General features: G+C 67.1%; 52 protein-coding genes (1 of these 52 only partly in view). 28 read left to right on the top strand and 24 right to left on the bottom strand.

Annotation, left to right across the window (positions count from 1 at the left end):
• The first annotated feature begins 4 nt into the window (after positions 1–4).
• Both AC6LKG_RS03115 and AC6LKG_RS03110 read left to right on the top strand, forming a co-directional pair.
• On the top strand, positions 5–760 hold the full coding sequence (locus AC6LKG_RS03115; protein ID WP_498162637.1) for a c-type cytochrome: 756 nt from the start codon (positions 5–7) through the stop codon (positions 758–760).
• A gap of 11 nt (positions 761–771) precedes the next feature.
• Positions 772–2055 (top strand): c-type cytochrome, encoded by a 1284-nt coding sequence (locus AC6LKG_RS03110; protein ID WP_498162635.1) that lies wholly within the window; start codon positions 772–774, stop codon positions 2053–2055.
• On the opposite strand, the gene AC6LKG_RS03105 is transcribed toward AC6LKG_RS03110, so the two are convergent.
• From AC6LKG_RS03105 to AC6LKG_RS03065, 9 genes are all read right to left on the bottom strand, one after another.
• Positions 2056–3489, bottom strand: a complete 1434-nt coding sequence (locus tag AC6LKG_RS03105; RefSeq protein ID WP_498162633.1) for an aminotransferase-like domain-containing protein — start codon at positions 3487–3489, stop codon at positions 2056–2058.
• A 22-nt stretch (positions 3490–3511) separates the two neighbouring features.
• On the bottom strand, positions 3512–4438 hold the full coding sequence (gene hprK, locus AC6LKG_RS03100; RefSeq protein ID WP_006216298.1) for an HPr(Ser) kinase/phosphatase: 927 nt from the start codon (positions 4436–4438) through the stop codon (positions 3512–3514).
• A gap of 20 nt (positions 4439–4458) precedes the next feature.
• Complete coding sequence (locus AC6LKG_RS03095) at positions 4459–4914, bottom strand: PTS sugar transporter subunit IIA (RefSeq protein ID WP_175141303.1); 456 nt, start codon at positions 4912–4914, stop codon at positions 4459–4461.
• A gap of 372 nt (positions 4915–5286) precedes the next feature.
• Entirely contained in the window at positions 5287–5622 is a 336-nt protein-coding gene (hpf, locus tag AC6LKG_RS03090) for a ribosome hibernation-promoting factor, HPF/YfiA family (RefSeq protein ID WP_498162631.1), read from the bottom strand.
• Between the two features lie 224 nt (positions 5623–5846).
• Positions 5847–6641 carry an LPS export ABC transporter ATP-binding protein gene (lptB, locus tag AC6LKG_RS03085; RefSeq protein WP_498162629.1) on the bottom strand — a complete coding sequence of 265 codons (795 nt, stop codon included), beginning with the start codon at positions 6639–6641 and terminating at the stop codon, positions 5847–5849.
• A 32-nt stretch (positions 6642–6673) separates the two neighbouring features.
• Positions 6674–7315 (bottom strand): lipopolysaccharide transport periplasmic protein LptA, encoded by a 642-nt coding sequence (lptA, locus tag AC6LKG_RS03080; protein WP_498162627.1) that lies wholly within the window; start codon positions 7313–7315, stop codon positions 6674–6676.
• The gene (gene lptC / locus AC6LKG_RS03075; RefSeq protein ID WP_498162625.1) at positions 7312–7944 is read right to left on the bottom strand and encodes an LPS export ABC transporter periplasmic protein LptC; all 633 of its coding nucleotides are present in this window, start codon (positions 7942–7944) and stop codon (positions 7312–7314) included. The genes lptA and lptC overlap by 4 nt, the downstream gene beginning before the upstream one ends.
• 24 nt (positions 7945–7968) lie before the next feature.
• Complete coding sequence (locus AC6LKG_RS03070; RefSeq protein ID WP_498162623.1) at positions 7969–8571, bottom strand: KdsC family phosphatase; 603 nt, start codon at positions 8569–8571, stop codon at positions 7969–7971.
• 2 nt (positions 8572–8573) lie between these two features.
• Entirely contained in the window at positions 8574–9563 is a 990-nt protein-coding gene (locus tag AC6LKG_RS03065; RefSeq protein ID WP_498162621.1) for a KpsF/GutQ family sugar-phosphate isomerase, read from the bottom strand.
• A gap of 105 nt (positions 9564–9668) precedes the next feature.
• Here AC6LKG_RS03065 and purT point away from each other — a divergent pair, with 105 nt between their 5' ends.
• From purT to AC6LKG_RS03025, 8 genes are all read left to right on the top strand, one after another.
• The gene (gene purT, locus AC6LKG_RS03060) at positions 9669–10886 is read left to right on the top strand and encodes a formate-dependent phosphoribosylglycinamide formyltransferase (RefSeq protein WP_498162619.1); all 1218 of its coding nucleotides are present in this window, start codon (positions 9669–9671) and stop codon (positions 10884–10886) included.
• Between the two features lie 267 nt (positions 10887–11153).
• On the top strand, positions 11154–11699 hold the full coding sequence (locus AC6LKG_RS03055) for a GbsR/MarR family transcriptional regulator (protein ID WP_498162617.1): 546 nt from the start codon (positions 11154–11156) through the stop codon (positions 11697–11699).
• 128 nt (positions 11700–11827) lie between these two features.
• Positions 11828–13402, top strand: coding sequence for a cytochrome ubiquinol oxidase subunit I (locus AC6LKG_RS03050; RefSeq protein ID WP_498162615.1), 1575 nt, complete (start codon positions 11828–11830; stop codon positions 13400–13402).
• Positions 13403–13414: 12 nt separating this feature from the next.
• Positions 13415–14566: a cytochrome d ubiquinol oxidase subunit II gene (cydB, locus tag AC6LKG_RS03045; protein ID WP_498162613.1), complete on the top strand. Its 1152-nt coding sequence runs from the start codon at positions 13415–13417 to the stop codon at positions 14564–14566.
• Positions 14567–14582: 16 nt separating this feature from the next.
• The gene (cydX, locus tag AC6LKG_RS03040) at positions 14583–14708 is read left to right on the top strand and encodes a cytochrome bd-I oxidase subunit CydX (RefSeq protein ID WP_498162611.1); all 126 of its coding nucleotides are present in this window, start codon (positions 14583–14585) and stop codon (positions 14706–14708) included.
• Complete coding sequence (gene cydD / locus AC6LKG_RS03035; RefSeq protein WP_498162610.1) at positions 14705–16450, top strand: thiol reductant ABC exporter subunit CydD; 1746 nt, start codon at positions 14705–14707, stop codon at positions 16448–16450. The genes cydX and cydD overlap by 4 nt, the downstream gene beginning before the upstream one ends.
• Positions 16447–18144 (top strand): thiol reductant ABC exporter subunit CydC, encoded by a 1698-nt coding sequence (cydC, locus tag AC6LKG_RS03030; RefSeq protein WP_498162608.1) that lies wholly within the window; start codon positions 16447–16449, stop codon positions 18142–18144. Before cydD ends, cydC begins: the two co-directional genes overlap by 4 nt.
• 54 nt (positions 18145–18198) lie before the next feature.
• On the top strand, positions 18199–18750 hold the full coding sequence (locus AC6LKG_RS03025) for an adenine phosphoribosyltransferase (RefSeq protein ID WP_006391794.1): 552 nt from the start codon (positions 18199–18201) through the stop codon (positions 18748–18750).
• Positions 18751–18783: 33 nt separating this feature from the next.
• Here the strand turns inward: AC6LKG_RS03025 and AC6LKG_RS03020 are convergent, their stop codons facing one another.
• The gene (locus AC6LKG_RS03020; RefSeq protein WP_049076849.1) at positions 18784–19674 is read right to left on the bottom strand and encodes a LysR family transcriptional regulator; all 891 of its coding nucleotides are present in this window, start codon (positions 19672–19674) and stop codon (positions 18784–18786) included.
• Between the two features lie 367 nt (positions 19675–20041).
• Between AC6LKG_RS03020 and AC6LKG_RS03015 the strand changes: the two genes are divergently transcribed.
• Positions 20042–20425, top strand: a complete 384-nt coding sequence (locus AC6LKG_RS03015) for a DUF4148 domain-containing protein (RefSeq protein WP_498162607.1) — start codon at positions 20042–20044, stop codon at positions 20423–20425.
• A 432-nt stretch (positions 20426–20857) separates the two neighbouring features.
• Positions 20858–21970, top strand: coding sequence for a porin (locus tag AC6LKG_RS03010; protein ID WP_498162605.1), 1113 nt, complete (start codon positions 20858–20860; stop codon positions 21968–21970).
• A 158-nt stretch (positions 21971–22128) separates the two neighbouring features.
• On the opposite strand, the gene ilvA is transcribed toward AC6LKG_RS03010, so the two are convergent.
• Complete coding sequence (ilvA, locus tag AC6LKG_RS03005; protein WP_498162679.1) at positions 22129–23712, bottom strand: threonine ammonia-lyase, biosynthetic; 1584 nt, start codon at positions 23710–23712, stop codon at positions 22129–22131.
• Between the two features lie 98 nt (positions 23713–23810).
• On the opposite strand from ilvA, the gene AC6LKG_RS03000 reads away from it, so the two are divergent.
• The 3 genes from AC6LKG_RS03000 to AC6LKG_RS02990 all read left to right on the top strand — a co-directional run bounded on the left by AC6LKG_RS03000 (position 23811) and on the right by AC6LKG_RS02990 (position 30466).
• On the top strand, positions 23811–24341 hold the full coding sequence (locus AC6LKG_RS03000; RefSeq protein WP_498162604.1) for a YqaA family protein: 531 nt from the start codon (positions 23811–23813) through the stop codon (positions 24339–24341).
• Positions 24342–24473: 132 nt separating this feature from the next.
• Positions 24474–28433: a DUF3683 domain-containing protein gene (locus AC6LKG_RS02995; protein WP_498162603.1), complete on the top strand. Its 3960-nt coding sequence runs from the start codon at positions 24474–24476 to the stop codon at positions 28431–28433.
• 161 nt (positions 28434–28594) lie between these two features.
• Complete coding sequence (locus AC6LKG_RS02990) at positions 28595–30466, top strand: DUF3857 domain-containing transglutaminase family protein (protein WP_498162601.1); 1872 nt, start codon at positions 28595–28597, stop codon at positions 30464–30466.
• Between the two features lie 84 nt (positions 30467–30550).
• Here the strand turns inward: AC6LKG_RS02990 and AC6LKG_RS02985 are convergent, their stop codons facing one another.
• Both AC6LKG_RS02985 and AC6LKG_RS02980 read right to left on the bottom strand, forming a co-directional pair.
• The gene (locus AC6LKG_RS02985; protein ID WP_498162599.1) at positions 30551–31519 is read right to left on the bottom strand and encodes a Bug family tripartite tricarboxylate transporter substrate binding protein; all 969 of its coding nucleotides are present in this window, start codon (positions 31517–31519) and stop codon (positions 30551–30553) included.
• Positions 31520–31602: 83 nt separating this feature from the next.
• The gene (locus tag AC6LKG_RS02980; protein ID WP_498162598.1) at positions 31603–32322 is read right to left on the bottom strand and encodes a YggS family pyridoxal phosphate-dependent enzyme; all 720 of its coding nucleotides are present in this window, start codon (positions 32320–32322) and stop codon (positions 31603–31605) included.
• Positions 32323–32538: 216 nt separating this feature from the next.
• Between AC6LKG_RS02980 and AC6LKG_RS02975 the strand changes: the two genes are divergently transcribed.
• Together AC6LKG_RS02975 and AC6LKG_RS02970 are read left to right on the top strand one after the other, a co-directional pair.
• Positions 32539–33780, top strand: coding sequence for an aminotransferase-like domain-containing protein (locus tag AC6LKG_RS02975; RefSeq protein ID WP_498162677.1), 1242 nt, complete (start codon positions 32539–32541; stop codon positions 33778–33780).
• Between the two features lie 99 nt (positions 33781–33879).
• Positions 33880–34896, top strand: coding sequence for an amino acid ABC transporter substrate-binding protein (locus AC6LKG_RS02970; protein WP_498162597.1), 1017 nt, complete (start codon positions 33880–33882; stop codon positions 34894–34896).
• A 111-nt stretch (positions 34897–35007) separates the two neighbouring features.
• Here the strand turns inward: AC6LKG_RS02970 and AC6LKG_RS02965 are convergent, their stop codons facing one another.
• The 3 genes from AC6LKG_RS02965 to dprA form a co-directional block, all read right to left on the bottom strand.
• The gene (locus AC6LKG_RS02965) at positions 35008–35481 is read right to left on the bottom strand and encodes a hypothetical protein (protein WP_498162596.1); all 474 of its coding nucleotides are present in this window, start codon (positions 35479–35481) and stop codon (positions 35008–35010) included.
• Positions 35482–35577: 96 nt separating this feature from the next.
• Positions 35578–36486, bottom strand: a complete 909-nt coding sequence (locus AC6LKG_RS02960; RefSeq protein WP_498162594.1) for a hydroxymethylglutaryl-CoA lyase — start codon at positions 36484–36486, stop codon at positions 35578–35580.
• A gap of 149 nt (positions 36487–36635) precedes the next feature.
• Complete coding sequence (gene dprA / locus AC6LKG_RS02955) at positions 36636–37751, bottom strand: DNA-processing protein DprA (RefSeq protein ID WP_498162592.1); 1116 nt, start codon at positions 37749–37751, stop codon at positions 36636–36638.
• A gap of 256 nt (positions 37752–38007) precedes the next feature.
• On the opposite strand from dprA, the gene def reads away from it, so the two are divergent.
• The gene (gene def, locus AC6LKG_RS02950) at positions 38008–38520 is read left to right on the top strand and encodes a peptide deformylase (RefSeq protein ID WP_006389914.1); all 513 of its coding nucleotides are present in this window, start codon (positions 38008–38010) and stop codon (positions 38518–38520) included.
• A gap of 29 nt (positions 38521–38549) precedes the next feature.
• Positions 38550–39491, top strand: a complete 942-nt coding sequence (gene fmt, locus AC6LKG_RS02945) for a methionyl-tRNA formyltransferase (protein WP_498162590.1) — start codon at positions 38550–38552, stop codon at positions 39489–39491.
• 58 nt (positions 39492–39549) lie between these two features.
• Here fmt and AC6LKG_RS02940 read toward each other — a convergent pair whose 3' ends face one another.
• The 4 genes from AC6LKG_RS02940 to AC6LKG_RS02925 are packed head-to-tail and all read right to left on the bottom strand — an operon-like array spanning position 39550 to position 41925.
• Positions 39550–40065 (bottom strand): class IV adenylate cyclase, encoded by a 516-nt coding sequence (locus AC6LKG_RS02940; RefSeq protein ID WP_498162588.1) that lies wholly within the window; start codon positions 40063–40065, stop codon positions 39550–39552.
• Positions 40066–40097: 32 nt separating this feature from the next.
• A complete protein-coding gene (locus AC6LKG_RS02935) occupies positions 40098–40724 on the bottom strand; it encodes an HAD hydrolase-like protein (protein ID WP_498162587.1) in 627 nt (208 codons plus the stop codon).
• Between the two features lie 20 nt (positions 40725–40744).
• Entirely contained in the window at positions 40745–41305 is a 561-nt protein-coding gene (locus tag AC6LKG_RS02930) for a hypothetical protein (protein ID WP_498162585.1), read from the bottom strand.
• Positions 41306–41322: 17 nt separating this feature from the next.
• The gene (locus tag AC6LKG_RS02925; RefSeq protein WP_498162584.1) at positions 41323–41925 is read right to left on the bottom strand and encodes an LOG family protein; all 603 of its coding nucleotides are present in this window, start codon (positions 41923–41925) and stop codon (positions 41323–41325) included.
• Between the two features lie 227 nt (positions 41926–42152).
• Here AC6LKG_RS02925 and AC6LKG_RS02920 point away from each other — a divergent pair, with 227 nt between their 5' ends.
• Positions 42153–42713 carry a ferritin-like domain-containing protein gene (locus tag AC6LKG_RS02920; protein ID WP_498162582.1) on the top strand — a complete coding sequence of 187 codons (561 nt, stop codon included), beginning with the start codon at positions 42153–42155 and terminating at the stop codon, positions 42711–42713.
• 8 nt (positions 42714–42721) lie between these two features.
• Here AC6LKG_RS02920 and AC6LKG_RS02915 read toward each other — a convergent pair whose 3' ends face one another.
• On the bottom strand, positions 42722–43105 hold the full coding sequence (locus AC6LKG_RS02915) for a winged helix-turn-helix transcriptional regulator (RefSeq protein ID WP_498162581.1): 384 nt from the start codon (positions 43103–43105) through the stop codon (positions 42722–42724).
• Between the two features lie 94 nt (positions 43106–43199).
• Between AC6LKG_RS02915 and AC6LKG_RS02910 the strand changes: the two genes are divergently transcribed.
• Positions 43200–43517 carry a DMT family transporter gene (locus AC6LKG_RS02910; RefSeq protein WP_498162580.1) on the top strand — a complete coding sequence of 106 codons (318 nt, stop codon included), beginning with the start codon at positions 43200–43202 and terminating at the stop codon, positions 43515–43517.
• Positions 43518–43555: 38 nt separating this feature from the next.
• Here AC6LKG_RS02910 and rimO read toward each other — a convergent pair whose 3' ends face one another.
• Together rimO and AC6LKG_RS02900 are read right to left on the bottom strand one after the other, a co-directional pair.
• Complete coding sequence (rimO, locus tag AC6LKG_RS02905; protein WP_498162579.1) at positions 43556–44872, bottom strand: 30S ribosomal protein S12 methylthiotransferase RimO; 1317 nt, start codon at positions 44870–44872, stop codon at positions 43556–43558.
• A 163-nt stretch (positions 44873–45035) separates the two neighbouring features.
• A complete protein-coding gene (locus AC6LKG_RS02900; RefSeq protein WP_498162577.1) occupies positions 45036–45668 on the bottom strand; it encodes a LysE family translocator in 633 nt (210 codons plus the stop codon).
• 129 nt (positions 45669–45797) lie between these two features.
• Here AC6LKG_RS02900 and rsmB point away from each other — a divergent pair, with 129 nt between their 5' ends.
• From rsmB to AC6LKG_RS02865, 7 genes are all read left to right on the top strand, one after another.
• Entirely contained in the window at positions 45798–47135 is a 1338-nt protein-coding gene (gene rsmB, locus AC6LKG_RS02895; RefSeq protein WP_498162576.1) for a 16S rRNA (cytosine(967)-C(5))-methyltransferase RsmB, read from the top strand.
• Between the two features lie 37 nt (positions 47136–47172).
• Complete coding sequence (locus AC6LKG_RS02890; protein WP_498162574.1) at positions 47173–47763, top strand: DUF4390 domain-containing protein; 591 nt, start codon at positions 47173–47175, stop codon at positions 47761–47763.
• Positions 47760–50081, top strand: coding sequence for a sensor histidine kinase (locus AC6LKG_RS02885; RefSeq protein WP_498162573.1), 2322 nt, complete (start codon positions 47760–47762; stop codon positions 50079–50081). The genes AC6LKG_RS02890 and AC6LKG_RS02885 overlap by 4 nt, the downstream gene beginning before the upstream one ends.
• 11 nt (positions 50082–50092) lie before the next feature.
• Positions 50093–50782, top strand: coding sequence for a response regulator (locus AC6LKG_RS02880; RefSeq protein ID WP_498162572.1), 690 nt, complete (start codon positions 50093–50095; stop codon positions 50780–50782).
• Positions 50779–52158 carry a Trk system potassium transporter TrkA gene (gene trkA / locus AC6LKG_RS02875; RefSeq protein WP_498162570.1) on the top strand — a complete coding sequence of 460 codons (1380 nt, stop codon included), beginning with the start codon at positions 50779–50781 and terminating at the stop codon, positions 52156–52158. Before AC6LKG_RS02880 ends, trkA begins: the two co-directional genes overlap by 4 nt.
• A 52-nt stretch (positions 52159–52210) precedes the next feature.
• Positions 52211–53680 carry a TrkH family potassium uptake protein gene (locus AC6LKG_RS02870; RefSeq protein ID WP_498162568.1) on the top strand — a complete coding sequence of 490 codons (1470 nt, stop codon included), beginning with the start codon at positions 52211–52213 and terminating at the stop codon, positions 53678–53680.
• A gap of 375 nt (positions 53681–54055) precedes the next feature.
• A complete protein-coding gene (locus AC6LKG_RS02865) occupies positions 54056–55300 on the top strand; it encodes a YbdK family carboxylate-amine ligase (RefSeq protein WP_498162567.1) in 1245 nt (414 codons plus the stop codon).
• A gap of 63 nt (positions 55301–55363) precedes the next feature.
• Here the strand turns inward: AC6LKG_RS02865 and AC6LKG_RS02860 are convergent, their stop codons facing one another.
• Positions 55364–55822, bottom strand: the 3' portion of a protein-coding gene (locus tag AC6LKG_RS02860; RefSeq protein ID WP_498162565.1) for a methyltransferase domain-containing protein. It continues 474 nt past the right edge of the window; the window shows 459 of its 933 coding nt (coding positions 475–933); the start codon falls outside the window, past its right edge; the stop codon is at positions 55364–55366.

Here is a 55822-nt window from a genome sequence, read left to right as displayed (position 1 = left end):
CTAGATGTTAGCCCTCATTTCCCTTCGTAGTGTTTCACTGCCGCGGTTTTGGGCGAAAACCCGCCTCCTGGCCGCCACCGTTGTTGCCTTTTCGGCCGCGCCCGCGCTGGCCCAGGACGCGCCCCCTGTCCTGCAGCCAGGCACCATGGCCGCCCGGGTGGCGGCCTGTACCGCCTGTCATGGCGAGCAGGGCCGCGCCGGAGCCGACGGTTATTACCCGCGCCTGGCCGGCAAGCCGCAGGAGTACCTCTACCACCAATTGCTCAATTTCCGTGACGACAGGCGCCAGTACCGGCCCATGGCGCACCTGTTGGCCGGCCTGCCGGATGCCTATCTGCACGAGATGGCCGCCTATTTCGCGGACCAGCACGTGCCTTATCCCGCGCCGGCGCGCGCCGAGGTTTCCGCCGCCACGCTGGAGGCCGGTCGCAAGTTGGCGCTGTCGGGCGATACCGCCCGTGGCCTGCCGGCCTGTGCCGCCTGTCACGGCGCCACGCTGGGCGGGGCGCTGCCGGCCATCCCGGGCCTGCTGGGCCTGCCGCGCGATTATGTCGGCTCGCAGATTGGTAGCTGGAAGAACGGCCTGCGCCGCGCGGCCGCGCCGGATTGCATGGCGGACATCGCCCACAAGCTCACGCCCGAAGACATCGGCGCCCTGGCGGCCTGGCTGTCGTCGCAGCCAGTGGCCGACTCCTATGCGCCCGAGCCTGCCGGCGCCCTGCGCCTGCCCGCCGAGTGCGGCAGCCAGGCGCAACGTTGAGGGGCCGCCGGATGAAACTGATGAAGCGAATCCTGGGCACCTTGCTGGCGCTGATCGTGATCGCGCTGGGCACCCTGTATTGGCTCGGCACACGCGACGACGCCAGCACCGGCGCGGCCACGGCGCCGGCCGATCCGCAGCAGCGCATCGAGCGCGGACGCTACCTGGCGCTGGCCGGCAATTGCATGGCCTGCCATACCGCGCGCGGCGGCCAGGCCTATGCGGGCGGCACGCCCATCCCGACGCCGTTCGGCACGATCTACGGCCCCAACATCACGCCCGACGACAAGACCGGCATTGGCGCCTGGAGCGCGGATGATTTCTGGCAGGCGCTGCACAATGGCAAGTCGCGAGACGGCACGCTGCTGTACCCGGCCTTCCCGTACACCGAGTACACGCGCGTCACGCGGGCGGACGCCGATGCGCTGTTTGCCTACCTGCGCACGATCACGCCGGTGCACCAGCCCAGCCGCGCGCCCGATCTCGATTTTCCATACGACCAGCGCCTCCTGCTGGCCGCCTGGCGCGCCCTGTATTTCCGGCCGGGCGTGCAGGAAGCGGACCCAGGCCAGTCGACGCAATGGAATCGCGGCCGCTATCTGGTCGAAGGCCTGGGCCATTGCGCCGCGTGTCACGCGCCGCGCAACGGCCTGGGCGCGACGCGCGTGGCCGACGGCCTGGCCGGCGGCATCATTCCGATACTGGACTGGTACGCGCCGCCGCTGACCAATGACCCGCAGACGGGCCTGGGGCGTTGGTCTGCCGAAGACATCGCGGCCTTGCTGCGCACCGGCATGGCGGCGCATTCCAGCGCCAGCGGTCCGATGGCCGAGGTGGTGCTGGGCAGCACCCAGCACCTGACCGAGGACGATGCGCTGGCGATGGGCGTGTATCTGAAGTCGCTGCCGGCGACGCCCGCGGCGGTGGCGCGGCCGGCCGCGCCGGTCTCGCCGGCGACCATGGAACTGGGCGGCAAGATCTACCGCCAGCAATGCGCGCAATGCCACCAGCCGGCGGGCGAGGGCAGCCCCGGCGCCTGGCCCGCGCTGGCCGGCAATCCGTCGGTAACCGCGCCGTCACCGGTCAACGCCATCCGCATGGTGCTGGACGGCGGCTTCGCGCCTGCCACCGCGGCCAATCCGCGGCCGCACGGCATGCCGCCGTTTGGCCAACTGCTCAACGACAACGACGTCGCGATGCTGGTGTCCTACATCCGCAATAGCTGGGGCAACCAGGCCGGCGGCGTGACACCGCTGGAGGTCAAGCGCGCCCGCGCCGCCTCGACGCGCAACTGATCAGGACGATCGCGCGGCCGGTTGGCAGGCCGCGCGCGCCATTTCGCCCAGGGCGCGGATGGCGTCGGCGTGGGCGTTGTCCCAAGGGTGGCCGTAGTTCAGGCGCAGCGCGTTGCCGAACTGGCCGCTGGCCGAGAAGATCGGGCCCGGCGCGACGCTGATGCCGCGCGCCAGCGCCTGCCGGTGCAGGGCCAGGGCATCCACCGCCGCCGGCATTTCCAGCCACAGGAAAAAACCGCCCTGCGGACGGGTGACGCGAGTCCCCGCGGGAAACGCGTGCGCAATGGCATTGGCCATCAGATCCTGTTGCGCCTGCAACGTTTCGCGCAGCCGGCGCAGGTGACGGTCGTAGCCGCCCTGTTCCAGGTACTCGGCAAGGGCGCCTTGCGCCGGGCTGGATGCCGATAGGGTCGAGGACAGTTTCAGCCGTTGCACGCGTTGCGTGTAGCGGCCCGCGCTGGCCCAGCCGATGCGGTAGCCCGGCGCCAGGCATTTGGAGAACGACGAGCAATGCAGCACCAGGCCCTGCTTGTCGAAGGCCTTGGCGGGCACTGGCCGTGTCGCGCCGAAATACAGCTCGCCGTAGACATCGTCTTCGATCAGCGGGATCTGGTGGCGCGCCAGCAGTTCGACCAGTTGCCGCTTCTTGTCTTCGGGCATCAGGCTGCCCAGCGGATTCTGGAACTGCGTCATCAGCCAACAGGCCTTGGGCGCGTGGCGCTTGATGGCCGTTTCCATCGCGCCCAGGTCGACGCCGGTGCGCGGATGCGTAGGCACTTCCAGCGCCTTCAGCCCCTGGCGCTCGAGCGCCTGCAGCGCCCCGTAAAAGGTGGGCGCTTCGACAATGACGGTGTCGCCGGGCTGCGCCACCGCTTGCAGGCACAGGTTGAGCGCTTCCAGCGCGCCATTGGTGACCACGATATCGTTGGCCGGTACGTTGATGCCGGCGATCAGGTAGCGCAATGCGATCTGCCGGCGCAGGCCGGGATTGCCGGGCGACAGGTCTTCCATCGTGTCCAGCGGGTCCTGGCGCTTGAGATGCGCCGACATGGCCTGGGCCAGCCGCGGCAGCGGGAACAGCAGGGGGGAGGGAAAGGCCGAGCCCAGCGGCGTGACGTCGCGGTTGCGTACGGAATCGAGAATGTCGAAGATGCGCTCGCTGATCGCCAGTTCGGTCGATTCGCCGTCGGGACAGGAGGTGTCGGGTTCCGGCGGCAGGCTGTCGCCGCGCGCGTTGACGTAGTAGCCGGAGCGTGGCCGGGCGCGGATCAGGCCGCGGGCTTCCAGCAGGTAGTAGGCCTGGAACACCGTCGACGGGCTGACGCCGCGGCTGGCGCAGGCATCGCGCACAGATGGCAGCTTGTCGCCCACGCGCAGCACGCCGTCGTGGATCGACCGGGCGATTTCGTTGGCGAGTTTCTCGTACAGGCTCACGGTGCCGCGTGGCGACGCGCGTTCACTTGCTGCTTTGCAGGATCGCCATGGCCTGGCGTTCCATGAATTCGCCCAGCGTGTCGATGCCGCGCAGCTTGAGGATGGTGTTGCGCACGGCGGCTTCGACCAGCACCGCCAGGTTGCGGCCGGCGGCCACCTGCAGCATGACCTTGCGCACCGGCAGGCCCAGCATGTCCTGGGTGATGTCCTGCAGCGGCAGGCGTTCGAACTTGTCCTGCGCCGTGGCGCGCACCAGGTGCACGATCAGTTTCAGGCGCATCTTGCGGCGCACCGAGGTCTCGCCGAAGATGGTGCGGATATCGAGCAGGCCCAGGCCGCGCACTTCCAGCAGGTTCTGCAGTAGCTGCGGGCAGTGACCCTCGATCATGTTGGGCGCGGTGCGCGAGAACTCGACCGCGTCGTCGGCCACCAGGCCGTGGCCGCGCGAGATCAGTTCCAGCGCCAGTTCGCTCTTGCCCAGGCCGGATTCGCCGGTGATCAGCACGCCCAGGCCCAGCACGTCCAGGAACACACCGTGCACGGTGGTGGTGGGGGCGAGTTTCTTGCCCAGGTAGATGCGCAGCAGGTCGATCAACTGCGCAGCCGCCACCGGGGTGGACAGCAGCGGCACCTGGTGCTGGTCGCACTGGTCCACCAGGTCCTGCGGTGGCGTCAGGCCGTCGGCCAGCAGGATGGCGGGCACGCCGCCGATCAGCAGCTCGTCCATGTGGTGCATGCGGCGGCGCAGGTCGAAGCGGGTGTAGTAGGCCAGTTCTTCCTGGCCGAACACCTGGATGCGCGACGGGTGGATCAGGTTGAGGTGACCCACCAGGTCGGCGGCCGCCATGCCGTCATCGGGAATCGCGCGGTCCGCGGCCCCTTGGCCTGAAATCCAGTTGAAGGGGATTTTGTCGGCGTTGTCGTCGACGAGTTCCTGCACCGTGAGCATGGCAGCGTTTCCGCGAGGGGTCAGAGTTGGCCGGTGGTGAGCATCTTGTGCACGACGGCCGGATCGGGCTCGGTGGCCAGGGCCTCGCGCAGGGCCTTGTTGGACATGAGCTGCGCCAGTTCGGCCAGGATGTCCAGGTGTTGTTGGGTGGCCGTTTCGGGCACCAGCAGACAGAGCAGCATCGAGACCGGCTGGCCGTCCGGCGCGTCGAAGGCAATGGGCTGGGCCAGCCGGATGAAGGCGGCCAGTGCCTGCTCCAGGCCCTTGACGCGGCCATGCGGCACCGCCACGCCTTGTCCCAAGGCGGTGGAGCCCAGGCGTTCCCGTGCAAACAGACTGTCGAACACGAGCGCGCGTGCCAAGCCGTGGTTGTTTTCAAAGAGGAGGCCAGCCTGTTCGAACGCGCGTTTCTTGCTCGTAGCGAGCATATCGAGGACGACGTTGCCGGCGGGAAGGATGCGCGACAAATGATTCATCGGATCATTATAGGGTTATATGACGCACTGCAAAAAAACTCCGGTCGGAGGCGCTTGCCTGGCGGTCCGCACCCTCCTGGATCAGTCCGCCGCTCCCGGCACGAGAGCGACAGCATAGACCGATAGTGCCCGATTGTGGGCATTCTTCGTGCGCAGGCAGGTATACCTGCGCGATATGGGTGGGGTCGGCAAGGTCGGGGAATTCGGGGATGGATGTCGCCGCGCGGCAGGGGGGCGGGGGAATGGGGGGCAAAGAAGGGGGCGTTTGCCGATGCCCCGGCTGGACTATGCGTCTAGCGGGACACCGGGACTTAGGCAGGATTCAGGAATCGCTGTTTGGCTCGCACGGCGAGCGGGTCATGAAGCGCGGTGTTACTGGGTTGGCGAGAGGCTCGCCGCTTGCCGCTTCACGGACTCTGCCGAGTGGCTTCGTACCTTGTCCTTGTGCTTGATGACCTGACGGTCGACTTTGTCAGCAAGAAGGTCTATCGCCGCGTAGAGGTTTTCATCGGTCGCTTCACAATGAATGTCCTTGCCGCTAAGACGCATGGTGATTTCGGCTTTGTGCCGCAGGGGCTCTACTGAGAGCATGACCTGGGTATCGATGACGTGATCGAAATGCCGCAGCACTCGCGCCAGTTTGTTCATGACATATTCCCGGATGGCCGGGGTGACGTCGAGGTGACGACCGCAGATGCTCAGGTTCATAGTGTGCTCTCCTTCTGAAAGAGGAAAAAATGGTGCGCGGAAGGCGCGGTTGGGGTCGTTAGGCGTTCTCCTTGTTTGAGAGGTTCGTTTGATACTAGTGTATAGACTCGGGCCGAGAAAACAAGCTGACCTAGCGCAAGTTCATGGCATTTTCGTGGCGGCCGCCCAGGGGCGCGCCCAGGGACCGCGCGGGGCCCTGGGACTTTCCCCAATCCGGGGAGGAGTTACATGCGGAAGTGTTCGCCCAGGTAGACGCGCCGCACGGCCGGATCGCCGACGATTTCGTCGGGATGGCCGTCGGTCAGCACCTTGCCTTCGCTGATGATGTAGGCGCGGTCACAGATGCCCAGTGTCTCGCGCACGTTGTGGTCGGTGATCAGCACGCCGATGCCGCGACCCTTCAGGAAGCGCACGATGCGCTGGATCTCGATCACGGCGATCGGGTCGACCCCGGCGAACGGTTCGTCCAGCAGGATGAAGCGCGGGCTGGTGGCCAGGGCGCGCGCGATTTCGACGCGGCGGCGTTCGCCGCCCGACAGCGAGATGGCGGCGTTGCTGCGGATATGACCGATCTGCAGCTCTTCGAGCAACAGTTCCATCTGTTCGTTGATCTTGGACGTGGACAGCGTGCGGCCGTCCGGCCCCAGTTGCAGCTCGAGCACCGCGCGGATGTTCTGTTCGACCGTCAGGCGCCGGAACACCGAGGCGTCCTGGGGCAGGTACGACAGCCCCATGCGGGCGCGCTTGTGGATCGGCATGGCGGTGATGACCGAGCCGTCGATCTCGATGCGGCCGGCATCGGCCGGCACCAGGCCGACGATCATGTAGAAACTGGTGGTCTTGCCCGCGCCATTGGGACCGAGCAGGCCGACCACTTCGCCGCTGGAGACGGACAGGGACACGTCCTGCACCACCGTGCGGCCGTTGTAGGTCTTGCGCAAGCCGGTTGCGCGCAGGCTGCCCTGCTTGACGCCCGAAGGGGCGGAGGTCACGGGAGTCTGCACTGAAGGTTGGTTCATCGTGGCTGCGTATGGGTGACGTGGGAGGCGCTTCAGCGCCCCTTCTTCGAGGCCTGTTGCTTGCGGCACTCGGCGATGGCGGCGTCCGCCTTGGCGCGTGGTTCGGCCACCGAGCGCACCCGGCCGCCGGCGGCCGACGAGTTCGGGCCGCCCTGGGCCTCGTAGGTGCCGCTCTTCTCGTTGTAGCGTACGCGGTCGCCGCGGATGGTGTCGAAGGGTTTGCCACAGACGTACCGCACCACCACCGCCTGACCGATCAGGTCGAAGGTGCTCTTGGTGCCGTCGTATTCGGCGCGCAGGCCCTTGCCTTCGATCAGTTCGAAGTTCTCGGGACGTTCCTGGCGGATGGTCACCACCTTGCCCTTGTTGGCGGTGGCGGTGCCGTACTGGTTGCCGGCCGCGTCCTCGTGCATTTCAAGCGTGTCGGAAGTCAGCGTCATCAGGCCGCGGGTCATGTTGACGTTGCCGGTGAACACGCTTTGCTTCTTGACGTCGTCGTAGTGCAGCGTGTCCGACAGGATCGTGGTGGTGGGTTCCTCGGCGGGCGCGGCCTTGCTCGCGCCGGCGGCCGGCTGGGGGTCGGCCGCGAGCGCCGGCGCCACTGCCGATGCCATCAGCAGCACCGCGCCCAGCAGGCGCGTGGTGGGGGCAATGCGAATCCGGAGGTCGGTCATGGTTTTTTCTGCTCAGAGGAGTTGGCAGGCGTTTCGGCCTGGCGGCGCGACTTGTTTTCCGTGCCGGCGATTTCCACGTCGGTGGAGGCCGAGACCTGCAATTGGCGTGTCTTGTTGTTGTAGTGCATGCCCTTGCCGTTCATGCGCGAGCGGCCCTTGATGACCTCGGCGGGCAGGTCGGTGTAGACCACGTCGTCGTCGGGCAGCAGGATCAGTTGCTGGCTGCGAACGTCCAGCACGTCGTTGTTGGCGTCGGGCTGGCGGTGTACGTGCGCGTCGCCGTTCATGACGATGCGCTTGCCGCCTTGCTCCATGATGGCGGTCTTGGACACGCCCACGGTGATGGGGTTGGCTTCGCGCTGGCCGATGGCCCGCGGCTGGGTGATGTGATACGAGTCGTCGTCGGGGAAATGCTCGGCGTACTCGCCCTCCAGCCGGTTGATGGGGCGGCCGGTGGCGTCGGTGCGCAGCATCACGAAATTGCGCGACCAGGCGTCCATTTCGTGCGTGACGCGGCGCGGCGGATCCGTCTGGATGGCGCGCTGCGCGTAATCGGCGGCCCAATACGTGCTGGCGACGAGCACCAGCAGCAGGAACAGCGCGATCAGGGAAGGGAAACGGTCTTTCATCGGGTCTGCGTGGGTGGGGGCGCTTTACTGGATGGCGCCCGGGCCGAGCAGCCCCGGCGCGGCCAGGAAGCCGCCCAGTCGGCCCTGGGACGCCAGCAGCAGGTCGCAGCACTCGCGCACCGCGCCACTGCCGCCGGGTTGCGTGGCGATCCAGTGGGCCGCCTGGCTGACGTAGCCGGGGGCATTCGGCACGCTGGCGGCGAAGCCCGCGCGTTGCATGGCCGGCAGGTCGATGATGTCATCGCCCATGTAGCCGGTCTGATCCAGTTGGACCGCGCTGCGTTGCGCAAGTTCGGCCAGGGCCGCGCCCTTGTCGCGCACGCCCTGCATGACCTCGGAAATGCCCAGTTCGGCGGCGCGGCGCGCCACGATGGGTCCGGAGCGGCCGGTCATCAGGGCGACCTTCAGGCCGCCTTCCATCAGCAGGCGCAGGCCGTGGCCGTCCAGCGAATGGAAGCGTTTCTGCACTTCGCCAGTCTCGCCGTAATACAAGCCGCCGTCGGTCAGCACGCCGTCCACGTCGAAGACCATCAGGCGCACGGCGGCGGCGCGTTCTCGAATGGCCGGCGCAATGCGGGCCAGGACCAGTGCTTCGGCGGGGTGGGTGATCGAGGAAGGAAGGGTCATAGTCATACCACTTTGGCGGCCATCAGGTCGTGCATGTGCAAGGCGCCGAGCAGGGCGCCGTCGGCGTCCAGCACCAGCATGTGATTGAGCCGCAGTTCGTCCATCTGGCGCGCGGCCTCGACGGCCAGCGCGTCAGGGTTGATGCTGCGCGGTGAGCGCGTCATGCCGGCCTCGACCGTCAGGCTGCGGATGTCTCCGTAGCGCGCGATCAGGCGGCGCAGGTCGCCGTCGGTGAAGATTCCCACCGGGTGGTGGCGCGGGTCGCAGACCACGGTCATGCCCATGCCTTTGGCGGACATGACTTCGAGCGCCTGCGACACCGGCGTGTCCAGCGCCACGACGGGCAGGGCGTCGCCCTCGCGCATGACGTTGCGCACGTGGGTCAGCAGGCGGCGGCCAAGCGCGCCGCCGGGATGCGAGCGGGCAAAGTCCTGCGGGCCGAAACCGCGCGCCTCCAGGCAGGCCACGGCCAGCGCGTCGCCCAGGGCCAACGCGGTGGTGGTGCTGGCGGTGGGGGCAAGGTTCAGCGGGCAGGCTTCCTGGGCCACGCTGGCATCCAGGTGGATGTCGGCCAGTTGGGCCAGTTCGGACTGCGGGTTGCCGGTGATGGCCACCAGGCCGGCGCCCATGCGGCGGACCACCGGCAGGATGGTGAGCAGTTCCTGGCCGGAACCGGAATACGAAATGGCGATCAGGACGTCATCGCGGGTGATCATGCCGAGGTCGCCGTGCACCGCCTCGGCCGCATGCACGAAGAAGGCGGGCGTGCCGGTCGAGGCCAGGGTGGCGGCGATCTTGCGGGCGATATGGCCGGTCTTGCCGATGCCGCTGACCACCACCCGGCCGCGGCAGGCCAGCAGCATGGCGACGACTCGCGCGAAGCCGTCGTCCAGTCGCGCGGACAGGTCCAGGATGCCCTGGCTTTCGATTTGCAGCGTCCTGCGGGCAGATGCCAGCGCGGTCTCGGACGATGTGGTGGGATGGTCGGTCATCAGGGGATTTTAATATCAGGTGGCGGGTTTGCCCCGGGCTGGGGGGTATGGCATCCTGGCGGCTCTTTCATCCGGCTATCAATCTTTCCTTTCCAGGCCCGCTCCATGTCCAGCATTCCCAGCCCCGTCCTTGGCACGCCCCTGTCTCCCCTGGCCACCCGAGTCATGCTGCTCGGCTCGGGCGAACTGGGCAAAGAGGTCATCATCGCCCTGCAGCGGCTGGGCGTGGAGGTCATTGCGGTGGATCGGTATGCCGACGCGCCGGGGCACCAGGTGGCGCATCGCGCGCACGTCGTGTCGATGACCGACCCGGTGGCGCTGGAAAAGCTCATCCGCGAGGAGCGGCCGCACGTTATTGTCCCCGAAATCGAGGCCATTGCCACCAGTTTGCTGGTGGAGCTCGAGGCGGCCGGCGTGGCGCGGGTCACCCCGACCGCCCGCGCGGCGCAACTGACCATGAACCGCGAGGGCATCCGCCGCCTGGCGGCCGAGACCCTGGGCCTGCCCACCTCGCCCTACGCCTTCGTCGACACCGAGGACGAACTGCGCCAGGCTATTGACGCCGGCATCGGCTATCCCTGCGTGATCAAGCCGGTCATGTCCTCGTCGGGCAAGGGCCAGTCCGTGATCAAGTCCGTGGACGACGTGGCCTCGGCCTGGCGCTATGCCCAGGAAGGCGGCCGAGTGGGAGGGGGCCGCGCCATTGTCGAGGGGTTCATCCGCTTCGATTACGAAATCACCCTGCTGACGGTGCGCGCGCGCGGCGCCGACGGCCAGGTCGAGACGCGCTACTGCGAGCCGATCGGGCACAAGCAGGTCGATGGCGACTACGTCGAAAGCTGGCAGCCCCACCCGATGTCGCCCGCCGCCCTGGAGCGGGCCCGCGAGATCGCGCTGGCGGTCACGGCCGAGCTGGGCGGCCTGGGCATCTTCGGCGTCGAGCTGTTCGTGGCCGGCGACCAGGTCTGGTTCTCGGAGGTCAGCCCGCGCCCGCACGACACCGGCATGGTCACCATGATCACCCAGGTCCAGAACGAATTCGAGCTGCATGCCCGTGCCCTGCTGGGCTTGCCGGTCGATACCACGCTGCGCCAGCCCGGCGCCAGCAGCGTCATCTATGGCGGGGTCGAGGCCAAGGCGGTGTCGTTCCACAACGTCGCCCAGGCGCTGGCCGAGCCCGGCACCGACATCCGCCTGTTCGGCAAGCCCGAATCGTTTGTCAAGCGCCGCATGGGCGTGGGCCTGGCGGTGGCCGAAGACGTGGCCGCGGCGCGCGCCAAGGCCAAGCGCGTGTCCGCCGCCGTGACCGTCAAGGCCGGCTGACGCGCACGCCGCGGCGGGCCTCGGCGCCCGGCTGTCCATGAAACCCCAGCCACCCGCCTGTCGGCGGGTGGCTTTTTTTCGTCGTTCGCGCGCAACAGACTGCGACTGATTCCTTGGTGGGAAAGCCAGAATTGTCATCGCTTGAGGCTATACCCCTATCACCGGTGTGGTTTGTGTTTTCGCACAGTTTGTTCGATAATTTCAGGAATTTCTGAAATCGGCGTAACTATTCTTTGCCGCTAATGTTTTCGCTGGCCTGGATTGATCATGGTGCTTACCCCTCAAACCGAACGTTTCGTCCTGCACTTTGGCGAAATGGGCAGCCGTTGGGGCGTGAACCGCACCGTCGGCCAGATCTACGCCTTGCTGTTCCTGGCGCCTGAGCCGCTGCCTGCCGACGACATCGCCGAAACGCTGGGCTTTTCCCGTTCCAACGTCAGCCTGGGCCTGAAGGAACTGCAGTCCTGGCGCCTGGTGAAGCTGGTGCACCAGGTCGGCGACCGCCGCGACTACTTCGAGACCCCCAAGGATGTCTGGGAGATCTTCCGCATCCTGATGGAAGAGAAACGCAAGCGCGAAATCGATCCCACCCTGACACTGTTGCGCGACACCCTGCTCGAGCCCCCGGCCGGGCCCGATGGCGCCTACGCGCAACAGCGCATGACCGAAATGCTGGAGCTCATCGAACTGTCCACCGGATGGTTCGATGAGGTTCAACGTCTGCCGCCGGAGACTCTGCAGAACCTGATGAAACTGGGTTCGAAAGTGCAGAAGGTGCTGGGCTTCGCCGGCAAGTTGCGGGGCAAAGGCTGATCGCTGGTCCGCCCCTATTTTTCAGGAAACCTCTATGAAGCTGTATACAACGCCCTTATCATGGCGCCAGAGACGGCCTGGGAACCATGCCGGTTGCTGTGGCCACTCACTTGCCTGGGAGCGCCCCAATGATTGATCTCGACGTCGTCAACCTGTCGCGATTTCAGTTTGCCGCGACCGCGCTTTACCACTTCCTCTTCGTTCCCCTCACGCTTGGCCTGTCGTTCATCCTGGCCATCATGGAAAGCGTGTACGTCATGACTGGCCGCCCCATCTGGAAGCGGATGACGATGTTCTGGGGCACGCTCTTCGGCATCAACTTCGCGCTGGGCGTGGCCACGGGCGTGGTCATGGAGTTCCAGTTCGGCATGAACTGGTCGTACTACAGCCACTATGTGGGCGACATCTTCGGCGCGCCGCTGGCGCTCGAAGGGCTGATGGCCTTCTTCCTGGAAGCCACTTTCGTCGGCCTGTTCTTCTTCGGCTGGAACCGCATGTCCAAGGTCAGCCACCTGGTGGTGACCTGGCTGGTGGCGTTCGGCACCAACTTCTCGGCGCTGTGGATCCTGATCGCCAACGGCTGGATGCAGAACCCGGTGGGCGCGGTGTTCAACCCCGACACCATGCGCATGGAAATGACCGACTTCGCCGCGGTGATCTTCAACCCGGTGGCGCAGGCCAAGTTCGTGCACACGGTCAGCGCGGGCTATGTGGCCGGCGCCATGTTCGTCATGTCGATCAGCGCCTGGTACCTGCTCAAGGGCCGCCACACCGACCTGGCCAAGCGTTCGATGGCGGTGGCTGCCAGCTTCGGCCTGGCGTCGGCGCTGTCGGTGGTGGTGCTGGGTGACGAGAGCGGTTATCTCACCACCGAACACCAGAAGATGAAGATCGCGGCCATGGAATCCATGTGGCACACCGAGCCGGCGCCCGCGTCCTTCAACCTGATCGCGCTGCCCAACCAGGCAGAACGCAAGAACGACTTCGCCATCGAGATTCCCTACGTCATGGGCATCATCGGCACGCGTTCGCTGACGACGCCGCTGCTGGGCATCAACGACCTGATCCTGCGCGCCGAAAACCGCATCCGCGACGGCATGGTGGCGTACGACGCCTTGCAGAAGATCCGTGCCAATCCCAAGGACGTCGACGCCCGCATGGTGTTCGACCGAACCTGGCCCGATCTCGGCTACGCGCTGCTGGTCAAGCGCTACCAGCCCGACATGAGCAAAGTCACCGAAGACGACATCAAGAAGGCGGCGGTGGATACCGTGCCGAACGTGGCGCCGCTGTTCTGGGCGTTCCGGGTCATGGTGGCCGTGGGCATGTACCTGATCCTGTTCTTCGGCGTGGCGTTCTGGCTGGCCTCGCGTGGCCGCCTTGATGGCCGCCGCGGCTTGCTGAAGGTGGCGCTGTGGAGCCTGCCCATGCCCTGGATTGCCATCGAGAGCGGCTGGTTCGTCGCCGAGTACGGCCGCCAGCCCTGGGTGATCGAGGGTGTGCTGCCGACATACTACGCAGCCTCGGGCCTGACGGTCGTCGACCTGGCCATCAGCCTGGCGATCTTCCTGGTGCTGTACACGACGCTGCTGATCATTGGCGTCAAGGTGATGCTGCACGCCGTGAGGAAGGGGCCGAAGTCCGACACGCCGGCGCCCGCCAGCGCCGCCGCCGATCCGGTCCACGCCGCCGTGCGCGCTTAAGGGAGAGAAACAATGGATACCCTTATTCCTTTCGACTACGCCACCTTGCGGGTGGTCTGGTGGGTGCTGCTGGGCGCGCTGCTGATCGGCTTCGCCATCATGGACGGGTTCGACCTGGGCGTGGCCGCGCTGCTGCCGCTGGTGGCCAAGACCGATGCCGAACGCCGCGTCGTGATCAACGTCGTCGGTCCGGTATGGGAAGGCAACCAGGTGTGGCTGATCACCGCGGGCGGCGCCATCTTCGCCGCCTGGCCGCTGTTGTACGCCGCCTCGTTCTCGGGCTTCTACCTGGCGATGATGCTGGCGCTGATCGCGCTGATCCTGCGTCCGGTCGGTTTCAAGTACCGCAGCAAGATGGAAGGCACCCGCTGGCGCAATAGCTGGGATGGCGTGCTGTGCTTCTCGGGCGTGGTGGCTTCGCTGGTGTTCGGCGTGGCCGTGGGCAACATCATCCTGGGCGTACCGTTCACCTTTGACGAAAACGCCCTGCGCATGGTGTACCAGGGGCATTTCTACCAGTTGTTCACACCGTTCGCGTTGCTGTGCGGCGTGCTCAGCGTGGTGATGCTGGCGATGCACGGCGCCGTGTTGCTGGCCTGGCGCACCGAGGATCCAGTGTCGTCGCGGGCCCGCAACTGGGGCCGCCTGTGCGCGCTGCTGGTCCTGGCGCTGTTCGTCGTCGGCGGGTTCTGGGTGACAGCACTGGATGGCCACACCATCACCAGTGCCGTCGACATGCAGGGTCCGTCGGATCCCATGCTCAAGAGCGTCACCGTGCAGTCCGGCGCCTGGATGGCCAACTATGCCAAGTGGCCGCTGATGTGGATCGCGCCCGCGCTGGGCGTGGCCGGCGCCGTGCTGGTGCTGCTGCTGTTGACGATGCGCGCCAACGTGCTGTCGTTCCTGGCCTCGGCGGTCTCGATCGCCGGCATCATCCTGACGGTCGGCTTTTCGCTGTTCCCGTTCCTGATGCCGTCGTCGAGCAACCCGCAGGCCGGCCTGACGGTCTGGGATGCATCGTCCAGCCACATGACGCTGTGGATCATGGTGATCGCCGTGGTTGTCTTCCTGCCGATCGTGACGGTCTACACCGCCTGGGTGTACCGCGTCATGCGCGGCAAGGTGACCCATGCGTCCGTGGGCGACACGCCCAACTCGTACTGACTAAGGAGCCTTCACCATGTGGTATTTCTCATGGGTACTCGGCCTGGGCCTGGCGTGTGCGTTCGCCATCCTCAATGCAATGTGGTTCGAGCTGCGCGAAGGTCACTCGCATGACCCGCGTGCCAGCCGTAGCGACGAGTGAGCGGCCGCGCCAGCAGCCTGGAGCACGATCCCTCGGCCAGCCTGAGCAAGCCGCCGCGCGAGCAGTCGCGCTGGCTGCGGGCGCTGGCCGGGGCGGCCCGGCTGCCGCTGATGCTGGCGGGCGCGGCGCCGCTGCTGGCGGGCGCCTTGCTGGTGGTCCAGGCGTGGCTGCTGGCCAGCGTGCTGGACGCCGCCATCGTGCGGCAGGTGCCGCGCCAGGAACTGCTCGGCCAGATCCTGGCCATTGCCGCGCTGATGCTGGCGCGCGCCTGCATCACCTGGGCCGGCGAGCGTGCCGGGGCGGATGCCGCCGAGCGTATCAAGCGCCACGTGCGCCAGGCCCTGTTTGCGCGCCTGCTGCATAAGGGGCCGGATTGGAGCCGCCGGCAGGCCTCGGGCGAGATCGCCAGCGCGCTGGTGGACCAGGTCGAGGCGCTGGACGGCTTCTTTTCCAAATACCTCCCGACCATGGCCGCGGCGGCCCTGCTGCCCGTGGCCTTTTCCGTGTTGTTGTTGCCGGTGGATGTGATCGCCGGGTTGGTGCTGCTGATCACCGCGCCGCTGATTCCCCTGTTCATGGCCCTGGTGGGCTGGGGCGCCCAGGGCGCCAGCCGCCGCCATCTGCGGGCCTTCGCGCGCCTGTCTGGGTTTTTCGCCGACCGCGTGCGCGGCCTGTCCACGCTGAAACTGTATGGGCGCGCCGAGGCCGAGGCGGCATCTGTCGCGGCCGCCAGCGACGCGCTGCGCCAGCGCACCCTTTCCGTGCTGCGCATCGCCTTCCTGTCGTCGGCGGTGCTGGAGTTCTTCGCCGCGCTGGGCGTGGCGGGGGTGGCCGTGTATATCGGCCTGAGCTATCTGGGGTTCCTCGACCTGCGCTGGTCGCCGTTCACATTGCAGGCCGGGCTGTTCTGTCTGCTGATGGCGCCCGAAGTCTATGCGCCGCTGCGCCAGTTCGCGGCGCACTATCACGACCGCGCCGCGGCGCTGGCCGCGGTCTCGCAGATCGCCACGCTGTTCGATGGCCTGCCGCAGGATGCGATCGACGCACCCGTGGGCGCGGTGGCGCGGGCCTGCGCCACTGGCGGCGCGAGCGTGGCGGTGGCGGGCTTGACCATGCGTGCACCCGGTCGCCCGCAGCCTGTGCTGTCCGAGGCGGGGTTGGTGTTGGCGCCCGGCGAGCATGTGGCGCTGATGGGCCCCAGCGGTGTCGGCAAGACGACCCTGATCGAGGCGATTGCGCGTCTGCGTCCCGCCCAGGGCGACGTCGCCATCGACGGCAAGCCGTTGGATCAGTGGGACGAAGCCGCCTTGCGCGGGCGGGTGGCGTTGATCGGCCAGCGGCCGCAATTGCTGGCCGGATCGATCGCCGACAACATCCGCCTGGGCTGCCCGGGCGCCTCCGATGCCGCAGTGCACGAAGCCGCTCGCCGCGCCTGTGTGCTCGAATTCGCCGCCGGCCTGCCACAAGGGCTGGACACGCCGCTGGGCAGCCGCGGGCAGGGCCTGTCGGGCGGTCAGGCGCAGCGCGTCGCCCTGGCGCGCCTGTTCCTGCGCGATCCCGGGCTGATACTGTTGGATGAGCCCACCGCCCATCTGGACGAGGCGACGCAGGCGCGCGTGCTGGACGAGATCCTGGCGTTTGCCGCTGGCCGTACGCTGCTGCTCGCCACGCACTCGCAGGCGGTCGCGGCGCGCTTTCAACGGGTGTTGCGCGTGGCCGATGCAAAAGTGAAAGACGCATGAAGAATCTGTTGTTGCTGTTGCCCCTGTACGCGCGCCGCAAGGGGGGCTTGCTGCTCGCCCTGTTCTGCGCCCTGGCGACCGTGGCGGCGGGCGTAGGCCTGCTGGGCGTGTCGGGCTGGTTCCTCACGGGCGCGGCGCTGGCCGGTGCCGGCGGCGCCTTCAACCTGTTTGCGCCGTCCGCCCTGGTGCGTGGCCTGTCGTTCCTGCGCATCGTGTCGCGCTACGCCGACCGCGTGGTGGGCCACGCCGCCACCTTGCGATTGCTGGCGGACCTGCGCGCGGTGGTGTTTTCGGCGCTGATCCGGCTGACCCCGCGCCAGTTGGCGCGCTACCGCAGCGGCGACCTGGTTGCGCGCATGACGGGTGACGTCGACGCGTTGGACACGGTCTTCCTGTTTGTGCTGGCTCCCCTGGCCACCGCCTTGCTGGCTGGCGCGGCCTTGACGGCGGTGCTGGGATATTGGGTGCCGGCGGCGGCGCTGGTTTTTGTGCTGGCCCTGTTGTGCGCCTGCGTGCTGGTGCCGTTGTGGCTGCTGCGCGCCGCGCGCAAGCCCGGCGCGGCCGCGCAGGAAAGCGCGGCCGGGCTGCGGGCTGCCACGCTGGACGCGGTCGATGGCCATGCCGACATGGTGGCGTTGCACGCCCAGGCCCAGACCCATGCGCATTTCGAACGTTTGTGCGAGGCCAGCGCGCTGGCCCGCGGCAGTCAGGCGCGCGTGGCTGCCAGGGGGCAGTGGTTCCTGCAGGCGGCCGCTGGCGTGTCGGTGTTGGGGATGCTCTGGTTCGGCCTGGGCCAATACGAGACAGGCGCGCTGACGGGGCCGCTGCTGGTGGGGCTGCTGCTGGCGGTGATCGGCATCTTCGAAGTGGCCGGTCCGATCATGCGTGGCGCCTCGCGCATGGGTTCGGCCCTGTCGGCCGCCGCGCGCATTCGCGACGTGGCGCAGTGCGAGCCCGACATGCGCGATCCGGCCGTACCCAGCCCCTTGCCGCAGCAAGGCGCGCTGGAGTTGGTGGGCGTGGATTTTTCCTACCCGGCGCGGGCCTCGGCGCCGCCGGTCCCTTTGCTGCGCCAGGTGCACCTGCGCGTGGAGCCGGGTGAACGGGTGGCGATCCTGGGGCCGAGCGGTGTGGGCAAGTCCACATTGTTGCACCTGCTGCTGCGCCTGGAGGATCCGCTGGCGGGGCAGGTGCGCTATGCCGGAGTCGACGCCCGTGCCTGCGCGCAGGCGGACTGGCATCGGCGTATCGCGCTCTTGTCGCAGGATGCGCCGGTGTTCCTGGGAACGCTACGCACCAATCTGCTTATCGGCGATCCGCAGGCCGATGATGCAGCGCTGTGGCGCGCGCTCGACGCCGCCCGCCTGGGCGAATTCGTGCGAGGCCTGCCGGACGGACTGGATACCTGGGCCGGAGAAACGGGGTCGCTGCTGTCCGCGGGCCAGGCCCGCCGTCTCTGCCTGGCGCGCGCGCTGTTGTCGCCTGCCGCGGTCATCGTGCTGGACGAGCCCACCGCGGGGCTGGATGCGCAGGCCGAGGCGGCTTTCCTGGCCGACCTGGGCCAGGCGGTGCGCGGACGCACGGTGGTGCTGGCTACGCACGCGGCCCTGCCGGCTGGCGCGGTGGACCGCTGCTGCACGCTGCGTGGCGGACAGTTGCATGACGAGTCACCGTCCGTGGCAATCCTGGCTTAAGCGCGGTGGCGCGGTTATAGTTCGCCTTGCTTCAATTCTCCAGGGCCGTCTTCCATGCAGACCGACAACGCCGAGTACATCCGGCGCACCATCCGCAGCGTTCCAGACTGGCCCCAACCCGGTGTCATTTTTCGTGACATCACGCCGGTGCTGCAGGATCCACGCGCGTTCCGGGTATTGATCGATCTCTTCGTCTACCGCTACATGCGCCAGCGCCTGGATCTGGTCGCGGGCGTGGACGCGCGCGGCTTCATTATCGGCAGCGTGTTGGCCTATGAGCTGAACCTGGGTTTCGTGCCGGTGCGCAAGAAGGGCAAGTTGCCGTACCGCACGGTGGCCGAGGAATATTCGCTGGAATATGGCAATGCGGCGGTCGAGATGCACACCGATTCGGTGCGTACCGGCCAGCGCGTGCTGCTGGTTGACGACCTGATCGCCACTGGCGGCACCATGCTGGCGGCAATCAAGCTGCTGCAGCGCCTGGGCGCCAACGTGGTCGAGGCTGCCGCCATCATCGATCTGCCCGAACTGGGCGGCTCGGCCAAGATCGCGGCTACCGGTACACCGCTGTACACCGTCTGTCAGTACGACAGCGCATCGGTCTGAGCCGCGCGCGGCACCGGGGCCGGCGCCCCGTGCTCAGGCGTCGGATAACCGCGGCTGGATGAAGTCCAGGAACGCCTTGGTCTTGGCCGGCAGCATACGCGATGGCAGCAGCGCGAACAGGGGCAGGGGCGTCAGGCTCCAATCGGGCAGAACACGCACCAGCCCGGCCTGCTGGATGGCCCGCTCCATGGCGTCGAACACCAGTAGCGGCGTAATGCCCAGGCCTTGTCCGGCCAGGCGGCCGAGCATGCCGACGTTGTTGGCGGACAGCCGTCCCGACACCTGCACCCGCTCGACCTTGTCGCCCGAATGCAGCATCCAGAAGGAGGATTCGTCGCGCATCGTCGGGCGCAGGCATTCGTGGTGGCTCAGGTCAGCCGGCACGCGCGGCTCGCCATGGCGCGCCAGGTAGTCGGGCGATGCATACAACTGGTGTGCCATCAGCACGATCTTGCGCGAGATCAGGCTGGAGTCCGGCTGCTGGCCGAAACGCAGGATCAGGTCGAACGGATTGCTGATGGGGTCGATCGGCCGCATGCTGAGATCGAAGTCGCATTCGATATCGGGATGCTGTTCGCGGAATTCGCGAATCACGGCGGGCAGGAACAATTGCGCCAGGCTGGTTGGCAGGGAGATGCGCAGGCGGCCCTTGGGTTGGACCGCCATGTCGAGCAACTGGTCGTGGGCGATGCGGGCCTCTTCGACGATGTGGCGGCAGCGTTCGAAGTAGATGGCGCCGGCTTCGGTAAGGTCGATCTTGCGGGTGCTGCGGTTCAACAACCGCATGCCCACGCTGCGCTCGAGTTCGCTGACGCGGCGCGAGAGCGTGGATGTGGGAATATTCAAGGCTTCGGCGGCATGGCTGAAGTTCTTGCGCTTGGCGACTTCGACGAAAAGCGCGATGTCGTTAAGCTGGATATCCATGAGGCCCTCAAAATCAAATTTCCATTTCTGGCAGGTTCATATGATAAGTGGAATTATTGTCCCAGCAGTGGAAATGTCTATTTAGCCAGGACAAAGAAATCCCGCGCTGTCCGGACGCGCGCCAGACGCTGCCATGCCCCGCGCAGCGCGGGATATTGGCGGCAGACGGCAGCGGTCATGCGCAATGCGTGCGCAGCTTTTGCAGATACGCCATGCAATTGTCCCGGCTATGCAAAGATGTTCACCAAAATAAGGGTTTTTACTGAGTCCCGATCGCCAGATACTTCATCCCAGCAATCAAATTGTCACATCGACGCTGCCACCCTGGCCGCGGACGGTGTGCCAGGTTTAGGATGGAGTCATCACAATGAAAGCCCTAGCGACCGCACTCATGGTTACCGCAACCCTGGCCGGCATGTCCGCCGCCCATGCCGATGGCAAGACCCGAGAACAAGTGCGCCAGGAACTGCAGGCGGCCAAGGCCGCCGGCCAGGTCACCTTCGGCGAGCTGGACTATCCGCCCGCCATTGCCGAGCAGACCAGCCTGACGCGCGAGCAAGTGCGCCAGGAGCTGCAAAGCGCCAAGGCGGCCGGCCAGGTCACTTCCGGCGAACTGGATTACCCGCCGCCCGCCGCCGCGCCACGCGCCGCCGGCAAGACCCGCGAGCAAGTACGCGAAGAACTGGCCCGGGCCAAGGCCAATGGCGAATACACCTTTGGCGAACTGGACTATCCGCCCCAACGCCGCTGAACGACCGATGGCCGCCTTTGCCCGCCAAACCCCTTGCCCGCCAAGGGGTTTTTCACAGGGGCGGGCGATGCAGCGTGGTGCACGGTCTGTGGCGTTTATGCCGCAAAACTGTACGTGTGCGCCAACAGGAGATGTCGACCCGAAGGCGGCCGAGACGCTGGCCCTGGCACCAGCGCGGCAATTGCGAGTAAGAATTCGCATTTGATATCAAGGCGTTAAGGCAACTTCGTGGAAGGGGCGAGACGCATGCGGCGGAAATTATCCCGCCCATGGAAAGTTGTTCTTCGAAATTCGGATTACTTCAAATTGCTCCCAGACCGACACTAGATCCAGTGCAGACGCCGCGCGTTTCTTTGCCGCGGCACGCAGGGCGCGGCGGCTTCGCCGCGTGATTGCGGAAATGCCTTTATCTCGCCATTTTGGGGACTTTCAATGAAGAAGACGCTATTGGCCGTTGCGCTGCTGGCCGGCTTTGCCGGCGCCGCGCAAGCTGCCGACTCCGTGACGCTGTATGGCCTGATCGACGCCGGTATCGGTTACGAGCAGGTGAAATTCAACGGCAATTCGCAAAGCCGCTTCGGTGGCGTGCAGGGCGTGAGCAGCGGCTCGCGCTTCGGCCTGCGCGGCACCGAAGACCTGGGCGACGGCCTGCGCGCCGTGTTCACCCTGGAGGGCGGTTTCGGTCCCATGAACGGCCAGTCGCTGCAGAACGGCCGTCTCTGGGGCCGCCAGGCCACCGTGGGCCTGGACAGCGATTCCTGGGGCCGCCTGGAATTCGGCCGCCAGACCAACCTGGCGTCGAAGTACTTCGGTTCGATCGACCCGTTCTCGGTCAGCTACAACACCGCCAATCTGGGTACCACGTTCAGCAGCGCCAACACCATGCGCCTGGACAACATGGTGCTGTACCAGACCCCCAGCATGGACGGCTTCAAGCTGGGCGTGGGTTATTCGTTCAGCGCCGATGACAGCGTCACCGACGACAAGCAAAAAGGCTTCGCCACCGGCAACAACAACCGCGTCTTGACCGCCGGCGTGCAGTACCTGAACGGTCCGCTGAACCTGGCTGCCGCCTATGACCGCTTCAACCCGTCCAATGATGTCGCCGGCGGCAAGTCCAGCGCGCGCGTCCAGGAATACATCATCGGCGGCACCTACGATTTCGAGGTGGTGAAGGTGGCGGCGGCGTTCAGCCAGACCCGCGATGGCTGGTTCATCGGCCAGAACATGGGCACCACGCCGGATGGCATGCAGAAACTGGGCTCGTTCAAACTGGCCGACGGTTTCCGAGCCAATTCCTACATGATTGGCGCCACCGTGCCGCTGGGCCGTCACGCGGTGTTCGGCTCCTGGCAGCGCGCCACGCCGAACAACGACAAGCTCACCGGCGACGACGCCACCTTCAACGTCTACAGCCTGGGCTACACGTATGACTTCACCAAGCGCACCAATCTGTACGCATATGCCTCTTATGGCGACAACTATGCGTTCCAGCGCGATGCGCGCGACACCGCGTTCGCGGTGGGTGTGCGTCACCGGTTCTAAGCGATAGCGCCGGCCTGGCTGCACCTTGCTGAATGCGCGGCACATCTCCGTGAGCCGCCGAGTGACAGCGAACCCCCCTCCAGGTTGCAGCCGGGCGCGTCTTGAGCAAAGAAGGGCAGGGCCTCCCCAGGGAGGCCCTCTCGTTTTGTGCCGCGCGATTACAGGAACAGTTTGTAGGCTGGGTTGTCGGTCTCGCTCCAGTGGGGATAGCCGAGTTCGGCCACGAAGTGGCGGAATTGCTTCTTGTCGGCCGGCGGCACCTGGATGCCGATCAGGATGCGGCCGTAATCGGCGCCCTGGTTGCGGTAGTGGAACAGGCTGATGTTCCAGTCCGGGTTCATGGCGTTCAGGAAACGCATCAGCGCGCCCGGGCGCTCCGGGAATTCGAAGCGGTACAGCAACTCGTCGCGTGCCTGCGCGGAGCGGCCGCCGACCATGTGGCGCAAGTGGGTCTTGGCCATTTCATCGTGCGTCAGGTCCAGCGTGTCGAAACCATGGCGGCGGAAATGGTTGGCGATCTTGGCGGGTTCGGCCGGCGACGACACCTGCAGGCCGACGAAAACGTGGGCCCGGTCCGAGTCGGAGATCCGGTAGTTGAATTCGGTCACGCTGCGTTCGCCCACCAGTTCGCAGAAGCGGCGGAAGCTGCCGCGCTGTTCCGGCATCGTGACGGCGAACACGGCCTCGCGCATTTCGCCGACTTCGGCGCGCTCGGCCACGAAGCGCAGGCGGTCGAAGTTCATATTGGCGCCGCAGGCGATGGCCACCAGCGTCTTGCCCTTCAGGTTGTGTTCCGCGGCATATTGCTTGGCGCCCGCTACGGCCATGGCGCCGGCCGGTTCCAGCACGCTGCGGGTGTCCTGGAACACGTCCTTGATGGCGGCGCAGATGGAGTCGGTGTCCACCACCACGAAGTCATCGACGTACTTGCGCGTGAGCTTGAAGGTCTCTGCGCCCACTAGCTTGACCGCGGTGCCGTCGGAGAACAACCCGACGTCATTCAATTGCACGCGGCGGCCGGCGCGTACGCTGCGCAGCATGGCGTCGGAGTCCTCGGTCTGCACCCCGATGATCTTGATCTCGGGGCGCAATTGCTTGATGTAAGCGGCCACCCCGGCGATCAGGCCACCTCCGCCGATCGCCACGAAGACGGCGTCGATCGGGCCGGGATGCTGACGCAGGATTTCCATGCCCACCGTGCCCTGGCCCGCGATCACGTCGGGATCGTCGAAGGGATGCACGAAGGTCAGCTTTTCCTTTTTCTCCAGCGCCTGTGCGTGGGCATAGGCGTCCGAGAAGCTCTCGCCGGCCAGCACGACTTCGCCGCCCAGGCGGCGCACCGCGTCGATCTTGACCTGCGGGCTGGTGGTGGGCATGACGATGACCGCGCGGCAGCCGAGTCGGGAGGCGGCCAGCGCCACGCCCTGGGCGTGGTTGCCGGCGGAGGCCGCGATGACCCCGCGGTTGCGCGCCGCCGGCGCCAGGTTGGCCATCTTGTTGTACGCCCCGCGCAGCTTGAAGCTGAAAACGGCCTGCGTGTCCTCGCGCTTGAGCAGAATCGTGTTCGCTATGCGCTGCGACAGCAGCGGTGCGGCTTCGAGCGGCGATTCGACCGCGACGTCGTAGACCTTGGAGGTCAGGATGCGTTTCAGATAATCGGTGGACATGGACTGCGCAGGGGTGGAAGCGGAAAAGTGGGCGGCGCGGCAGACCCGCGCCCGACACGGCGTGAACGCGATTATTGCAGGGAAAGGCGCGGACGCCGACGGCCTGCGGGGGTTTTCGCCATGTACCGGACAGCCCTGGCCGCGCGTCGAGCGCGGCTACACTCGCATCCATCATGGAAGAAAGCCTCTTATCCGCGGTCCACTGGCTCTTGGGCCTGCTGGCGCTGCCCTCGGTGGGTCTGCCCGCCATTTTCGTGGTGGCGCTGGTCTCCGCCACGCTGTTGCCGCTAGGGTCCGAGCCGGCGGTGTTCGGCTACCTGAAGCTGTCGCCGGACATGTTCTGGCCCGCCATCCTGGTGGCGACCGCCGGCAATACCATCGGCGGGGCGATCAGCTATGCCATGGGCCTGGGCGCGGAAAAGGCCGTCGAGCGCTGGAAGGAACACCATCCCCATGCCCCGGGCGAGCGCCGCATGCGCATGCGCGGGCGCTGGCATCAGCGCGCCCATGACTGGATCCATCGCATGGGGCCGCCCGCGCTGCTGTTGTCGTGGCTGCCTGCCGTGGGCGATCCGCTGTGCGCCGTGGCCGGCTGGTTGCGCCTGCCATTCTGGCCATGCGTGGCCTACATGGCCATCGGCAAATTCCTGCGCTACTTCGCCATGACGGCCGGGCTGTTATGGCTTTTTTCCGGTCAGGTTTAGCGCTGACACCCCACTTAATTGGGGACACATTATCGCAGGATTGTCACGGTTTTGGACGTTTCCCTGGGGGTATTCGGGGGCAGTTCCGGCCAATGGCATAAAATAATTTTTTAAGGGCCCCCTCTTGCCGCCATGAACGCCCCTCTCGCCAGCCACATCTTGAACGGGGCGACGCCGCCCACCGCACCCGCGCGACTGCGCGAAATTCCCTACAACTACACGTCGTTCTCCGATCGCGAGATCGTCGGCCGTCTGCTGGGCGATGACGCCTGGAGCCTGCTGACCGACCTGCGCGGCGAACGCCGCACCGGGCGCTCCGCCCGCATGTTGTACGAGGTGCTGGGCGACATCTGGGTGGTGCGCCGCAACCCCTACCTGCAGGACGACCTGCTGGATAATCCCAAGCGTCGCAAGCAGTTGATCGATGCGCTGCACCATCGCCTGGGCGAGATCGACCGCCGCCGCGAACCCGGCGCGCCGGCCGAAGCCGGCCACGATCCGCACCGCGACGAGAAGGTGCTGGGCCTGCTGGGCCGCGCGCGTTCGGCCATCGCCGCCTTCGAGGGCGAGTTCGACCAGACCGCCATGCTGCGCAAGCAGGCGCAGAAGGTGCTGGGCCGCATCACCGCGCGCGACAACATCAAGTTCGATGGGCTTTCGCGCGTCTCGCACGTGACCGACGCCACCGACTGGCGCGTGGAATACCCGTTCGTGGTGCTGACGCCGGATACGGAAGACGAGATCGCCGCGCTGGTCACCGCCTGTATCGAGCTGGGCCTGACCATCGTGCCGCGCGGCGGCGGCACCGGCTATACCGGCGGCGCGATTCCGCTGACCTGGAAGTCGGCCGTCATCAACACCGAGAAATTCGACAAGCTGGGCAAGGTCGAGTCCTGTATCCTGCCCGGGCTCACCGAGCCCGTGGCCGTCATCCATGCCGGCGCCGGCGTGGTGACCAAGCGGGTGTCGGAAGCGGCCGAGGCGGCCGGTTTCGTGTTCGCCGTGGACCCGACCTCGGCCGAGGCCTCGTGCGTGGGCGGCAACATCGCCATGAACGCGGGCGGCAAGAAGGCCGTGCTGTGGGGCACCGCGCTCGACAACCTGGCCTGGTGGCGCATGGTCGATCCGGACGGCAACTGGCTCGAAGTGACGCGCCTGGACCACAACATGGGCAAGATCCATGACGTGGAGGTGGCCCGCTTCGAACTCAAGTGGTTCGATGGCCGCGGCAAGCCGGGCGAACGCCTGCTCAAGACCGAGACCCTGGAAATCGCCGGCCGCGTGTTCCGCAAGGAAGGCCTGGGCAAGGACGTCACCGACAAGTTCCTGGCCGGCCTGCCGGGCATCCAGAAGGAAGGCTGCGACGGCCTGATTACGTCGGCGCGCTGGGTGCTGCACCGCATGCCCAAGTACACCCGCACGGTCTGCATGGAATTCTTCGGCCAGGCGCGCGACGCGATCCCGTCGATCGTCGAGGTCAAGGGCTACCTGGACGGCGAGGGCCGCGCCCGCGGCGCCATCCTGGCCGGCCTGGAGCACCTGGACGAACGCTATCTGCGCGCGGTCGGCTATGCCACCAAGAGCAAGCGCGGCGCGCTGCCCAAGATGGTGCTGATCGGCGACATCGTCGGCGATGACGAGGCCGCGGTGGCCGCGGCCGCCAGCGAAGTGGTGCGCCTGGCCAACACCCGGCACGGCGAAGGCTTCGTCGCGGTGAGCGCCGAGGCCCGCAAGAAGTTCTGGCTCGACCGTTCGCGCACCGCCGCGATCGCGCGCCACACCAACGCCTTCAAGATCAACGAAGACGTGGTGATCCCGTTGCCGCGCATGGGCGAATACACCGACCATATCGAGCGCATCAACATCGAGCTGTCGACGCGCAACAAGCTGCGCCTGCTGGACGCGCTGGACGACTATCTCTGTACGCCGCTGCCGGTCGGCAAGGCGGAAGACGCCGCCGACGACGAGACCCGCGCCGAGGTGCTGGCCGAGCGCACGCGCCAGGCCATCGAGCTGCTGGCCGCCGCGCGCCAGCGTTGGCAGTGGCTGCTGGACAATCTGGACCTGCCGCTGGCCGACGCCATGCCGCAGCTGGACGGCCTGGGCATGTCGCATCTGCACGCCACGCTCACCGAGCGCCTGGCGGCGCAGCCGCGGGCGCGCGTGTTCGATGTGGTGCAGGACCGCACCATTCGCGTGTCGTGGAAGACCGAGGTGCTGGCCGGCCTGCAGGCCGCGTTCTCGGGCGCGGCGCGCAAGCCGATCCTGGACGAACTGGTGGCGATCCACGGCCGCGTGCTCAAGAGCCGCGTGTTCGTGGCGCTGCACATGCACGCTGGCGACGGTAACGTCCACACCAACATCCCGGTCAACTCGGATGACTACGGCATGCTGCAGGAGGCCCACCAGGCCGTCGAGCGCATCATGCAGATCGCGCGCGACCTGGACGGCGTGATCTCGGGCGAGCACGGCATCGGCCTGACCAAGTATGAGTTCCTGACGGAGGCCGAACTGGCGCCGTTCCAGGACTACAAGCGCCGCGTCGACCCCAATGGCCACTTCAACGCCGGCAAGCTGATGCCGGGCGCCGACCTGCGCCACGCCTGGACGCCCAGCTTCAACCTGATGGGCCACGAGTCGCTGATCATGCAGCAGAGCGACATCGGCGCCATCTCGGATTCGATCAAGGACTGCCTGCGCTGCGGCAAGTGCAAGCCGGTGTGCGCCACCCATGTGCCGCGCGCCAACCTGCTGTACTCGCCGCGCAACAAGATCCTGGCGACCTCGCTGCTGGTCGAGGCCTTCCTGTACGAAGAGCAGACCCGCCGCGGCGTCAGCCTGAAGCACTGGGAAGAGTTCGAGGACGTGGCCGACCACTGCACCGTCTGCCACAAGTGCTACAACCCCTGTCCGGTCGACATCGACTTCGGCGACGTGTCGATGAACATGCGCGCCGTGCTGCGGCGCATGGGCCGCAAGTCGTTCAATCCGGGCACGGCCAGCGCCATGTTCTTCCTGAACGCCAAGGATCCGGCCACTATCAACGCCACCCGCAAGGCGATGGTGGGCGTGGGCTACAAGGTGCAGCGCGCCGCCCACGACTTGCTGTCGGGCCTGGTGAAGAAACAGACCTCGGCGCCGCCGGCGACCGTGGGCAAGCCGCCGCTGCGCGAGCAGGTGGTGCACTTCGTCAACAAGAAGATGCCGGGCGGGCTGCCCAAGCAGGCCGCGCGCAAGCTGCTCGATATCGAAGACGCGAACTACGTGCCGATCATCCGCGATCCGAAGGCCACCACGGCCGACACGGAAGCGGTGTTCTATTTCCCGGGCTGCGGTTCGGAACGCCTGTTCTCGCAGGTCGGCCTGGCCACGCAGGCGATGCTGTGGCATGCCGGCGTGCAGACCGTCCTGCCGCCGGGCTACCTGTGCTGCGGCTATCCGCAGCGCGGCAACGGCATGACCGACAAGGCCGAGCAGATCATCACCGACAACCGGGTGCTGTTCCACCGCGTTGCCAACACGCTGAACTACCTGGACATCAAGACCGTCGTGGTCAGTTGCGGCACCTGCTACGACCAACTGGCCGGCTACGAGTTCGAGAAGATCTTCCCGGGCTGCCGCCTGATCGACATCCACGAATACCTGCTGGAAAAGGGCATCAAGCTGGAAGGCGCCAAGGGCGTGCGCTACATGTACCACGACCCCTGCCACACGCCGATGAAGCTGCAGGACCCGATGAAGACCGTGCGTTCTCTGGTGGGCGACGGCGCGGTCAAGAGCGACCGCTGCTGCGGCGAGTCGGGCACGCTGGCGGTCAGCCGGCCGGACATCTCGACCCAAGTGCGCTTCCGCAAGCAGGAAGAGCTGCTCAAGGGCGATGCCGCGCTGCGCAGCGATGGCTTCACGGGTGACGTCAAGGTGCTGACCTCGTGCCCGTCGTGCCTGCAGGGGCTGTCGCGCTACCAGGGCGACACCGGCATGGATGCCGACTACATCGTGGTCGAGATGGCGCGCCACATCCTCGGCGAAGGCTGGATGGAAGACTACGTGCGCCGCGCCAACGCGGGCGGCATCGAGCGCGTGCTGGTGTAAGCGCCGCCACCGTGGCGGCAGGACGCAACGCCCGGCGGTGACGCCGGGCGTTTTGCTTTGGGTTGACCGGCGCGGGCACCCGCAGCAACGGAAAGCTTGTGTTGCAATTTTATTGCAAATAACATTGCGTCTCAGTTGTAACCCGAGGCGCTGTATTGCCCATGCCTGTTTTTCCCCATACGCCCATCCTGGCCTTCTTCCTGGCGGCCACGGCCAGCCTGCCGGCCCACGCCGCGCGCCAACCCATCGCCGAAGCGCCGCTTTCCGGTGAAACCGAATTCCATTGCCACTTCGGCCAGGACAACAGCACCGAGTGCGTCAGCACCTACCGCTACACCATCCTGACGCTGGCCGGACGCGACCTGGTCTCGCGCATCGACCGCAGCTACGCCGAGAACGACACGCTCAAGGTGGAGCGCGCGGAGCTGATCCAGCCGGGAGAGAAGCCGCTGCCGCTCGCCGCCACGCAGATCGATACGCGCATGGCGCCGAACCCAGACCAGGGCTTCCTGCGGCAGAAGCAGACCTCGCTGGCCTTTCCCAACCTGCGGGTGGGCAGCACCATCGTCTACACCCTGCGCGAACGCTTCGCCGGCATTCCCTCGGCCACGCAGTTCCACTACGTGCTGGACCTGCAACCGCGCGCCGTGCGCCAGGAGCGCTTCCGGGCCGAGTTCAGCGCCGATCGCCCGATGGTCTGGCGCGGGCAGGCCATGGACGCCTATCGCGTCGAGGCGACGCCCGATGCCAGGCGGATCACGGTGGAGCTGAAGGCCACGCCCTATTACTATGCCTACGTCAACGAGTCGGACCAGGGCTATCTGCGGCAGTCGCCGCGCCTGGAGATCGGCAGTGCCGTCGCGTTGCAGGATTATTTCGGCCCGTTCGCCAAGCGCTACAACGAGATCCTGGCGGCCGCCTTGCCAACGAACGCCGCCGCCGCGGTCACGGCGCAGCGCGGCCAGCCCGCGCCCAAGCTCGTGGCCGGCCTGATGCGCCATCTGCACGAACACTATCGCTACCTGGGCGACTGGCGCAGTAGCGAGCGCGGCCAGATCCCTTTCGCGCTGGACGAGATCGAGCGCCGCGGCTATGGCGACTGCAAGGACCTGGCGGTGCTGCTGGTGGCCATGCTGCGCGCGGCCGGCATCGAGGCCGAACCCGCGCTGGTGACGCGCGGCACCATGGCGCCCGACGTCCTGCTGCCGGGGCTGGCGGCGCCCAACCACGCCATCGTGCGTGCCCGGGTGGAGGGCGCGACCTGGTGGCTGGATCCCACCAACCCGGTGTTCGTGCCGGGCTTCACCATGCCCGATATCCAGCAGCGCTGGGCGTTCGTCATGGACAGTCAGGGCAGTATGCGGCGCGAGGATATTGCGCTGGAAGCGCCGGGCGCGGGCGTGGTTGTGACACGCCATGAGCGGTTCGGCCAGGATGGGCAGGCGCAGGTGCGCGCCTCTGTCGAGGTCGGGCGCATGGTGGCGGCGCAGATCAGCGTGGGCGATCTACAGAACGGCGCGACGGCGATGGACCAGGCGTTGTGCCGCAGCTTTGCCGCCGAGAACCGCGATTGCCGGCTGCAACGCGCCGCCGGCGATTTCGTGGTGCCGGCCGCCTACCGTATCGACGCCACGCTGGTGGACCTGCGGGCGCTGGAGCGTGTCGGCGGGAGGTATGTGCACACGCAGTCGCACCTGGGCGATGACTGGGAGTCCTTCGCCCGCTACCGCCAGACCGGCCAGTTGGCGGATATCTATCTCGGCACGCCGGAGATATCTTCGTACGAGGTGACGCTGGCGGGCGGCCAGGTCGATGCGCGGGCGCTGCATTGCCAGGTGCGCTCGCCCTGGATCGACGTGGACCTGGATGGCAAGCCCGCCAACTCCGGTTACCAGTACCGCTACCGCAGCGTCCGCAAGGTCAGTTGGTTCAGCCATGCCGATATCGTGTCGGAGGCGTTCGGCCAGGCCATCGAGCAGGGCCGGCAATGCGTGGAGTCCCTGCGCCTGGCGGTCAAGCTTCCGGGCAAGTGACCAACCATCGTGCCGTCGCTGGCGACGGCACGTCACCAAAGAAAACGCGGCCCCTCGGGGCCGCGTTTTCTTGGCGGGGCCAGCTCATTCGAGCTTGATGTTGGCCTTCTTGATCACTTCGGCCCAGGTGGCGCGTTCCTTGTCGGCATAGGCTTTGAAGTCCTGCGCCGACATCGGCATCGGGATCACGCCCATGTCCAGCATTTTCTGCGACACGGCCGGCGATTTCAGCGTGGCGTCGAGTTCGGCGGACAGCTTCTTGACCACGGGTTCGGGCAGGCCGCCGGGAGCGACCAGGCCTTGCCACGCGTAGGCGGTGAAGTCGGACACGCCTTGTTCAGCCATCGTGGGCGTGTCGGGCAGCACGGCGACGCGCTCGGGCGTGGCGGCGCCCAGCACGCGCAGCTTGCCGGCCTTGACGTTGGGCAGGCCCGCGGCCAGGTCTATGAACATCACGTCCACCTGCCCGCCCAGCAGATCCTGGATGGCGGGCGCCGCGCCCTTGTAGGGCACGTGCAGCAGGTTGGCGCCGGTGCGCTGCTTGAACAGTTCCAGCGCCAGGTGGTGCGGCGAGCCGGCGCCGGCCGAGGCGGCGGTCAGCTTGCCGGGCTCCTTCTTGGCGGCCTGGATCACGTCGGCGACCGTCTTGTAGGGCGAATTGACGTTCACCGCCAGCAGCAGCGGGAACTTGGCGATGCCGCCGATATAGGTGAACTTGGTCGGATCGTAGGCCAGCTTGGCGTACAGCGTCGGGTTGTACGCCAGCGTGCCGGAGTCGGCGGTGCCGATCACGTAGCCGCTGGGTTCGGCCTGCGAGATCGCGGTGGCGCCGATGATGGTGGCGGCGCCAGGGCGGTTCTCGACCACGATGGTCTGGCCCAGCGGCTTTTCGAGGCCGCTGGCGACGGTGCGCGCGACCACGTCGGCGCCGCCGCCGGCCGGGTAGGGCACGATCCAGCGGATGGGTTGAGTGGGCCAGGATTGGGCCGCGGCCGCGGTGGCGGCCAGCGACAGGGCGGCAAGCGCCAACAGGCGCCGGGCGTGCTTGTGCATGGAATGTCTCCTCGTTTTTGCGACGCTATTATGCCCCGGGCACGCGGCAATATGCGCCTGTTTCACGCCCGGGATCCGGCGTCTTATTGCGGATCCGGGTAGTTGCGGGCGCCGAAGATGGCGGTGCCGATGCGGACCTCGGTCGAGCCTTCCTCGATCGCCAGTTCGAAATCGCCGCTCATGCCCATCGACAGCCGCTCCAGCGACACACCGGCGATGCCCTCCTGGCGCAACTGGTCGCGCAGCTCGCGCAGGGCACGGAAGCAGGCACGGACCGCCTGCGGATCGGGGGAATTCACGGCCATGGTCATCAGGCCCTGCACGCGCAGCGTGGGGAAGTCCGCCGCGATGCGGCGCAGAAAGGCGGCGACCTCGCCGGGCGCCATGCCGTATTTGCTGGGTTCGGCGGAGGTCTTGACCTGCACCAGCACGTCCAGGGTCCGCCCCTCGTTGACCAGGCGCCGGTGCAGCGCCTCGGCCAGGTCCGGGCGGTCGAGCGATTGCAACTCGGTGGCGTCGCGGGCGGCGTCCTTGGCCTTGTTGGTCTGCAGGTGGCCGATCAGCACCCATTGCAGGCCCTGGCCGGCCAGGGCCGCGGCCTTCTGGCGCAGTTCCTGCGTCTTGTTCTCGCCGAAGCGGGTCAGGCCCTGTGCCATGGCCTCGCGGATGGCGTCGACCTCGAACGTCTTGCTGACGGGCAACAGGGTCACGCTGTCCGGCGCCCGGCCGGCGCGTTCGCAGGCCTGGGCGATGCGTTGCCGGATGCGGGCCAGGCGGGTTGCCATGGTGTCTACTTCGGTCATGCGGCTCTCTTGGGAACGGGATGTCCCATAGTGTAGGACGCGCGTGCCCCGTTTCGCCACACCGGGGGCCGTCCGTGGCGCCTCTTCGTTGACCCTGTCCGAAGCGCAGGCTTAGAATTTCAGCACATTTGTTTAGATTTCAATGTTCTAGACCTGCCGGCGCGACCCCCATGGACCGCGCGGCTTCCTTCCCCCCTCTTGCCGTTCCCCTCCGCCATGTCCAGCGCCGCGCCCGAGTACGCTTTTGCCACACCCTTCCTGAATCCTCCCGCCTCTCCGATCCGTTCGCTCATGCCCTACGCGCTGCGTCCGGGCACGATTTCGCTGGCCGGGGGCTATCCCGCGCAGGAACTGTTCGACGTGGACGGCCTGTCGGTCGCCTCGACGCAGGTGCTGGCGCGCCTGGGCGCCTGCCTGCAGTACTCGAACATCGATGGCCAGGCCAGCCTGCGCCACGAGCTGGCGCGGCTGTCGGCGGCGCGCGGCCTGCAGTGCAACGCGGATACCGAACTGGCCGTCACGGGCGGCTCGCAGCAGGCGCTGGCGCTGTTGAGCCGGGTGATGCTGCAACCGGGCGACCACGCCATCATCGAATCGCCCGCCTTCCCCAATTCCGTGCAGGCGCTGCGCTACACCGGCGCCACCGTGCACACCGTGGCGTCGGGCCCGGATGGCATCGACATCGACGCGCTCGACGAGCTGGCCACCCGCGTCAAGCCCAAGGTCGTCTGCGTGGTGGCGTCGTTCTCCAACCCGTGCGGCGCCACCATTTCGCGCCAACGCCGCCTGCGCCTGCTGGAACTGGCGGTCAAGCACCGTTTCCTGATCGTCGAGGACGACCCCTACAGCGAACTGCGCTTCGCCGGCGAGGCGGTGCCGCCCATCATGGCGCTGGCCGAGGGCGAGGCGCGCCACTGGGCCGTGTACCTGGCGAGCATGTCCAAGACCATGGCGCCGGCCCTGCGCATCGGCTGGCTGGTGGCGCCGGCCGAGATCCGCCGCCGCTGTGTCGGCGCCAAGGCTGCCGATGACATGGCTTCGTCCGCCTGGATCCAGGAAGTGGTGGCGCAGTACCTGGCCAACGGCCGCTATGAAGAGCATGTGCCACGCATCCGCGCCGCCTATGGCCAGCGCTGCGATGCCATGGCCACGGCCCTGGCGCGCGAACTGGACGGCCGCGTCACGTTCAGCAAGCCCGAGGGCGGCATGTTCTTCTGGGCGCGCCTGACCGGCGAGGTCGATGCCACCCGCCTGCTGCCTTACGCCATCGAGCACGAGGTGGTCTATGTGCCGGGCAAGGCGTTCTACGCCGACCCGGCGCAGGCCGACCTGCACGCCATGCGCATGTCATTCGCCACCATGAACGAAAGTCAGATCGCCCAGGGCATGGAGCGCCTGAGCCGCGCGCTGGATGCCTGCGAGGCCAACCTGCCGGTGTCGATCTCGCTGGCGGCGTGATATACCCAAATGAGCGCTTGTTATTTGGCGCGGGCGCCGCATGCCGATAAGCTTCTCGCCTCGGCGCGCTTGCGCCCCGGTACAACAGGAAAACGAGTCATGGACATTGCAAAAGGGTTGGCGGGCGCGGCGTTGTTGTTCGCCGTGGCACAAGGGGCTCAGGCGGCCACGCTGGATGTGGTGCGTCAGCGCGGCGCGGTCGCGTGCGGCACCACCACTGGCTTCGCCGGCTTTTCCGCGCCCGACGCGCAGGGCAAGTGGCAGGGGCTGGACGTGGACCTGTGCCGCGCCATCGCCGCGGCCGTGTTCGGCGATGCCGACAAGATCAAGGTGGTGCCGCTCAATTCGCAGCAGCGCTTCACCGCGCTGCAGTCCGGCGAAGTCGACGTGCTGACCCGCAACACCACCGTGACGCAGCAGCGCGATACGGCGCTGGGTCTCATCCATGCCGGCATCAACTTCTACGATGGCCAAGGCTTCCTGGTGCCCAAGTCGCTTGGCGTCAAGAGCGCCAAGGAGATCAACGGCGCGACCATCTGCCTGCAGACCGGCACGTCCAACGAGAACACGCTGGCCGACTGGGCGCGCGCCAACAACGTCACCTACAAGCCGGTGGTGATCGAAACCTTCAACGAGGTGGTCAACGCCTTTGCCGCGGGCCGCTGCGACGTGTTCTCGACCGACGCCTCGGGCCTGGCTTCGATCCGCATCTCCAAGCTGCAGAACCCCGACGACTACGTAGTCCTGCCCGAGATCATCTCCAAGGAGCCGCTGGGCCCGTTCGTGCGCCAGGGCGACGATGCCTGGCTGAACATCGTGCGCTGGTCGCTGTCGGCCATGATCGAGGCCGAGGAATATGGCGTGACCTCCAGGAACGTCGATGAGCAGGCCAAGAGCAACAACCCCAACATCAAGCGCATCCTGGGCGTGACGCCCGGCGCCGGCGCCAACCTGGGGCTGGATGAAAAGTGGGCCTACAACATCGTCAAGCAGGTCGGCAATTACGGCGAGAGTTTCGAGCGCAACGTCGGCCAGGGCAGTCCGCTGAAGATCAAGCGCGGCCTGAACGCGCAGTGGACGCAGGGCGGTCTGATGTACGCGCTGCCGATCCGCTGAGCCGGGCGCGTGTCGGCGGCGGCGTCCGGCCCCGCCAATGAAAAAACCGATGCCACGGCATCGGTTTTTTCATTGGATGTACCTTGCATCCGGGACGCTCCGCGCGCAGCGTCAGCCGCGCCGGTACACCTGAGCGATCCGGGTGAAAGCCGTACGCAGTTCGCGCGTGCCGCCCTGGAAGATCAACGGCCGCCCGCGATGCGTGAAGATCACCAGCCGCTTGGAGAAAATCATCGGCACGAAGCGGGCTTCGCGCACCTCGTCCCAGGCGACTTCGCGGCGCGAGAACCAGGTCTGGCGCAGGCCGCGCTCGTCGATGGTGGTGATGGACGTCTGCATGTGCCAGGACACGAACAGCAGGCCGATGAAGCACAGGCCCACCGCCACGGCCATGAGACCGTCCAGCGGCTGGTCCGGAGCGCGGATGGCGCTGGTGACGACCTGTACCCCCAGCACGGCCAGGATGACCCAGGTCAGGATGCGCACCCAATCGGGCCAGGCCTGCCCCGACAGGGGCAGCGGGCCGATCGCGCGCAGCAGGGCGGCGTGATCCTCGGGCGAGGGGGGCGGAGCGGGGGGCGTCATGCGGCTGCGGTGTTCCGGTAGCGTTGCGAGAAGACCTGCGCCGGGTGTGCCCGGCGCTCACGCGAAACGCGCGCAGCCATTCTACGGATTTTCGTTTCAGGCGGCCCGCTTGGCGGCGATGGCGTTGCCGGCGCGGCTGGAACCCTTGCGGTTCAGGTTGGCCGACATCCATTGGCCGATGTCCACGACCGCGTCGAAGTCCACGCCGGTGTCGATGTCCAGGCCGCGCAGCATGTACAGCACGTCTTCGGTGGCGACGTTGCCGGTCGCGCCCTTGGCGTAGGGGCAACCGCCCAGGCCGGCCACCGAGGCGTGGAAGATCGAGATGCCGGTTTCCAGCGACGCCAGGATGTTGGCCAGCGCCTGGCCGTAGGTGTCATGGAAATGGCCCGAGACGCGCGCCGGGTCCACCACGCGGGTGACCGCGGCCATCACGTCGCGCACGCGCTGCGGCGTGCCCACGCCGATGGTGTCGGCCACGTCGATCTCGTCGACCTGCATGGCCAGGTAGCGCTGGGCCACGTCCACCACGGATTCGATCGGCACTTCGCCCTGGTAGGGACAGCCCAGCGCGCAGCTGATGCTGCCGCGCACGCGGATGCCGGCCGCACGGGCCGCCTGCACCACGGGTTCGAAGCGCGCGATGGATTCGGCGATGGAGCAGTTGATGTTCTTCTGCGAAAAGGCTTCGCTGGCCGCGCCGAAGATGACGATCTCGTCCGCGCGGGCAGCCAGCGCGCCCTCGAAGCCCTTCATGTTGGGCGTGAGCACCGAATAGATCGTGCCGGGGCGGCGCTGGATGCGCGCCATGACGTCGGCGCCGTCGGCCATCTGCGGCACCCACTTGGGCGACACGAACGAGGCCGCCTCGACGTTGGGAAAGCCGGCGGCCGCGAGACGGTCGATCAGTTCCACCTTGATGTCGGTGGGCACGAATTCCTTTTCATTCTGCAGGCCGTCGCGGGGCGAAACCTCGACGATCTTGACGCGTGTGGGCAATGCCATGTCTCTTCCTGTATCGGTATCGGCGGGCGGCCGCGGCGGCGGCCCGGTGCAGGGACAATATTAGCGCCATCGCATCCGGCCCCGTCCGTTGCTTGCCGCGCGGACGTCCATGCGTCGGCCATGGCGCCGTCTCGCCCGGGCCGGCGCCGCTATTTCAGGCGCTGGAAGCGGCCGTCGTCCAGGCGCGCCACGCGCGCGGCCAGTTCCAGTTCGAGCAGTTGCGCCTGCAGCGTGGCGCTGTCCAGGCCGCAGCGCGCCTGGATGGCATCCAGATGCAGGGGGTCGAAGCCCAGGGCTTCAAGTACCGGATGGTCCGGCGCCGTAGCTTCGGCCGGGGCGGCCGATCGACGGGCCCCCGGCTGCGGCGCGCCGCCGAGTTCGTCGGTGATGTCGGCCGCGGTTTCCACCAGCTTGGCGCCCTGGCGGATCAGCGCATGGCAACCGCGCGACAGTGGCGAATGGATCGACCCGGGAATGGCGAATACCTCGCGCCCGCTTTCGCCTGCGAGCCGCGCGGTGATCAGCGAGCCGCTCTGCCTGGCCGCTTCCACCACCAGCACGCCCCGCGCCAGCCCGGCGACGATGCGGTTGCGCTTGGGGAAGTGCTGCGGCAGGGCACCCGTGCCCATCGGCAGTTCCGACACCAGCGCGCCGTGCGCGGCGATGCGGTGAGCCAGGTCGCGATGCCGGGCCGGATAGATGCGGTCGATGCCGGTACCCATTACGGCGACGGTGCCGGCGCCGTCCGGCCCGGCGTCCAGCGCGCCTTCATGCGCCGCGGCATCGATGCCCAGGGCCAGGCCGCTGACCACGCGCCAGCCGTTGCCGGCCAGGTGGCGGGCGAAGGCGCGGGCGTTTTCCTGGCCGCCGGGCGTGGCGTTGCGCGCGCCCACCACCGCCAGCGACGGCCCTTGCAGATAGGCCGGATCGCCGTTCACATAGAGCAGGATGGGCGGGTCGGCGATGGTGAGCAGGCTTTGCGGATAGTTTGGGTCGGACAGCGTCAGGATGTGGTGGCCGGGCGCCTCGACCCATTGCAGGGCGCCGTCGACCTGGGCCGCCATGTCGGCCGGCATGGGCGCGGCCAACTGGCGCGCCAGCGGCTCCGGCAGTTGACGCGCCAGGGCGGTGGCGCGCTGGGCGTAGATCTGTTCGGGCAGCCCCAGGGCGCCCAGGAGCGTGCAGGCGGTGGCGGAACCGATACCCGGTTCCAGGGACAGGCGCAGCCAGGCGGATAGTTCAGCGGCGGTGTGGGTGAGCGGCATGGGCAGGGTGCCGGGCGGGCCGGCGCGGCAAGGGCATGGGACGGGGCGCGCTTGGGCGCGGCGGACGTCCGAGAGTGTCGCACGGCGGCTGGGCGCAGCCGCGCCGGGCGGACCGAATCGTCCCGGCTGGCGCCGGCCAAAGCGGGACCGGACCGGCCTTCGACAATGCGCGGTTTAGCCGAAAACTATTAGAAATCAAGACTCTAATGAATTAAACTCTTACTCAAACACCAATTACCGACGATTCCTCCCTTCAATGGCTTTACTTCCTATCCTTCGCTACCCGGATCCGCGCTTGCACAAGAAGGCCAAGCCGGTCGCCGAGGTCGATGACCGTATCCGCCAACTGGTGCGCGACATGGCCGAAACCATGTACGACGCGCCGGGCGTGGGCCTGGCCGCGACGCAGGTCGACGTGCACGAGCGCGTGGTCGTCATCGACGTGTCCGAAGAAAGCAATCAACTGCTGGTGCTGATCAATCCCGAGATCACCTGGCGCAGCGACGATTACAAGATCTACGAGGAAGGCTGCCTGTCGGTTCCCGGCATCTACGACGAAGTCGAGCGCGCCTCGCGCATCCGCTGCAAGGCGCTGGATATCGACGGCAAGCCGTTCGAGTTCGACGCCGACGGCCTGCTGGCGGTGTGTGTGCAGCATGAACTCGACCACCTGGAAGGCAAGGTGTTCGTCGAATACCTTTCCAACCTGAAGCAGAACCGCATCAAGACCAAGCTGAAAAAGGCCGAGCGCGAAGCGCTGCGCGCCTGAGCCCGTTTCCTTTCTCCCGGTCCGACCCCATGCGCCTAGTCTTTGCCGGCACGCCGGAATTCGCCCGTATCGCCTTCGACGCCCTGCGGGCGGCGGGGCACGACATTCCCCTGGTCATGACCCAGCCCGACCGGCCGGCCGGTCGCGGGCTCAAGCTCACGCCCAGCCCCGTCAAGCAGGCGGCGCTGGAGGCCGGCATCGAGGTGGCCCAGCCGCGCAGCCTGCGGCTGGACGGCCGTTATCCCGATGAAGCCGCCGCGGCGCGCGCCCTGCTCGAACGCGTGGCGCCCGATGTCATGGTAGTTGCCGCCTACGGCCTGATCCTGCCGCAGTGGGTGCTGGACCTGCCGCGCCTGGGCTGCCTGAACATCCACGCCAGCCTGTTGCCGCGCTGGCGCGGCGCGGCACCGATCCAGCGCGCCATCGAGGCGGGCGACGACCGCACCGGCGTCACCATCATGCAGATGGACGCGGGCCTGGACACCGGCGACATGCTGCTCGAACGCATCGTGCCGATCGGCGCCGACACCAATGCCGCGCAATTGCACGACGCGCTGGCGCTGGCCGGCGGTGAGGCGATCGTCGCGGCGCTGGCCGCGCTGGACCAGGGCGGCCTGACGCCCACCCCGCAGCCTGAAGACGGCGTGACCTACGCCGCCAAGCTGGACAAGGGCGAAGCCGCGCTCGATTGTGGCCAGCCGGCGGAATTGCTGGCGCGCCGGGTGCGTGCCTTCAATCCGGTGCCGGGCGCCAGCATCCGCCTGCCCGGCCTGGCCGACCCCGTGAAGGTATGGCGTGCCGAGGCTGTGGCGCAGACCGCGACGGCCGCGCCCGGCAGCGTGCTGCGCGCGGACGCCGAAGGTATCGACATCGCGACCGGCGAGGGCGTGCTGCGCTTGCTGGAATTGCAGAAGGCCGGCGGCAAGCGCCAGCCTGTGGATGTGTTCGTGCGGGGCTGGCAGCCGGCCTGAGGCCGACCGCCGCCGCAATGCGGCAACGGGCCCCGCTACGATGGCGGACGGCCCGTTTTCAAGGGCGTTGGGCCAGCAGGTCCAGGTAGGCGCCCGACTGCAACTGGTCTGGCGCGACCTGCAGGCTGGCCAGTAGTTCGTGGGCCTCGGCCACGCCGGCCTCGACGCTTTCGCCGTCGCGCAGCACTACTTCCAGTTCCAGGAATTCCCCCAGCCCTTCGACCCGGTCCAGGTGGATGCGGGTGCGCCCAGCCATGAACAGTGTCCGTTGCTTGCGCACGCGGCCGATCACGCCGTGGGCCAGCGCCAGCACTTCGCGCAGGGTGTCGGGCGAGGCGGTGGGCGAGATGAGGTAGAAGCTTTCCTTGGGGCCGGTCGCGTCGGCGCGGCGGTAGAAGATCAGCTCGCCGGTGCCGTTACCGAAGTCGCGCAGTTTGAGGCGGCCGTTGGCGCAGGTGAAGAACGTGTCGTCCTGGGCGATGCGCACCGGCGCAGCGCCCGACAGCGCCGCCGCCAGGGGTTCGAGGGCCGCCAGGCTGGCGATCCGGGCCTTGATTTCGACGTTGCGTGCCATCCGGTGTCCTTGTCGTGGTGCCGCGCCGCGGCTCAGGCCAGCACGGCGGGCAGGTCGGCGACCTGCATGATCAATTCGTCGGGACCGCGCTCGCGCAGCGCATCCACGTGGTTGTAGCCCCAGGCCACCGAGCCGACCCGTACGCCGGCCTTGCGGGCCGCGTCGATGTCGCGCATTTCGTCGCCGATCAGCAGGAAGCGCTCCGCAGGCGTGTCATGACGCTGCAGCAGCCGCTCGATCTTGGCGGCCTTGCCGAACAGGTCGGTGCCGCATTCGTAGTCGTCGAACAATGCGGCGGTTTCCGGCCCGAGCACGCGCTGCACGTTTTCCAGCGAATTGGAACTGACCACGGCCAGGCGCAGGCCGCCTGCCTTCATGCGCGCCAGCGCCTGCGGAATGCCGTCGAACATATGGACGCCGGGATCGATTTCCTGCATCAACGTGCGCACGTGCGTCAGGATGGCGGGCAGCTTCCATAGCGGGATGCCCAGGAATTTCAGGATTTCGGTGGCGTCCCGGTGGCGCAATTGCTCGCGCTCGGCGGCGTCGATCTTGCGGAAACCGTACTTGTCCGCGACCGTGTTGAGGATGGAATTGAACCAAGGCATCGTGTCGGCCAGGGTTCCGTCGAAGTCGAAGGCTGCGATGTCGTATTTCAAGTAAACAGTCCGATGCCGGGCTACATGGGGTGAAGCAGATACTGCACCACCGGCGCCAGGTCTTCAAGCGGTGGCGCGCCGGCAACGACGCGCTGCGCGCTGGTCCAGGGGTAATCCAGCGCCAGCAGCCAGCCGAAGACGGCGTCGGTGTCGCGGGCCGGCAGCGTCACCATGGTCTCGATGGTGATGGTCAGGTGCGTGGCGCGGTAGGGGTCGGGCTGGAATGTCCAGTCATAACGGCCGCAGCCCACGCGCACGTTGCCCGTGGCCTTTTCGGTCATGCCGACGATCCAGTCACAGGAATAGTCGGACAGGTGCGCGCCGGCCTCAGGGCGCGACAGGTAGAACGTGTAGACGTTGTCGTAGGTCTGGCCGAACTTGCGCACCAGCGTGTCGGTGATGGCGGCCAGGCCGTGGGACTCGGGCGGGAACGCGATGGCCTGCGTGCGCAGCGCCATCTTCAGCACCGCTTGCGGCGCGAAGGCGCGCGCCATGTAGTGCGGGCGGTTTTCGTCCTTGGCGTGAAAGTAATCGCGCAATACGGATTCGGTGCTGGCGGGAGACGACGAACCGGAGGTCATTGCGGGTTCCTTGGGGGTTAGGGGGCGCGGTGCTCGGGCTTGACCGGCTCGAACCACTTGGAGACGTTGGGGGGCTCGTAGATGGCGTAGCGGTCCAGCAGTGTGGCGGGATCGCTTTCGACCACCAGCATGTCGCGGTGCTGGGGGCGCATGAAGGCTTCCTCGACGGCGTGGTCGACGAACTGCATCAGCGTGTCGTAGTAGCCGGCGATGTTGAGCAGTCCGCACGGCTTGCTGTGCATGTTGAGTTGGGCCCAGGTCCAGACCTCGAAGAATTCCTCTAGCGTGCCGGCGCCGCCAGGCAGCGCGATGAAGCCGTCGGCCTTTTCCATCATCATGGCCTTGCGCTCGTGCATGCTTTGCACCAGGTGCAGTTCGGTCAGGCCGCGATGGGCCTGTTCCTTTTTCTGCAGCAGTTCCGGGATCACGCCGATCACGCGGCCGCCGCCGGCCAGCACCTCATTGGCGATCACGCCCATGATGCCGACAACCGAGCCGCCGTAGACCAGGCCGAGGTCGCGCTTGACGAGTTCACGGGCCAGCACGCGGGCCTGTTCCAGGTATTCGGGGCGAGCGCCGGGATTGGAGCCGCAATACACACAGATGTTCTTCAGGGTCATATGAAGCTGCTTATAGCCGGGCCCGTTACAGATTGCGTCACGGGCTTTTCGGGAAGCCGATAGTTTACGAGAAGCGCCGGGCGTGTTTTTCGAGACCCCGGCGGGGCCGATCCGGCTGCCGGGGCAATGTTTGGACACAGCATCTTTTCCCATGGTCGGTAGACTGGGGCGTTCGGAACGACTGGAAGTCCAGCGTCGTATTGCCAACCTTACAAGGAGCTAACGATATGGAAAAAACGACCCGTAACCGCGAACAGGCGAGCCGCCCCTTCGACATGGATGTGAAGGCAATCCGCGCCAAGGCGCGCCAGGACATCGAGTCCGGCGCCGTCACCGATACCTACCGCGCCGACCGCCAGACCGTGCTCAAACTGCTGAACGAAGCGCTGGCCACCGAGATCGTCTGTGTGCTGCGCTACAAGCGCCACTTCTTCATGGCCCGCGGCCTGAACGCCGAGCCGGTGGCGGCGGAGTTCGCCGAGCACGCCACCCAGGAACAGGACCACGCCGACAAGCTGGCCGAGCGCATCGTGCAGTTGGGCGGCGAGCCCAACCTGTCGCCCAAGGGCCTGCTGGAGCGCAGCCATTCCGAGTACATCGAAGGCGCCACGCTCGAGGAAATGATCAAGGAAAACCTGATCGCCGAGCGCATCGCCATCGACAGCTACCGGCAGATGATCGACTACATCGGCGAGCAGGATTCGACCACCCGCCGCCTGCTGGAAGAGATCCTGGCGGTCGAGGAAGAGCACGCCGACGATATGTCCGATTTCCTGGCCAAGCACTGAGCCAGACGTCAGCGGCGGGCGGCGGCCGCGTCATGGCGCCGCGCCGCCGCATCCAGTTGCGCATGGTGCCGTTCGGCCCAGCGATCCAGGGCCACCAGCGCCACGTTCAACGATTTCCCCAGATCCGTCAGGTGATAGCGCACGTGCGGCGGCACGGTGCGCATGTCCTCGCGCCGCACCAGGCCGTGGCGTTCCAGGTCGCGCAGCGTCTGCGTCATCATCTTCTGTGAAATGCCATCGAGCCTGCGCAGCAGCTCGCTGTTGCGCAGCGGGCCGCGCGCCAGTGCCGGCAGGACCAGCGGCACCCACTTGCCGGAGATCAGCTCGAGCGCGCGGCGCGACGGGCAGGCGGCGTCGAAGACATCGCCGGGGGAAGCGGGAGAACCAGCCATGTCAGGCCCTCATGGTTACCAAAAGGTGCGTACTTGTGCCTGGGTAACTATAGGCCCTAAGCTGGCCGCATTCCAATCTCGAAGGGAGGCCGCGATGGCCTGGTGGATCCTGTTGGCCGCAAGCGCGGTGGAGATCGTGATGGCGCTGGCCTTGAAGTACGCGGACGGCTGGACCCGCTTCTGGCCCAGCGCCATTGGCATTGCCGCGGCGTTGGGCAGCATCTTCCTGCTGACGCTGGCGATGCGGCACTTGCCCGCCGGCACCGCCTACGCGGTGTGGACGGGCATCGGTTCGGTGGGCATCGCGGTGCTGGGGATCGTGCTGTTCGGCGATTCGCCGTCCGTTGCGCGGCTGGCATGCATCGCGTTGATCGTGGGCGGCGTGGCGGGGCTGAAACTGCTGGAGGCCTGAATGCAACCGGCGGCGGGCGCCGCCGGCGCGTGGAAGGTTCAGACCGTGTCGGCCCAGAGGTCGTACTCGTCGGATTCGGTGACGCGGGCGCGCACCAGGTCGCCGGCCTTGAGCTGGCGGTCCGAGCTGACGTAGACGCAACCGTCGATTTCCGGCGCATCGCCGGCGCTGCGGCCCACGGCGCCGTCTTCATCCACTTCGTCGATCAGCACCTCGATCTCGCGGCCGACCTTTTGCGCCAGGCGCGCGGTCGAGATCGACTGCTGCAGTTCCATGAAGCGTTCCCAGCGTTCCTGCTTGATCTCATCCGGCACCGGATTGTCGAGCAGGTTGGCGGGCGCGCCTTCGACCGGGGAATACTGGAAACAGCCAACGCGGTCGAGCTGCGCTTCCTGCATCCAGTCCAGCAGGTACTGGAAGTCTTCCTCGGTCTCGCCGGGGAAGCCGACGATGAAGGTCGAGCGGATGGTCAGGTCGGGGCAGATCTCGCGCCACTTCTTGATGCGCGCCAGTGTCTTGTCCTCGAATGCCGGACGCTTCATGGCCTTGAGGATGCGCGGGCTGGCGTGCTGGAACGGGATGTCCAGGTAGGGCAGGATCTTGCCCTCGGCCATCAGCGGAATCACTTCGTCCACGTGCGGATACGGATACACGTAATGCAGGCGCGTCCAGACACCCATTTCGGACAAGGCGGTACAGAGCTCGGTCATGCGGGTGCGCACCGGGCGGCCGTTCCAGAAGCCGCTGCGGTACTTGACGTCGACGCCGTAGGCGCTGGTGTCCTGTGAGATCACCAGCAGTTCCTTGACGCCGGCCTTGACCAGGCGCTCTGCCTCGCTGAGCACGTCGCCCACCGGGCGGCTGACCAGGTCGCCGCGCATCGACGGGATGATGCAGAAGCTGCAGCGGTGATTGCAGCCTTCCGAGATCTTCAGGTAGGCGTAGTGGCGCGGAGTCAGCTTGACGCCCTGCGGCGGCACCAGGTCCAGGTAGGGATTGTGGTCCTTCTTGGGCGGCGCGGCGTCATGCACGGCGCGCACCACTTCCTCGTACTGCTGCGGGCCGGTCACGGCCAGCACGCTGGGATGCACGTTGCGGATCACCGATTCCTCGACGCCCATGCAGCCGGTGACGATGACCTTGCCGTTCTCGGCCAGCGCTTCGCCGATGGCTTCCAGCGACTCGGCCTTGGCGCTGTCGATGAAACCACAGGTGTTGACCACCACGACGTCGGCGTCGTTGTACTCGGGCGTGACTTGATAGCCTTCGGTGCGCAGTTGGGTCAGGATGCGTTCGGAGTCGACCAGGGCTTTGGGACAGCCCAGGCTGACAAAGCCGACTTTGGGGGAAGACATGGAATACCTCGGTGGGCGCGAGCCGGCGCCAATGATCAAATACTGCGCAATTCTAGCGCGGCAGGGCGGGGGGCCGATATTTTAGCGGGTCGCCGGGTCGGGCCGCTGGATGTTGTGTGTCCCCAATATTTCCAGCGCCATCCGGCGCGCATGCCGCGCGAGTTCAGGCGCCGCCGCGGCGGTACAGCGCCAGGGTGCCGGCCAGTCCGATCATGAGCGAGCCGCAGACCCGGTTCAGCCAGCGCAGGCCGGAACCGCGGAAGGCGCGCACCAGTTGCGCCCCCAGGGTGGCGTAAGCCAGCATGGTGGCGATGTTCATCAGCGCCAGCACGGCGGCCACGATGGCGTATTGCGGCAGCAGGGGGGCCTGGGTGTTGATGAATTGCGGCAGGAAGGCCGACATGAACAGCAGCGCCTTCGGATTGGTCAGCGCCACCACGAAGCTGCGCAGGCCCAGCCGGACCCCCTTGGGGCGGCTGGCGCCAGACTCGGCCGCCGGCAGCACCAGGGCCGCGTCCGACCGCAGCATCTTCCAGCCCAGGTAGGCCAGATATGCCGCGCCCGCCCATTTGATGGCGTGAAAAGCGATCTCCGAGGCGGCCAGCACCACGCCCAGGCCGGAGGCGACCGCACCCACCAGGATGAAATCCGCCAATACCGCGCCACCCATGCCCCAGCAGGCGGTACGTACGCCGTGGCGCCAGCCGTTGCTCATGGCGAGCAGCACGGTGGGGCCGGGCGTCACGATGGCGACGGCCGAGGCCAGGATGAACAGCAGCAGTGTGGCGGTGGACATGGCGGGCTCCGTGGCAAGCGGCCAGTGTGACGCGCCCGTTCCGGTTCGTCCAGCATTGGGCGCGGCCGCCGCCGGGGCAGGCGGGCCGCGCCGGGCTACCATAGCGGTCTTATCCTCTGATCTGTTGCCATGTCCACGCGTTCCGACCCCCCTCATCTGGCCCCGCCGCTGTCCGCCATTCTGCTCTCCAGCGCGGAGGTGGTGCAGGACGTCCTGGACGGCCGCTCGCTGACCGAGGCGCTGGCCGACGTCGACGGCGGGCTGCGTCCCGCCACGCAGGCGGTGTCGTTTCACGCCATGCGCTACCTGGGTTGGGCCGATGCGGTCGGCCGCGAGCTGGTGCAGCGGTATCCGAATGTGCTGTTCGAATCGCTGCTGCTGGTATCGCTGACGTTGCTCAAGGCCGAGGGCGAGGCCGCCGCGGCGCTGCCCGGCATGCCGGTATACGCACCGCATACGGTGGTGGACCAGGCCGTCACGGCGGCGGCCCGGAGCCGCAGCCTGGCGTCGTTCAAGGGCCTGCTCAATGCCTGCCTGCGCCGCTTCCTGCGTGAACGGACGATCCTTGACGCCGCGGTGGCCGACAGCCCGGAGGCGGAATGGAACCACCCTGGTTGGTGGGTCAAGCAATTGCGCGTGGCTTATCCGCGGCAATGGCAGGATGTGCTGCGGGCGGCCAATGTGCCGGCGCCGCTGACGCTGCGCGTCAATCGCCGCCGCGCCAGCCGCGAGCAGGTGCTGGCCGCGTTCCATGACGCCGGCCTGGCGGCCGAAGCCGTGGGCGCGGCTGGTCTGGTGCTGGCCACGCCCCGTCCGGTGACCCAGTTGCCGGGCTTCGCCGAGGGCTGGTGGTCGGTGCAGGACGCTGGCGCCCAGTTGGCCGCCGAGCTGCTGGCGCCCAAAGACGGCATGCGCGTGCTGGACGCCTGCGCCGCGCCCGGCGGCAAGACCGCCCACCTGCTGGAACTGGCCGATATCGACCTGCTGGCGCTGGATGCCGACGCTGACCGCCTGGCCCGCGTCGGCCAGAACCTGGACCGGCTCGGCCTGGCCGGCGAGCAGGTGCGCCTGCGCGCCGCCGACGCCGCCGACCTGGATGCGTGGTGGGATGGCCAGCCGTTCGATGCGGTGTTGGCGGACGTGCCATGCACCGCATCGGGCATCGTGCGCCGCCATCCCGACATCCGCTGGCTGCGCCGCGAAAACGACCTGCGTCGCACCGCGGCGCTGCAGGCCCGCATCCTGGACGCCCTCTGGCGCACGGTGGCGCCCGGCGGCCGCCTGCTGTATGTCACCTGCTCGGTCTTCCCGATCGAAGGCACGCGCCAGGCGCTCGAGTTCCTGCAGCGCCACCCCGAGGCCACGCGGCTGGACGCGCCAGGCCAGTTGCTGCCAGTTGCGGTCGATGCAACACCCGCGGCACAACACGACGGGTTTTTCTACGCCTTGTTTGCCAAGCAGTCCTGAATCGCCAAGAATAGGGGCAAGACGGTTTCGGTGTCGTATGTCCATCATTTCACGCTTATTTCTGGGGTTATTGTTCGCATCCGCCGCGCTGTCTTTGGCGCCGGCCGGTCAGGCGCACGGGTCCGAGCCGAAGGTGGTGCGCGTCGAACCGGTCGTGCGTGGCGACAAGCTTGAAATCGACGCCGACATCGAATTCGAACTGAACCAGCAATTGCGCGATGCCGCCCAGCGCGGCGTGCCGCTGTATTTCACGGCCGACCTGACCATCACCCGCGAACGCTGGTGGTGGTTCGACAAGTCGCTGGTGGACACTTCCCGCACCTGGCGGGTGATCTACAACGCATTGACCCGCCAGTGGCGTGCCGGCGTCGGCGAGCTGACGTTCCCGGTGGCATCGCTGGACGACGCCATGAGCGTCATCCGCCATGTCCGCAACTGGCAGGTGGCGGATGCCGATGATTTCGACGAGGGCGTGGTGTATGGCGGCCAGTTCCGGCTGCGGCTGGACACGTCGTTGCTGCCCCGGCCGTTCCAGGTCAACGCCCTGAACAGCAGTTCGTGGATTCAGGGCACCCCCTGGACCGATTTCTCGTTCTCGCTGGGTGACAAGGAGAAAGACCCCTCATGAGGCTGTTGCTTCGGCTGGCCTTGGTGGTTGGCGCCGTGAGCGGCCTGGCGTTGCTGGGCCTGCTGGCGTGGTCTACCGGCAATGCCTCGCGCTTTGCGCGCTACTACGACATCTTGCTGGTTCTTAACGGTATTTTCGCGCTGGCGCTGTTCGTCTGGGTGGTGGCCCTGACGGTGCGCCTGGCGCGGCAGATTCGCCGCCGGCAATTCGGCGCCCGGCTCACCGCCAGGTTCTCGCTGGCGTTCGCCCTGATCGGCGTGGTGCCCGGCGCCTTGATCTACACCGTCTCGGTGCAGTTCATGTCGCGCTCGATCGAATCCTGGTTCAACGTGCGGGTCGACAGCGCGCTGGAGGCCGGCCTGAACCTGGGCCGTGCCGCGCTCGATTCGCAACTGGCCGACCTGGATGCGCGGGCCCGCTCGATGGCCGCCGAGCTGAATCGCAATTCCGACACCGGCGTGACACTCGCGCTGACCCGCTTGCGCGAAGCCAACGGCGTGCAGGAAGCCATGGTCTTCACCGGCAGCGGCCGCATGGTGGCATTTTCCACCAGCCAGTACGGCCAACTGCTGCCGGCCATGCCGCCGTCCACCGTGATGAACCAACTGCGTCTGTCGCGTGGCTATTCGGCCGCCGAGGCCGACGACCCCGTCAAGCCAGGGATGGACGGCGGGCTGCATCTGCGGGTGGTGATTCCCCTGACCGGCCCGGACCGCTATGACAACCTGCTGGGGGCGGCTTCCGAGCCGCGCTGGCTGCAATTGCTGCAGCCGGTGCCGGAGCAGATCGCGCACAACGCCAACCTGGTGCAGCAGGGCTTTCGCGACTACCAGGAGCTGGCGCTGTCGCGGCTGGGCCTGCGCAAGCTTTACGGCATCACGCTGACCCTGGCGCTGCTGCTGGCCGCGTTCGGCGCCATTGCCGTGGCGTTGTCGTTGTCCAAGCGGCTGGTGCGGCCATTGCTCAGCCTGGCCGGCGGCACCCAGGCCGTGGGCGTGGGCGACTACCGGCCGCTGCCGGAGCCTCCGGAACGCGACGAGGTTGGCCAGCTCACCCGTTCTTTCAACGCCATGACGCGCCAGCTCGACGAGGCCCGTCGCATGGTCGAGAGCAACCGCCAACAGCTTGAACGCTCCAACGTCTATCTGGAGAGCGTGCTGTCGAACCTGTCCTCGGGGGTGCTGGTGTTCGACGAGGCGTTCCGCGTCACCACCGTCAACCAGGGCGCGCAGACCATCCTGCAGGCCGATCTGCGCTCGGTGATCGGGCGGCCGCTGGAAACCGTGGATGGCATGCTCGAGTTCGCCAATATCGTGCGGCAGGCGTTTTCCACCCACGCGGCGGTGGGCTCCGAGCGCCAGCACTGGCAGCAGCAGTTCGAGATCGCGCCCAAGCAGGGCGATACACCCAACGGGCCGCAGCCGCTGACGCTGCTGGCGCGCGGCACGCACCTGCGGGTCGACGGCCGTGGCAACGGCTACCTGGTGGTGTTCGACGACATCACCGAGGTCATTTCGGCCAACCGCACGGTGGCCTGGGGCGAGGTCGCGCGCCGCCTCGCCCACGAAATCAAGAACCCGCTGACGCCGATCCAGCTATCCGCCGAGCGCCTGGCGATGAAGCTGGAAGGCAAGCTGCCGCCGGCCGAGGCGCAGATCGTCGAACGCTCCACCAACACCATCGTCAACCAGGTGGCCTCGCTCAAGCAGATGGTGGACGATTTCCGTGAATACGCCCGCACCCCGCCTGCGGTGATGCAGCGCATCGACTTCAATGCACTGGTGGCCGATGTGCTGTCGCTGTACGGGTGGGAGCCGGATGGGGGCGTCTCGGTGCGCTCGGCGTCCGGCCAGGCGCTGAATCTGGACGTCAACCTGGGCGCGGGCCTGCCTGCCATCGAGGGCGATCCGACCCAGTTGCGGCAGGTGATCCACAACCTGTTGTCCAATGCCCGCGACGCGATTGCCGAACAGGGCGGCAATGGCCGGGTTAGCGTCACGACCCAACTGATGCGCAGCGAGCAGCCCGATCGGGCCGACCAGCAGGCGCTGCGTTTCACGGTCGCCGATACGGGCCCGGGCTTCCCGCCACAGGTCATGCAGCGCGCCTTCGAGCCCTACGTCACCACCAAGTCCCACGGGACTGGGTTAGGATTGGCAATCGTACGCAAGATAGTGGAAGAGCACGGCGGTCGGATCGACCTTGCCAATCGCAAGGAAGGGGGCGCGCGGATTTCCATCTTGTTGACCCGGCTTGCGCCCGGGGCCGATACTATGGACGCGACCGCGCAAGAAAAGGATAATGCGGCTACGCAATAGGTGGATGCTTTATGGCCAGAATTCTGGTGGTTGACGACGAAGTCGGTATTCGCGAGCTTTTGTCGGAAATCCTTTACGACGAAGGGCACACGGTCGAATTGGCCGAAAACGCGGCGCAGGCGCGCGCCGCGCGCCTGCGCATGCGTCCCGATCTGGTGCTGCTGGACATCTGGATGCCGGACACCGATGGCGTCAGCCTGCTCAAGGAATGGGGCTCGCAGGGTTTGCTCGACATGCCCGTGATCATGATGAGCGGCCACGCCACCATCGACACGGCGGTCGAGGCCACCCGCATCGGCGCCATGGATTTCCTCGAAAAGCCGATCACGCTGCAACGCCTGCTCAAGACCGTGGCCGCCGGCCTGGCCCGAGGCCGGGTGCCGCATCCGGTGCCCGTGGCGGCGCCGGCGGCGGCCAGCACCGTCGTGGCCCTCGAAGACGAGCTCGACCCGCCGGCGCTGTCGGCCGCGCCCGCCAACGAGATTCCCGTCAGCGCCAACGGCCAGTTGGGCAGCATTTCGCTGGACCAGCCGCTGCGCGAGGCGCGTGACGAATTCGAGCGCATCTATTTCGAATATCATCTGGTCCGCGAAAGCCACAGCATGACGCGGGTATCCGAGCGCACCGGCCTTGAGCGTACCCATCTCTATCGCAAGCTCAAGCAATTGGGCATCGAATCCGCGCGCAAGCGAGGCGCATGAAGATCCTGATCATCGGCGCTGGTCGTGTCGGCACCAGCGTGGCTGAAAACCTGGTGTCCGAGCAGAACGACATCACCGTGATCGATTCCGATCCCTCCCAACTGCAATACCTGCAAGAACACTTCGACCTGCGCGTCGTCCATGGCGACGGGTCCCAGGTCTCGGTGCTGGAAGCCGCTGGGGCGGCCGACACCGACCTGCTGATCGCCTGCGCCGCGTCCGACGCCGCCAACATGGTGGCCTGCAAGATCGCCCGCCAGTTGTTCAACATTCCGCGCCGCATCGCCCGCATCCGTTCAGTCGAGTTCTCCGAATACCCGGAGCTGATGAGCGAAGAAGGCTTCTGCGTCGACGCCATCATCAGCCCCGAGCGCAGCGTCACCACCTACCTGCACAGCCTGATCGAATTCCCCGAAGCCTTGCAGGTGGTCGAATTCGCCGAGGGCCGGGTCAGCGTGGTGACCGTGAGGGTGGGGCATGGCAGCCCCATGGCGCACCATCCCGTCGACAAGCTGCGCGAAGTCTGGCCCGATGTCACCGCCCGTGTGATCGACGTGCTGCGCGGCGGGCGGCCGCTGCGGGCCGGAGCCGGCACCGTGATCGCGCCCGGCGACGAAGCGGTGCTGGTGGTGGACACGCGCCACGCGCGTCGCGCCGTGCGGCAACTGCGCGAAGCCGAAAAGGCCGTGCGCCGTGTGATGATCGCCGGCGGCGGCAACATCGGCCTGCGGCTGGCGCGGGCGCTGGCCGAGGAAAACTACAGCGTGCGCATCATCGAACGCGACCTCAAACGCTGCGAATACCTGGCCACGCAGTTGCCGGACAGTGTGCTGGTGCTGCACGGCAGCGGCACCGACGAGGCGCTGCTGGAACGCGAGAACATCGAGGACATGGACACCTGGCTGGCCCTGACCAGCGACGACGAGGACAACATCATGTCGTCGCTGCTGGCCAAGCGGCTGGGCGCCCGCAAGGTGATCGCGCTGATCAACCGCCAGGCCTATGGCGAGCTGATGCAGGGCAGCCATATCGACATCGCGGTGTCGCCGTCGCAGGCCACCATGAGCGAACTGCTGCGCCATGTGCGCCGGGGCGACGTGGCGGCCGTGCACCGGCTGCGCCAGGGCGTGGCCGAGGCCCTGGAGGCCATCGCCCATGGCGACCGCTCCACCTCCAAGGTGGTGGGCCGCAAGGTCGGCGAGATCAGCCTGCCCAAGGGCGCCAGCATCGGCGCCCTGGTGCGCGAGGACGAAATCATCCTGCCCGATGCCGATACCGTGATCGAAACGGACGACCACGTCATCGTCTTCGTGCCCTCGCGCAAGCAGATGCCGCGCGTGGAAAAGCTGTTCCAAGTGTCGGCGTCGTTCTTCTGATGAACCCGCGCTTCCAGCATCCCGACGGACCGGCGGCGGCCGGGGAGGCCGCATGAAGCGCGTCCTGGCGACCCTGCATATCCTGGGGCTGACCATGGTGATGTTCGCCCTCACCATGCTGATTCCGCTGGGCGTGGCCTATGCCGGCGGCGACGCGGCGCGCAGCGCTTTCCTGCATGGCTTCCTGCTGTCCATCGGCATCGGCGTCGCCCTGGCGGCGCTGACGCGGCGTGCCCGCAGCGAACTGCGCGCGCGCGACGGTTTCGTGCTGGTGTCGGCCGTGTGGGCCGGCCTGCCATTGCTGGCGGCGATTCCCCTGTTGCTCTATTTCCACCGTGCGGGCTTGCCGCTGTCGTTCACCAACGCCTATTTCGAAGCCATGTCCGGGCTGACGACCACGGGCGCCACCGTGCTGGCCAACCTGGACGCGCTGCCCCCCTCGATCAACCTGTGGCGCGCCACCCTGGTGTGGGTCGGCGGCATGGGCATCCTGGTGCTGGCGGTGGCCATTCTGCCGCTGCTGGGCGTGGGCGGCCACCAGGTGGTGCGGGCCGAGACGCCCGGCCCCATGAAGGACGAGCGCCTCACGCCGCGCATCGCCAGTACCGCCAAGGCGCTCTACGCGGTGTATTTCGCTTTTTCGATCCTGTGCTTCCTGGCATATCGCGCGGTCGGCCTGTCGTGGTTCGAGGCGTGGTGCCACATGGCCACGACCATGGGGCTGGGCGGGTTCTCGACCTGGGACGACGGCTTCGCGCATTTCGATTCGGTGGCGGTCGAGATGGTGGCCATGGTGTTCATGCTGATCGCCGGCATCAACTTCGCGACCCATTTCAATGCGCTGCGCCTGCGCAGCGCGCGCGCCTACCTGCAATGCCCGCAGGCCATTCCCTATCTGGTGATCGTGGTGGGGGTGGGGCTGGTGATTTCCGGCTTCCTGTTCGTCAAGGGGGTGTACCAGGACCCGTTGCAGGCATTGCGTTATGGCATGTTCAACACCATTTCCATGGGCACCACCACCGGCTACGCGAACACCGACTTCGCGCAATGGCCCTTGTTCGCGCCGTTGACCATGCTGTTGCTGTCCGGGTTCGCCACCTCGGCCGGCTCGACAGGAGGCGGGATCAAGATGATCCGCGCCATTTTGCTGGTCAAGCAGGCGCGCAACGAGCTGGTAACAATGTTGCATCCGCATGCGATCAGCCCGGTGCGTATCAACGGCCGTGCGGTCGAGACGCGGACCATGTCCTCGGTGCTGGCGTTCATGCTGATCTACGGGCTGTCCATCGCGGTCTTCACCAGCCTGCTGCTGTTATCGGGACTGGACCCGATAACGGCCTTTTCCGCCATATTCGCCAGCATCAACAATACCGGGCCCGGCCTGGGGCCGGTAGGCCCCATGGGCAACTTCGCGGTGTTGTCGGACTTCCAGATCTGGGTCTGCACCTTCGCCATGCTCATCGGCCGCCTTGAATTGCTGACGGTGCTGGTGCTTTTCACGCCCGCCTTCTGGCGCAAGTAACCGCGCTGCCAGCCCGCACGCCGGCGGCGCAGTGGCCGGGCAGGCGGCCCGCGGCGGCCGCCCGAATGCCCTGGGGAAAACCCGTGTCAGGGTTATCCCACCCATTGCCGGAATCCTTGTCCCGCTTGCACTTGCGTCCTTCGCGGGCCGCGAGGCCGCGCCGTGCCTACGTTGTGAGTGCTTGCTCACCTCGTGCCAGAGGGGAAAACCGATTGCGTCGGAATGTTGCGCACAAATGTCACGATTTTCAATCGTTTTGCCACAAACATGCGGCTATTATGCGTTCACAAGCTGCCGTCTAGTGCCCCCCGGGAAGTCGCCGGGCTTCAAGGTCGAACGGCGCACCCCCTCATCACATATCCGAAGGAGTCCGAGATGGAACAGATCCCGTTCATTTCGTCGGCCCCCAACACCCTGGGCATCGAACTCGAGTTGCAACTGATCGACCCCCGCAGTTTCGACCTGACCGCAGCCTCTGACGAGCTGCTGGCCCAACTGGCCAATCACCCCATCGCCGACCGCGTCAAACCGGAAATCACGCGGTCCATGATCGAACTGAATTCCTCGGTGCACGAGCACCCGATGGGCCTGCTGGCCGAGATGCGCGAGATGCGCGATGTCCTGGTCGAGGCGGCAGATGCCGTCGGCGTTTCGGTGGCGGGCGGCGGCGGTCATCCCTTCATGCGCTGGCAGGAGCGCTCCATCTCGGATACGCCGCGCTTCCAATACCTTGCCGAAATGTATGGTTACCTGGCGCGTCAATTTACGGTATTCGGCCAGCACATCCATCTGGGCGTGCGAAGCGGCGATGAAGCCATCAAATTGTTGCGTCGGCTGTCGCCCTATGTGCCGCACTTTATCGCGTTGTCGGCCTCCTCGCCGTATTGCGAGGGAGTCGATACCCTGTTCTCGTGCTCGCGCCTGAACGCGGTCAACAGTTTCCCGCTGGCCGGTCACATGCCGGCCGAGGTCAAGGACTGGTACCAGTTCGAGGCCCATCTGGCGCAGTTGCGCGCCTATGGCCTGGCCGAGAGCATCAAGGACCTGTACTGGGACATCCGCCCCAAGCCCGAATTCGGCACGGTGGAGATCCGCGTCTGCGATACCCCGCTGACCGTGGAACGGGCGTGCCAGATCGCGGCGTTCGCACAGGCGCTGTCGGTGCTGCTGATGCGCGAGGACGACCCCAGCGACAAGGCCTGGCTGTCCTATCGCAGCAATCATTTCCAGGCCTGCCGCTTCGGCCTGCAGGGCAGCTATGTCACTCCCGATGGCCAACGGCTGCGGCTGATGGATCACCTGCGTGCGCTGTTCCAGCGCCTGATGCCGGTGGCCGAGGAACTCGGCACGGGCGACATGATCGCGACGCTGCGCGACGACGCCATGCGCAGCGGCAACGACGCCCGCTGGCTGCGCAACCAGTTCCATCGCCTGCGCGATCTGCCGCTGGTGGTGGAGTCGATGTCGCACGCCTGGCGCGGTGAAACGCCCCAGGTGGCCGCGCCGGCCGAACCGACCGCGGTGTTGCGGCGGCGCATTCGCGCCACGTCAGAACCCATGCAACCCCTGTCGGCGGCCGAGCCTGGTGTGACGCCGGCCCTGCCCGAACGCCTGCACTGATCGTGGTCCCGTGCCCCGGCCCGGCATCCCGCGCAGGCGGGCCGGCGGCCGCGGCGAGGTGGATCAGGGCGTGTCGCGCTGGCGGCCACCGATGGCGCTGACCGACAGGCGGGTTTCCCCGGCGCTGCCGCGGTGCGTGGCGGCGCGCCAGGCATGGCCATAGGCCACTTCGATACTCAGGGCGATGACGCCATCGGGACGGCGCTGGGCTTCCAGCGCCGCGCACAGCCTGGCCCGCCAGTCGCGTCCCACCAGGCCGCCGCGGCGGCCGGCCGCGGGGTTGCCGCCCAGCGCGCGCACGTCCTGCAGCAGCTTTTCCGGGGTGCGATAGGTCAGGGTCAGGATTTCCTGGTCCATGACCGGATCGGCGAAGCCGTTTTCCACCAGCAGATCGCCAAAGTCGTGCATGTCGACGAAGGCCGGCGTGGCGGTGCGCAGGCCGGCATCGCCGAGCGCCTGGCGCAGCTCGCGCAGCGTGGCCGGCCCCAGACAGGAGAACATCGCCAACCCGCCCACCTTGAG

It is taken from the genome of Achromobacter sp. 46006 (assembly GCF_059761975.1).
Note: the sequence above shows the minus strand (reverse complement) of the source record. Positions and strands in the feature narration are given on the sequence as shown.

Excerpts from the sequence above, each read along its gene's own strand:
- dprA (WP_498162592.1), bottom strand. The coding sequence starts at position 37,751 with ATGCCGCTCACCCACACCGCCGCTGAACTATCCGCCTGGCTGCGCCTG.
- AC6LKG_RS02940 (WP_498162588.1), bottom strand. The coding sequence starts at position 40,065 with ATGGCACGCAACGTCGAAATCAAGGCCCGGATCGCCAGCCTGGCGGCC.
- AC6LKG_RS02980 (WP_498162598.1), bottom strand. The coding sequence starts at position 32,322 with ATGACCGAAGTAGACACCATGGCAACCCGCCTGGCCCGCATCCGGCAA.
- lptA (WP_498162627.1), bottom strand. The coding sequence starts at position 7,315 with ATGACCGACCTCCGGATTCGCATTGCCCCCACCACGCGCCTGCTGGGC.
- cydX (WP_498162611.1), top strand. The coding sequence starts at position 14,583 with ATGTGGTATTTCTCATGGGTACTCGGCCTGGGCCTGGCGTGTGCGTTC.
- fmt (WP_498162590.1), top strand. The coding sequence starts at position 38,550 with ATGCGCCTAGTCTTTGCCGGCACGCCGGAATTCGCCCGTATCGCCTTC.
- AC6LKG_RS03015 (WP_498162607.1), top strand. The coding sequence starts at position 20,042 with ATGAAAGCCCTAGCGACCGCACTCATGGTTACCGCAACCCTGGCCGGC.
- AC6LKG_RS02990 (WP_498162601.1), top strand. The coding sequence starts at position 28,595 with ATGCCTGTTTTTCCCCATACGCCCATCCTGGCCTTCTTCCTGGCGGCC.
- AC6LKG_RS03115 (WP_498162637.1), top strand. The coding sequence starts at position 5 with ATGTTAGCCCTCATTTCCCTTCGTAGTGTTTCACTGCCGCGGTTTTGG.
- AC6LKG_RS02975 (WP_498162677.1), top strand. The coding sequence starts at position 32,539 with ATGTCCAGCGCCGCGCCCGAGTACGCTTTTGCCACACCCTTCCTGAAT.
- AC6LKG_RS03010 (WP_498162605.1), top strand. The coding sequence starts at position 20,858 with ATGAAGAAGACGCTATTGGCCGTTGCGCTGCTGGCCGGCTTTGCCGGC.
- AC6LKG_RS03020 (WP_049076849.1), bottom strand. The coding sequence starts at position 19,674 with ATGGATATCCAGCTTAACGACATCGCGCTTTTCGTCGAAGTCGCCAAG.
- AC6LKG_RS03055 (WP_498162617.1), top strand. The coding sequence starts at position 11,154 with ATGGTGCTTACCCCTCAAACCGAACGTTTCGTCCTGCACTTTGGCGAA.
- purT (WP_498162619.1), top strand. The coding sequence starts at position 9,669 with ATGTCCAGCATTCCCAGCCCCGTCCTTGGCACGCCCCTGTCTCCCCTG.
- AC6LKG_RS02995 (WP_498162603.1), top strand. The coding sequence starts at position 24,474 with ATGAACGCCCCTCTCGCCAGCCACATCTTGAACGGGGCGACGCCGCCC.
- AC6LKG_RS03065 (WP_498162621.1), bottom strand. The coding sequence starts at position 9,563 with ATGACCGACCATCCCACCACATCGTCCGAGACCGCGCTGGCATCTGCC.
- AC6LKG_RS03000 (WP_498162604.1), top strand. The coding sequence starts at position 23,811 with ATGGAAGAAAGCCTCTTATCCGCGGTCCACTGGCTCTTGGGCCTGCTG.
- AC6LKG_RS02965 (WP_498162596.1), bottom strand. The coding sequence starts at position 35,481 with ATGACGCCCCCCGCTCCGCCCCCCTCGCCCGAGGATCACGCCGCCCTG.
- hpf (WP_498162631.1), bottom strand. The coding sequence starts at position 5,622 with ATGAACCTGAGCATCTGCGGTCGTCACCTCGACGTCACCCCGGCCATC.
- rsmB (WP_498162576.1), top strand. The coding sequence starts at position 45,798 with ATGTCCACGCGTTCCGACCCCCCTCATCTGGCCCCGCCGCTGTCCGCC.
- AC6LKG_RS02865 (WP_498162567.1), top strand. The coding sequence starts at position 54,056 with ATGGAACAGATCCCGTTCATTTCGTCGGCCCCCAACACCCTGGGCATC.
- AC6LKG_RS03070 (WP_498162623.1), bottom strand. The coding sequence starts at position 8,571 with ATGACCCTTCCTTCCTCGATCACCCACCCCGCCGAAGCACTGGTCCTG.
- cydC (WP_498162608.1), top strand. The coding sequence starts at position 16,447 with ATGAAGAATCTGTTGTTGCTGTTGCCCCTGTACGCGCGCCGCAAGGGG.
- AC6LKG_RS03095 (WP_175141303.1), bottom strand. The coding sequence starts at position 4,914 with ATGAATCATTTGTCGCGCATCCTTCCCGCCGGCAACGTCGTCCTCGAT.
- hprK (WP_006216298.1), bottom strand. The coding sequence starts at position 4,438 with ATGCTCACGGTGCAGGAACTCGTCGACGACAACGCCGACAAAATCCCC.
- AC6LKG_RS02925 (WP_498162584.1), bottom strand. The coding sequence starts at position 41,925 with ATGACCCTGAAGAACATCTGTGTGTATTGCGGCTCCAATCCCGGCGCT.
- AC6LKG_RS02870 (WP_498162568.1), top strand. The coding sequence starts at position 52,211 with ATGAAGCGCGTCCTGGCGACCCTGCATATCCTGGGGCTGACCATGGTG.
- cydB (WP_498162613.1), top strand. The coding sequence starts at position 13,415 with ATGGATACCCTTATTCCTTTCGACTACGCCACCTTGCGGGTGGTCTGG.
- rimO (WP_498162579.1), bottom strand. The coding sequence starts at position 44,872 with ATGTCTTCCCCCAAAGTCGGCTTTGTCAGCCTGGGCTGTCCCAAAGCC.
- AC6LKG_RS02960 (WP_498162594.1), bottom strand. The coding sequence starts at position 36,486 with ATGGCATTGCCCACACGCGTCAAGATCGTCGAGGTTTCGCCCCGCGAC.
- AC6LKG_RS02970 (WP_498162597.1), top strand. The coding sequence starts at position 33,880 with ATGGACATTGCAAAAGGGTTGGCGGGCGCGGCGTTGTTGTTCGCCGTG.
- AC6LKG_RS02880 (WP_498162572.1), top strand. The coding sequence starts at position 50,093 with ATGGCCAGAATTCTGGTGGTTGACGACGAAGTCGGTATTCGCGAGCTT.
- lptB (WP_498162629.1), bottom strand. The coding sequence starts at position 6,641 with ATGAACCAACCTTCAGTGCAGACTCCCGTGACCTCCGCCCCTTCGGGC.
- AC6LKG_RS02910 (WP_498162580.1), top strand. The coding sequence starts at position 43,200 with ATGGCCTGGTGGATCCTGTTGGCCGCAAGCGCGGTGGAGATCGTGATG.
- AC6LKG_RS03110 (WP_498162635.1), top strand. The coding sequence starts at position 772 with ATGAAACTGATGAAGCGAATCCTGGGCACCTTGCTGGCGCTGATCGTG.
- def (WP_006389914.1), top strand. The coding sequence starts at position 38,008 with ATGGCTTTACTTCCTATCCTTCGCTACCCGGATCCGCGCTTGCACAAG.
- AC6LKG_RS02885 (WP_498162573.1), top strand. The coding sequence starts at position 47,760 with ATGAGGCTGTTGCTTCGGCTGGCCTTGGTGGTTGGCGCCGTGAGCGGC.
- AC6LKG_RS03050 (WP_498162615.1), top strand. The coding sequence starts at position 11,828 with ATGATTGATCTCGACGTCGTCAACCTGTCGCGATTTCAGTTTGCCGCG.
- AC6LKG_RS02890 (WP_498162574.1), top strand. The coding sequence starts at position 47,173 with ATGTCCATCATTTCACGCTTATTTCTGGGGTTATTGTTCGCATCCGCC.
- AC6LKG_RS02985 (WP_498162599.1), bottom strand. The coding sequence starts at position 31,519 with ATGCACAAGCACGCCCGGCGCCTGTTGGCGCTTGCCGCCCTGTCGCTG.
- lptC (WP_498162625.1), bottom strand. The coding sequence starts at position 7,944 with ATGAAAGACCGTTTCCCTTCCCTGATCGCGCTGTTCCTGCTGCTGGTG.
- AC6LKG_RS02920 (WP_498162582.1), top strand. The coding sequence starts at position 42,153 with ATGGAAAAAACGACCCGTAACCGCGAACAGGCGAGCCGCCCCTTCGAC.
- trkA (WP_498162570.1), top strand. The coding sequence starts at position 50,779 with ATGAAGATCCTGATCATCGGCGCTGGTCGTGTCGGCACCAGCGTGGCT.
- AC6LKG_RS03025 (WP_006391794.1), top strand. The coding sequence starts at position 18,199 with ATGCAGACCGACAACGCCGAGTACATCCGGCGCACCATCCGCAGCGTT.
- AC6LKG_RS02915 (WP_498162581.1), bottom strand. The coding sequence starts at position 43,105 with ATGGCTGGTTCTCCCGCTTCCCCCGGCGATGTCTTCGACGCCGCCTGC.
- AC6LKG_RS02930 (WP_498162585.1), bottom strand. The coding sequence starts at position 41,305 with ATGACCTCCGGTTCGTCGTCTCCCGCCAGCACCGAATCCGTATTGCGC.
- AC6LKG_RS02900 (WP_498162577.1), bottom strand. The coding sequence starts at position 45,668 with ATGTCCACCGCCACACTGCTGCTGTTCATCCTGGCCTCGGCCGTCGCC.